The organism is Bacteroidota bacterium (assembly GCA_021300195.1).
Classification (GTDB): Bacteria; Bacteroidota; Bacteroidia; order J057; family JAJTIE01; genus JAJTIE01.
Genome location: JAJTIE010000032.1, coordinates 1 through 57,671, shown reverse-complemented (window position 1 = coordinate 57,671; position 57,671 = coordinate 1). Strand labels below are relative to the sequence as shown.

At 55.5% G+C, this 57,671-nt stretch carries 51 protein-coding genes, 1 tRNA gene and 1 pseudogene (1 of these 53 running past the window's edge); 21 read left to right on the top strand and 32 right to left on the bottom strand.

Annotated elements, in window-relative coordinates; all coding sequences use genetic code 11:
- The 4 genes in view from mraY to LW884_08045 are tightly spaced (at most 36 nt apart) and all read left to right on the top strand, a layout consistent with a single transcriptional unit that may run on beyond the window.
- On the top strand, positions 1-157 hold the 3' portion of the coding sequence (gene mraY, locus LW884_08060) for a phospho-N-acetylmuramoyl-pentapeptide-transferase (protein MCE3008281.1). It extends 1,226 nt beyond the left edge of the window; 157 of the gene's 1,383 nt are visible here — the last part of the coding sequence; its start codon lies off the left edge, out of view; the stop codon is at positions 155-157.
- A 2-nt stretch (positions 158-159) separates the two neighbouring features.
- The gene (murD, locus tag LW884_08055) at positions 160-1,515 is read left to right on the top strand and encodes a UDP-N-acetylmuramoyl-L-alanine--D-glutamate ligase (protein ID MCE3008280.1); all 1,356 of its coding nucleotides are present in this window, start codon (positions 160-162) and stop codon (positions 1,513-1,515) included.
- 36 nt (positions 1,516-1,551) lie between these two features.
- On the top strand, positions 1,552-1,725 hold the full coding sequence (locus LW884_08050) for a hypothetical protein (GenBank protein MCE3008279.1): 174 nt from the start codon (positions 1,552-1,554) through the stop codon (positions 1,723-1,725).
- 27 nt (positions 1,726-1,752) lie between these two features.
- Positions 1,753-2,925, top strand: a complete 1,173-nt coding sequence (locus LW884_08045) for a GlmU family protein (GenBank protein ID MCE3008278.1) — start codon at positions 1,753-1,755, stop codon at positions 2,923-2,925.
- Positions 2,926-2,994: 69 nt separating this feature from the next.
- Here LW884_08045 and LW884_08040 read toward each other — a convergent pair whose 3' ends face one another.
- From LW884_08040 to LW884_08025, 4 genes are all read right to left on the bottom strand, one after another.
- On the bottom strand, positions 2,995-3,156 hold the full coding sequence (locus LW884_08040; protein ID MCE3008277.1) for a DUF4295 domain-containing protein: 162 nt from the start codon (positions 3,154-3,156) through the stop codon (positions 2,995-2,997).
- 5 nt (positions 3,157-3,161) lie between these two features.
- Positions 3,162-3,347, bottom strand: a complete 186-nt coding sequence (rpmG, locus tag LW884_08035) for a 50S ribosomal protein L33 (GenBank protein ID MCE3008276.1) — start codon at positions 3,345-3,347, stop codon at positions 3,162-3,164.
- Positions 3,348-3,429: 82 nt separating this feature from the next.
- Positions 3,430-3,864, bottom strand: a complete 435-nt coding sequence (locus LW884_08030) for a hotdog fold thioesterase (GenBank protein ID MCE3008275.1) — start codon at positions 3,862-3,864, stop codon at positions 3,430-3,432.
- Positions 3,865-3,918: 54 nt separating this feature from the next.
- Positions 3,919-4,746: a DUF4476 domain-containing protein gene (locus tag LW884_08025; GenBank protein MCE3008274.1), complete on the bottom strand. Its 828-nt coding sequence runs from the start codon at positions 4,744-4,746 to the stop codon at positions 3,919-3,921.
- A gap of 190 nt (positions 4,747-4,936) precedes the next feature.
- Here LW884_08025 and LW884_08020 point away from each other — a divergent pair, with 190 nt between their 5' ends.
- From LW884_08020 to LW884_08010, 3 genes are read left to right on the top strand one after another with little or no spacing between them, the layout of a single operon-like run.
- Positions 4,937-5,875: a DUF58 domain-containing protein gene (locus tag LW884_08020; protein MCE3008273.1), complete on the top strand. Its 939-nt coding sequence runs from the start codon at positions 4,937-4,939 to the stop codon at positions 5,873-5,875.
- Positions 5,876-5,885: 10 nt separating this feature from the next.
- On the top strand, positions 5,886-6,659 hold the full coding sequence (gene ispE, locus LW884_08015) for a 4-(cytidine 5'-diphospho)-2-C-methyl-D-erythritol kinase (GenBank protein MCE3008272.1): 774 nt from the start codon (positions 5,886-5,888) through the stop codon (positions 6,657-6,659).
- 5 nt (positions 6,660-6,664) lie between these two features.
- Positions 6,665-8,260, top strand: a complete 1,596-nt coding sequence (locus LW884_08010) for an ABC transporter ATP-binding protein (protein ID MCE3008271.1) — start codon at positions 6,665-6,667, stop codon at positions 8,258-8,260.
- Positions 8,261-8,347: 87 nt separating this feature from the next.
- Here the strand turns inward: LW884_08010 and LW884_08005 are convergent, their stop codons facing one another.
- The 8 genes from LW884_08005 to LW884_07970 form a co-directional block, all read right to left on the bottom strand.
- Complete coding sequence (locus LW884_08005; protein ID MCE3008270.1) at positions 8,348-8,932, bottom strand: hypothetical protein; 585 nt, start codon at positions 8,930-8,932, stop codon at positions 8,348-8,350.
- Positions 8,933-9,058: 126 nt separating this feature from the next.
- Positions 9,059-9,433 (bottom strand): DUF1987 domain-containing protein, encoded by a 375-nt coding sequence (locus tag LW884_08000; protein MCE3008269.1) that lies wholly within the window; start codon positions 9,431-9,433, stop codon positions 9,059-9,061.
- Positions 9,434-9,452: 19 nt separating this feature from the next.
- On the bottom strand, positions 9,453-10,001 hold the full coding sequence (locus LW884_07995) for a SiaB family protein kinase (GenBank protein MCE3008268.1): 549 nt from the start codon (positions 9,999-10,001) through the stop codon (positions 9,453-9,455).
- A 57-nt stretch (positions 10,002-10,058) separates the two neighbouring features.
- Positions 10,059-10,439 carry a DUF1987 domain-containing protein gene (locus LW884_07990; GenBank protein MCE3008267.1) on the bottom strand — a complete coding sequence of 127 codons (381 nt, stop codon included), beginning with the start codon at positions 10,437-10,439 and terminating at the stop codon, positions 10,059-10,061.
- Positions 10,440-10,468: 29 nt separating this feature from the next.
- Positions 10,469-11,065: a SiaB family protein kinase gene (locus LW884_07985; GenBank protein ID MCE3008266.1), complete on the bottom strand. Its 597-nt coding sequence runs from the start codon at positions 11,063-11,065 to the stop codon at positions 10,469-10,471.
- Between the two features lie 226 nt (positions 11,066-11,291).
- Positions 11,292-11,870, bottom strand: a complete 579-nt coding sequence (locus LW884_07980) for a chemotaxis protein CheB (protein MCE3008265.1) — start codon at positions 11,868-11,870, stop codon at positions 11,292-11,294.
- A 9-nt stretch (positions 11,871-11,879) separates the two neighbouring features.
- Positions 11,880-12,725: a protein-glutamate O-methyltransferase CheR gene (locus tag LW884_07975; GenBank protein ID MCE3008264.1), complete on the bottom strand. Its 846-nt coding sequence runs from the start codon at positions 12,723-12,725 to the stop codon at positions 11,880-11,882.
- A 184-nt stretch (positions 12,726-12,909) separates the two neighbouring features.
- Positions 12,910-16,155 carry a PAS domain-containing protein gene (locus tag LW884_07970; protein ID MCE3008263.1) on the bottom strand — a complete coding sequence of 1,082 codons (3,246 nt, stop codon included), beginning with the start codon at positions 16,153-16,155 and terminating at the stop codon, positions 12,910-12,912.
- A gap of 242 nt (positions 16,156-16,397) precedes the next feature.
- On the opposite strand from LW884_07970, the gene LW884_07965 reads away from it, so the two are divergent.
- The 7 genes from LW884_07965 (at position 16,398) to LW884_07935 (ending at position 28,239) form a co-directional block, all read left to right on the top strand.
- Positions 16,398-16,604 carry a hypothetical protein gene (locus LW884_07965; GenBank protein ID MCE3008262.1) on the top strand — a complete coding sequence of 69 codons (207 nt, stop codon included), beginning with the start codon at positions 16,398-16,400 and terminating at the stop codon, positions 16,602-16,604.
- A gap of 30 nt (positions 16,605-16,634) precedes the next feature.
- Positions 16,635-17,867, top strand: a complete 1,233-nt coding sequence (locus LW884_07960; GenBank protein ID MCE3008261.1) for a CBS domain-containing protein — start codon at positions 16,635-16,637, stop codon at positions 17,865-17,867.
- Between the two features lie 351 nt (positions 17,868-18,218).
- The gene (locus LW884_07955; protein MCE3008260.1) at positions 18,219-21,953 is read left to right on the top strand and encodes a TonB-dependent receptor; all 3,735 of its coding nucleotides are present in this window, start codon (positions 18,219-18,221) and stop codon (positions 21,951-21,953) included.
- A gap of 41 nt (positions 21,954-21,994) precedes the next feature.
- Entirely contained in the window at positions 21,995-26,149 is a 4,155-nt protein-coding gene (locus LW884_07950; protein MCE3008259.1) for a hypothetical protein, read from the top strand.
- Positions 26,150-26,151: 2 nt separating this feature from the next.
- The gene (locus LW884_07945; protein MCE3008258.1) at positions 26,152-27,330 is read left to right on the top strand and encodes a PorV/PorQ family protein; all 1,179 of its coding nucleotides are present in this window, start codon (positions 26,152-26,154) and stop codon (positions 27,328-27,330) included.
- Between the two features lie 21 nt (positions 27,331-27,351).
- Positions 27,352-27,825 (top strand): transcription elongation factor GreA, encoded by a 474-nt coding sequence (gene greA, locus LW884_07940; protein ID MCE3008257.1) that lies wholly within the window; start codon positions 27,352-27,354, stop codon positions 27,823-27,825.
- 6 nt (positions 27,826-27,831) lie between these two features.
- On the top strand, positions 27,832-28,239 hold the full coding sequence (locus LW884_07935; GenBank protein MCE3008256.1) for an HIT domain-containing protein: 408 nt from the start codon (positions 27,832-27,834) through the stop codon (positions 28,237-28,239).
- Between the two features lie 110 nt (positions 28,240-28,349).
- Here the strand turns inward: LW884_07935 and LW884_07930 are convergent, their stop codons facing one another.
- The 4 genes from LW884_07930 to LW884_07915 are packed head-to-tail and all read right to left on the bottom strand — an operon-like array spanning position 28,350 to position 34,032.
- Positions 28,350-30,143, bottom strand: coding sequence for an acyl-CoA dehydrogenase family protein (locus LW884_07930; GenBank protein MCE3008255.1), 1,794 nt, complete (start codon positions 30,141-30,143; stop codon positions 28,350-28,352).
- 30 nt (positions 30,144-30,173) lie between these two features.
- The gene (locus tag LW884_07925) at positions 30,174-31,346 is read right to left on the bottom strand and encodes an acetyl-CoA C-acyltransferase (GenBank protein MCE3008254.1); all 1,173 of its coding nucleotides are present in this window, start codon (positions 31,344-31,346) and stop codon (positions 30,174-30,176) included.
- Entirely contained in the window at positions 31,343-31,534 is a 192-nt protein-coding gene (locus LW884_07920; protein MCE3008253.1) for a hypothetical protein, read from the bottom strand. Before LW884_07920 ends, LW884_07925 begins: the two co-directional genes overlap by 4 nt.
- A 38-nt stretch (positions 31,535-31,572) precedes the next feature.
- Entirely contained in the window at positions 31,573-34,032 is a 2,460-nt protein-coding gene (locus LW884_07915) for a 3-hydroxyacyl-CoA dehydrogenase/enoyl-CoA hydratase family protein (GenBank protein MCE3008252.1), read from the bottom strand.
- A gap of 252 nt (positions 34,033-34,284) precedes the next feature.
- On the opposite strand from LW884_07915, the gene LW884_07910 reads away from it, so the two are divergent.
- A tRNA-Ala gene (locus LW884_07910) sits at positions 34,285-34,358 on the top strand.
- 186 nt (positions 34,359-34,544) lie between these two features.
- Here LW884_07910 and LW884_07905 read toward each other — a convergent pair.
- Positions 34,545-34,805, bottom strand: coding sequence for a helix-turn-helix domain-containing protein (locus LW884_07905; protein MCE3008251.1), 261 nt, complete (start codon positions 34,803-34,805; stop codon positions 34,545-34,547).
- 573 nt (positions 34,806-35,378) lie between these two features.
- On the opposite strand from LW884_07905, the pseudogene LW884_07900 reads away from it, so the two are divergent.
- Positions 35,379-36,433: pseudogene (locus tag LW884_07900) on the top strand (IS3 family transposase).
- Positions 36,434-36,484: 51 nt separating this feature from the next.
- Here LW884_07900 and LW884_07895 read toward each other — a convergent pair.
- The 12 genes from LW884_07895 to LW884_07840 form a co-directional block, all read right to left on the bottom strand.
- The gene (locus LW884_07895) at positions 36,485-36,889 is read right to left on the bottom strand and encodes a hypothetical protein (GenBank protein ID MCE3008250.1); all 405 of its coding nucleotides are present in this window, start codon (positions 36,887-36,889) and stop codon (positions 36,485-36,487) included.
- Positions 36,867-37,661 carry a hypothetical protein gene (locus LW884_07890; protein ID MCE3008249.1) on the bottom strand — a complete coding sequence of 265 codons (795 nt, stop codon included), beginning with the start codon at positions 37,659-37,661 and terminating at the stop codon, positions 36,867-36,869. Before LW884_07890 ends, LW884_07895 begins: the two co-directional genes overlap by 23 nt.
- Before the next feature lie 68 nt (positions 37,662-37,729).
- Entirely contained in the window at positions 37,730-40,819 is a 3,090-nt protein-coding gene (locus LW884_07885; GenBank protein ID MCE3008248.1) for a type I restriction endonuclease subunit R, read from the bottom strand.
- Between the two features lie 71 nt (positions 40,820-40,890).
- Positions 40,891-41,184 (bottom strand): DUF4325 domain-containing protein, encoded by a 294-nt coding sequence (locus LW884_07880; protein ID MCE3008247.1) that lies wholly within the window; start codon positions 41,182-41,184, stop codon positions 40,891-40,893.
- A 2-nt stretch (positions 41,185-41,186) separates the two neighbouring features.
- Positions 41,187-41,741: an ATP-binding protein gene (locus LW884_07875; protein MCE3008246.1), complete on the bottom strand. Its 555-nt coding sequence runs from the start codon at positions 41,739-41,741 to the stop codon at positions 41,187-41,189.
- 64 nt (positions 41,742-41,805) lie between these two features.
- Complete coding sequence (locus LW884_07870; GenBank protein ID MCE3008245.1) at positions 41,806-42,057, bottom strand: hypothetical protein; 252 nt, start codon at positions 42,055-42,057, stop codon at positions 41,806-41,808.
- A gap of 194 nt (positions 42,058-42,251) precedes the next feature.
- The gene (locus LW884_07865) at positions 42,252-43,421 is read right to left on the bottom strand and encodes a restriction endonuclease subunit S (protein MCE3008244.1); all 1,170 of its coding nucleotides are present in this window, start codon (positions 43,419-43,421) and stop codon (positions 42,252-42,254) included.
- The gene (locus LW884_07860; GenBank protein ID MCE3008243.1) at positions 43,418-43,636 is read right to left on the bottom strand and encodes a hypothetical protein; all 219 of its coding nucleotides are present in this window, start codon (positions 43,634-43,636) and stop codon (positions 43,418-43,420) included. Before LW884_07860 ends, LW884_07865 begins: the two co-directional genes overlap by 4 nt.
- Positions 43,637-43,682: 46 nt before the next feature.
- Positions 43,683-44,813: a helix-turn-helix domain-containing protein gene (locus LW884_07855; GenBank protein ID MCE3008242.1), complete on the bottom strand. Its 1,131-nt coding sequence runs from the start codon at positions 44,811-44,813 to the stop codon at positions 43,683-43,685.
- A gap of 11 nt (positions 44,814-44,824) precedes the next feature.
- Positions 44,825-45,163: a killer suppression protein HigA gene (locus LW884_07850; GenBank protein MCE3008241.1), complete on the bottom strand. Its 339-nt coding sequence runs from the start codon at positions 45,161-45,163 to the stop codon at positions 44,825-44,827.
- A gap of 47 nt (positions 45,164-45,210) precedes the next feature.
- On the bottom strand, positions 45,211-46,761 hold the full coding sequence (locus tag LW884_07845; GenBank protein ID MCE3008240.1) for a type I restriction-modification system subunit M: 1,551 nt from the start codon (positions 46,759-46,761) through the stop codon (positions 45,211-45,213).
- Between the two features lie 302 nt (positions 46,762-47,063).
- Positions 47,064-48,299 (bottom strand): site-specific integrase, encoded by a 1,236-nt coding sequence (locus LW884_07840; GenBank protein MCE3008239.1) that lies wholly within the window; start codon positions 48,297-48,299, stop codon positions 47,064-47,066.
- Between the two features lie 731 nt (positions 48,300-49,030).
- Here LW884_07840 and LW884_07835 point away from each other — a divergent pair.
- The 4 genes from LW884_07835 to LW884_07820 are packed head-to-tail and all read left to right on the top strand — an operon-like array spanning position 49,031 to position 54,167.
- The gene (locus tag LW884_07835) at positions 49,031-51,034 is read left to right on the top strand and encodes a peptidylprolyl isomerase (GenBank protein ID MCE3008238.1); all 2,004 of its coding nucleotides are present in this window, start codon (positions 49,031-49,033) and stop codon (positions 51,032-51,034) included.
- The gene (locus LW884_07830; GenBank protein MCE3008237.1) at positions 51,003-51,818 is read left to right on the top strand and encodes a hypothetical protein; all 816 of its coding nucleotides are present in this window, start codon (positions 51,003-51,005) and stop codon (positions 51,816-51,818) included. Before LW884_07835 ends, LW884_07830 begins: the two co-directional genes overlap by 32 nt.
- The gene (locus LW884_07825) at positions 51,784-53,178 is read left to right on the top strand and encodes a peptidylprolyl isomerase (GenBank protein MCE3008236.1); all 1,395 of its coding nucleotides are present in this window, start codon (positions 51,784-51,786) and stop codon (positions 53,176-53,178) included. Before LW884_07830 ends, LW884_07825 begins: the two co-directional genes overlap by 35 nt.
- Positions 53,175-54,167, top strand: coding sequence for a MoxR family ATPase (locus LW884_07820; GenBank protein ID MCE3008235.1), 993 nt, complete (start codon positions 53,175-53,177; stop codon positions 54,165-54,167). Before LW884_07825 ends, LW884_07820 begins: the two co-directional genes overlap by 4 nt.
- A gap of 23 nt (positions 54,168-54,190) precedes the next feature.
- Here the strand turns inward: LW884_07820 and LW884_07815 are convergent, their stop codons facing one another.
- From LW884_07815 to mqnE, 3 genes are read right to left on the bottom strand one after another with little or no spacing between them, the layout of a single operon-like run.
- Positions 54,191-54,958, bottom strand: coding sequence for a menaquinone biosynthesis protein (locus LW884_07815; GenBank protein MCE3008234.1), 768 nt, complete (start codon positions 54,956-54,958; stop codon positions 54,191-54,193).
- A complete protein-coding gene (locus LW884_07810; protein MCE3008233.1) occupies positions 54,955-55,569 on the bottom strand; it encodes a histidine phosphatase family protein in 615 nt (204 codons plus the stop codon). Before LW884_07810 ends, LW884_07815 begins: the two co-directional genes overlap by 4 nt.
- A 42-nt stretch (positions 55,570-55,611) precedes the next feature.
- Entirely contained in the window at positions 55,612-56,763 is a 1,152-nt protein-coding gene (mqnE, locus tag LW884_07805; protein MCE3008232.1) for an aminofutalosine synthase MqnE, read from the bottom strand.
- A 531-nt stretch (positions 56,764-57,294) separates the two neighbouring features.
- Between mqnE and LW884_07800 the strand changes: the two genes are divergently transcribed.
- Positions 57,295-57,671, top strand: a 377-nt coding sequence (locus LW884_07800) for a hypothetical protein (protein MCE3008231.1), incomplete at its 3' end; no start/stop codon positions are given.

Here is a 57,671-nt window from a genome sequence, read left to right as displayed (position 1 = left end):
GCGTAAGTATGGCGAGGGCCGCCGCATCTTCCGTATGGCCCCCCTGCACCATCACTATGAACTACTGGGCTGGCACGAGGCCAAGATTGTGAGTCGGTTTTGGATCATCACCGTACTGCTGGCCCTGCTAGCCTTTGCTACCCTGAAACTGCGATGAGTATGCGTATTTCCATATTAGGTGCCCAGGAGAGCGGGCTGGGGGCTGCCGTGCTGGCCCAGCAGCTGGGTTATTCGGTTTTTGTGAGCGATGCCGGCCTGCCGCAGGCGCCCTTTGTGGCCGAGCTGCAGCAGCGGGGCATAGCCCACGAGCTGGGTGGCCATACGCCCGAGCGGGTGCTACAGGCCGACATCCTGGTCAAAAGCCCGGGCATCCCTACGGAGGCCCCCCTGGTACAGCAGGCACTGGCCCACGGCCTGGAGGTGATCAGCGAGATAGAGTTTGCCGCCCGGCATACCCATAGCCGCATCATTGCCATCAGTGGCAGCAATGGCAAAACCACCACCACCAGCCTCATCTACCACATCCTGAAGAAAGGCGGACTGGACGTAGGCCTGTGTGGCAATATAGGCAACAGCTTTGCCCGCATGGTGGCCCAGGACCCCCACGCCTGGTACTGTGTGGAGGTCAGCAGCTTTCAGCTAGACCATGTGGTGCACTTCCGCCCACACATTGCCGTGCTCACAAATATCTACGAAAACCACCTGAACCGCTATGGCGGCAGCATGCAGCGCTACGCCGATGCCAAGATGCGAATCAGCCAGAACCAGGGCCCGGACGACTACCTGGTATACTGTGCCGATAGCCCTGTGCTGGTAGACGCGCTGGCCCGGAACCCCACACAGGCTACCCAGATACCCTATGCTTTCGAAGAGGCCGAGGATGTACTTGTTTATATTGAAAATCAACACATTATGCTAGACCTGAATAAGAAGTTAAAAGCTAAGAAAACGGAAAAACTACCCCTGGATGCGCTGAAGCTGAAAGGAAAGCACAACCAGCACAATGCCATGGCCAGTGCCGTGGTAGGCCGCCTGGTAGACATCCGCAAGGAAGTGATCCGCGAGAGCCTGGAGGAGTTTGACAGCATGCCCCACCGCCTGGAGCCGGTGCGCACCGTGCAGGGCGTGCATTTCATCAACGACAGCAAGGCCACCAATGTAAATGCCGCCTGGTTTGCCCTACAGAGCATGCACCGCCCTACGGTGTGGATACTGGGCGGGATAGACAAGGGCAATGACTATGGCATGATCCTGCCCCTGGTGCAGGAAAAAGTAAAAGCCATTGTCATCCTGGGTGAGGGAAAGGACAAGATAGAGCAGGCCTTTCGCGGTACGGTAAAGACCATCCTGCATGCTGAGCAGATGACGAGCGCGGTGCAAATGGCCCTGGAGCTGGCTGCCGAGGGAGACTCGGTGCTGCTAAGCCCTGCCTGTGCCAGTTTCGACCTGTTCGACAACTACGAGGCCCGGGGCGATGCCTTCAAGGCCGAGGTGCTAAAGCTGAACCAAGACTAGAGAAACGCGCCCGGTGGTTTTGATTCCTCATTTGGTATGAGCCTGATCCCTGTACAAGCCCTGTTCTACCAGGCCCAGCATCTGTGGCGCAGCTCCTGCAGCCTGGAGCGGCAGGCCAACACCACCCTGCAGCAGCTGAAGTGCGAGCTGCGGGTACAGCGCCTGTGCAGGGACCGTAAGGGCCCCCTGGTGCGTGGGCTGTTTGACTGATGACAAGGACCCGAATACCTTTGCCCCATGCCGTACGTGCTGTATGACCCACCCACGCGGATAGACCTGTATCCGCTGACGCTGACACGGCCAGTGGCCGACCTGCGCCTGGGTATAGACCGCGTGCAGGATAAGTGGATGCGCAGCCTGGGGGAACCTGTGCCGCTGCTGGCCTACGGGGCACTGGCTCACCGCAGCACATGCCTGCCCGCCCCTGCCGATGCCACCTACATAGCCGGGCACCTGCTGCCCGATGCAGACCTGTGTGCTGCCATACAGCAGCTGGGCCCCGATGAGGGCCTGCAAGATCCCGCTGGCATGCCACTGGCCTTTCGCGCAGGCGCTGCACCCACGGCCGATGGCCTGCTGCCCCCGCGCGTGCGGCTCACTACCTATCCCCACACCTTTGGCAGCCTGGCCGCCCCCTGGGATCTGTTTAGGCTAAATGGTGACTGGATCCGGAAAGACTATGCCGCCCTCACCGCTGGCAGGGCCTGCCCGCCAGTAGCAGATCCGCACACTGCGGTGTATGGCCAGGTGTTTGTAGCGGCCGGTGCCCAGGTACGTGCCGCCATACTGGATGGCACCGATGGGCCTATCTACATAGCACCCGGTGCGCAGGTGCAGCCAGGCGCTATCATCCAGGGGGCGCATGCCCTGTGCGAGGGCGCGGTGGTGAATGCGGGTGCCAAGCTGCGGGGCGATAGCACCCTGGGCCCCTACTGCAAGGTGGGCGGGGAGGTTTCCAACTCGGTACTGTGGGGCTATAGCAACAAGGGACACGATGGATTCCTGGGCAATAGCGTGCTGGGTGCCTGGTGCAACCTGGGTGCCGATACCAACACGTCGAACCTGAAAAACAATTACAGCCCGGTGCGGGCCTATAGCTACCGGCAGCAGGCCATGGTAGAGACGGGCCTACAGTTTTGCGGCCTCATCATGGGCGACCATAGCAAGAGTAGCATCAACACCATGTTCAACACCGGCACCACCGTGGGGGTATCGGCCAGCATCTTCGGGGCCGACTTTCCGCCCAAGTACATACCCTCCTTTCGGTGGGGTGGAGCAGGCGGGTGGGTGCCCTATGAGGTGGAAAAGGCCCTGGCTACCGCCCGTGCGGTAATGGCCCGCCGAGACCAGCATCTGGAGCCGGCAGAGGAGGCGCTGCTGCGCTGGATAGCTGCTACAGCAGGCCTGTAGCAGCGTGCGCAAAAAAAAGGCTGGCCTACGCAGTAGACCAGCCTTCGGGCTTGCTCCTGTGGAGAGGGGCTAGCTTGTCTTTTTCAGGGTTTCTTGCACCAGGTCGGCGCGCACAATCTCCTCCTTGAAGCTGTAGGAGCCAGTCTTCTCGTTTTTAATGGCACGGATTACCTTGGCTACGCCAGGTCCGGCATTTTTATCTTTCAGGGTTGCTACTACTTTCTTTGCCATAGTGCTTACTTAATTTCTCGGTGGATGGTGTATTTCTTCAGGATGGGGTTGTACTTCTTCAGCTCCAGGCGCTCCGGAGTATTCTTCTTGTTTTTCTGCGTCATGTAACGCGATGTGCCGGGCTGACCACTGTTTTTGTGCTCAGTACATTCCAGTATTACCTGAAAGCGGTTGCCTTTCTTCTTAGCCATGTTTTGTACAAATAGAGACGGACGGCAAATGTAGCAAGCCGCGCCCAATGTTCCAACTGTTTGGGCTGCTTTTGTGCGCAAACTAGGAATAAACAGGCTGGGCCTTGTTTATTACCGCCATTGTAAGGCGGCTTGCGCATACAGCCTGTCCGTCTTCGTTGGTCAGGTCTATCTGCCACACCTGGGTGCTCTGGCCCAGGTGGATGGGGTGCGCATGGGCATACACCCAGCCGCTGCGTACTGTGCGCAGGTGGTTGGCATTTATGTCTAGCCCCACGCAGGCCTGCCGGTCTGGGGCCACGCACAGGTTTGCCGCTATGCTTCCCACACTCTCGGCCAGCACCACCGAGGCACCCCCATGCAGGATGCCAAAAGTCTGCTGGGTACGCGCATCCACGGGCATACGGGCTTTCAGGTAGTTGTGCCCCACCTCGGTAAACTCGATGCCTACATGCTGTAGCATGTGGGTTACCCATTTTTCATTCAGCTCGCTGGGGGTGGGTTGGTACAGAAACATGGTGCTTGGTTTGGGTTATCTATACACTGGCGGGGGGGCGGGCCGGGCGGCCTTTCACTTTGTGCCGCTATCCGGCTGCGCGAGGAAGCGCTCGAGCCGATCCTTGCTTTCCTGCAGCCCTAGGGCCTGGCCTACAGTGGCATAGTTCTGGGGGTCGTAGGTATAGGGATACAGGTACTGGGCCGCCTCCAGGCGCTGGTCTTCGAAGGCGAAGAGCTGCAGGATGCGTACCACCTGGGCACTGCGCAGGCAGCGGGTGTGGGCCAGGTAGCGCACCAGGGCCTGTCGGGTCTCCTGAAAGCTGACGGCCTGTGCATACTTCAGCACATCGTCCAGTTCTTCGGTCAGCAGGGGGCTTTGGCAGCTGGCCTGCGCGGGTGCGGGTGCGCCGGGCAGGGGGCGTGCCCACACCCACTTTCCCGCGTCGTTCCGGGTGCTTAGCCAGGCTAGCAGTTCCAGCGCGTTGCTCTCATGGCCAAAGAGCAGGATGAGCCGATAGGCATAGTGCAGGTCGTACAGGCTGGCGTAGCCTTCCTTAGCCATCTCCAACCGGTCTGTTTCGAAATCGAAGGCACTGAGTAGATCTACCCGCTGGCTGGTACTCAGGCAGTGCTGCCGCAGTATGTCCCGCCCCGCCTCCTTCTGCTGCTGGGGGTAGCCCGCAGCGCGGATACGCTGCCTGGCCATGGCCAGTGCTGCCGGATCCATCAGGCCCTGGCAGCCAATGGGGCCGTAGTATCCGGGCACCTCATTCTTCTGCGGCGGGTCCGGCACCTCCACGGCGTGGGATGCCGGACTTTGGCCCCCGGGCTGCGCCCACAGCGGGAATGCTGCCAGACTCAGCAGGCCTATCCATGCAGAAAAAAAGCCGGGCCTATTCATGCTGCAAAATTGCGAATTTATACAGGCTTTGCCAGGTAGTAGTAAAGCAAAAACGCTGCCAACCCCCTGCCAAGGCCCGGACAAAATGAAAAAAAGACTTGCCTGCTCATTCGGTTGATCCGCCAGGCTGGCACAGCACGAAAGCAGCCGGTGGCTTGTAAAGATGCGGCCCGGGCTGTAATTTGCCCCTATGGTGCAAGACCTGAAGTATCTGGACCCCCTGGTGATCAGTCGCCTGAAGAACATGGAGGTAAAGGCCCGCATGATTGTGGAGGGCTTTATTACCGGCCTGCACAAGAGTCCGTACCACGGTTTTTCCGTAGAGTTTGCCGAGCACCGCCCCTACAATACGGGCGAGGGACTGCGTAGTGTGGACTGGAAGGTGTATGCCCGTACAGACAAGCTGTTCACCAAAAAGTACGAGGAGGAGACCAACCTGCTGTGCACCCTGGTACTGGATACCAGCGACAGCATGCGCTACCCCGTGCAGGCCCCCGACAGGCTGAGCAAGCTGGAGTATGGTGCCTACCTGTGTGCAGCACTCAGCTACCTGATGATCCAGCAGAAGGATGCTGCCGGGCTGGCTCTCTTCGACCAGCGGCTGCATTTTTATGCCCCACCCAGGGCTAAGCGTAGCTACCTGGTGCCCATGCTATCCAGGCTGCAGGAAGTGGCTGCTCAGGTTGCTGATTTTACCCATACCACCAGCACGCCCGAGGTACTACATCAGCTGGCTACACGCATCCGCCGCCGTGGCCTGGTGGTGCTGATAACAGACCTGCTGGGGGCACCGCAGGACGTGGACCAGCTCTTCCCTGCCCTGCAGCACCTGCGCCACGGCAAGCACGAGGTGTTGATCTTCCACCTGCTGGATGCCGAAACCGAGTCGCGCTTTCAGTTTCCCAATACCCCCCTGCTGCTGAAGGACCTGGAAAGCGGCGAAACCCTGCGGGTATTGCCCCACGAAATACGAGACCAGTATCAGGAGCTGATGCTGGCCTACCAGCAGCGCGTAAAGAAAAAATGCAGGGAGCTGGAAATTGACCTGATCGAAGTAGATATTCGCCAGCCGTATGACAAAGCACTGACCGACTATCTCATCAAAAGAAGAAAACTAACCAGGAAATAAACAACAGTATATGCTGATAACCCTGAACTGCCACGCCAAGGTAAACCTGGGACTCTTTGTAAAAGGGAAACGCCCGGATGGCTATCACAACATCGAGACCGCATTTGTGCCCGTACACCGCCTGTACGATGTGCTGACTGTGGACCGCGTAAGCAAGGTGTATCCTTCCGTTTTTACCTACGAGGGCCTACCCATACCCGGCCGCACAGCGGATAACCTGGTACAGCGTGCCTATCAGTTGATGGCCGAAAACTACGATCGGGTAGGGCATGTAAGCATCCACCTGAATAAGCGCATCCCCCTGGGCAGCGGCCTGGGTGGGGGTAGCAGTGATGCCGCAGGGGTTATCAAGGCCATTAATCAGCTTTTTTCCCTTGATCTGGGCAGGGAGGAGATGGCGGAGCTGGGTGCCCGGCTGGGCTCGGATGTGCCCTTCTTTTTCTACGACGAACCGATGTACGCTACCGGCCGGGGCGAGCAGCTGGCCCCCATCAGCCTGCCCGCCATCCAGTCCATACGGGTGCTTACGCCCGGGCTGCGCATAGCCACTGCCGAAGCCTACAGCTGGCTGAACCTGGCCGACTGCCATACGGATACGGAGCTGAAATCAATCTTGAACCAGCCCACAGCCAAGTGGCCCGACCTGCTGGTAAATGACTTTCAGCCGGTGGTGCTACAGCGCTACCCGCAGCTGCGGCCCCTGCTACAGAGCCTGTATGCCGAGGGGGCAGACTATGCCGCGCTGAGTGGTAGCGGCAGCGCACTCTTTGGGCTTTACCTATAGGGGAGATGATACGCATACGCAGGCTCAGCGTACAGTTTGGTACCCAGCCGGTGCTGGAGTCGCTGAGCCTGGACCTGAAGCCCGGCAAGGTGATGGCCCTGGTGGGCGAGAGTGGCAGCGGCAAGAGCATGACGGCCTTGGCCATCATGGGCCTACTACCCAGGGCAGCCCGGGTGTCGGGCCTAGTGCAGCTGGAGGAATCTGGCCCCAACCTGCTGGGCCAGCCCCTGCTACAGGCGGCAGCCCGAAGGGCTGACTTAGCCATGATTTTTCAGGAGCCGATGAGCAGCCTGAACCCCGTGATGCGCATAGGCAAACAGGCCATAGAGGGGCTGCCCGGCAGCCCGCGCCAGGCTATGGAGCAGATGCGGCGTCTTTTTCAAGACGTACAGCTGCCGCAGCCGGGTGCAATCCTGCGGCGTTATCCCCACCAGCTGTCTGGCGGGCAACTGCAGCGGGTAATGATCGCCATGGCCCTGGCCAAGCGCCCCCGCCTCATCCTGGCCGACGAACCCACTACCGCCCTGGATGTGGAGGTACAGCAGGAAATACTGACACTCTGCCGGGCACTCATACACACCGAGCAGGCCGAGCGGGCGATGCTCTTCATTAGCCACGACCTAAACCTGGTGGCCCAGCTGGCAGACGAGATTGCGGTGCTGTATCAGGGCAAGCTGGTGGAGCAGGGGCCAGCGGCCCGCCTGCTGAGCCAGCCTACCCACCCCTACACCCAGGGCCTGCTACACGCACGCCCGCGCCCTGCCAGCCGCCCATATCGGCTACAGACGGTGGCAGACTTTGGGCAGCCAGAGGCCCAGCCCCAGCCGCGTGCAGACCTGAATGCGCGCACCAACCCAGCGGAGCTACTGCGCATAGAGGGCCTGCACAAAGCCTACGGGCCTGTGGCGGCCCTGCACGACCTGTGCCTGACCATTCATGCCGGAGAGACCCTGGGCTTGGTGGGCCGGAGCGGCTGCGGAAAAAGTACCCTGGCCAGGATCCTGGTGGGCCTGGAGGCTGCCAGTGCCGGAGGGCTGTATTGGCAGGGCCAGCCTGTGGCCCGCCCACGGCCGCAGTATGTACAGATGATCTTTCAGGACCCCAGCGGATCGCTGAATCCCCGGATGAAAGTGGGAGCGGCACTGATGGAGGTACAGCGGGTGCACCAGCGCTGTGGGCGTGCCCAGGCCCAGGCCCAGGCCCAGGCCCGCGCCTGCCAGCTGCTGGAGCAGGTGGGGCTACCGGCAGAAGTTTTTCAGCGCTATCCCCACCAGCTGAGTGGTGGGCAGTGCCAGCGTGTGGGCATAGCCCGTGCGCTGGCACTGCAGCCACGGCTGCTGATCTGTGATGAGAGTGTGGCTGCCCTGGATGTAAGTGTGCAGGCCCAGGTGCTCAATCTGCTAAACGAACTAAAGGTAGCCTGTAACCTCTCGCTCCTTTTTATCAGCCACGATCTGGCTGTGGTGCACTACATGAGCGACCGTATTGCCGTAATGGATGGTGGGCGCATTGTAGAGCTACAGGCTGCCGATGCGCTACTGGCCCGCCCGCAGGCACCGCTTACACGTCGCTTGCTCGCTCATGCCTTTGCATCCCGATAGGCCACAAACACCACACACTGGGTGTATAAAAAAAGGGGCTGCTCCGCACGGAGCAGCCCCCAGGTATAACACCGAACAGAGGGAGGTCTATTTAAACTCGTTCTCTGTTTCTTCCGCTTCTTTGGTTTCCTTTACTTCCTCTTGGCTGGTATTGTTCTCCAGGTTTTCTATCGTGCTTTCGGCCTTTCCCGGCTCCTGTACCTGCTCTGTACGGGCTGCACCTCGGCATTCAGGTCCGGTTTTCAGGCCCAGGCGGCAGCCCAGGAACTGATAGACGAACAGCAGGATAACCACCACGAGCAGACCAATCAGGATTGTCATGGTAAGCTGTAGGCGGTTCCGGCTGATATCGGCTTCGGTTTTCTGCTCAAAGAGGCGGCGGTTCTTCTTTAGCACTTTCTCGGTCTCGGTTTTTGCCGATTCAGCCTCTTGTGCCAGTTCTTTGTTGAATTGCTGCAGTTTTTCGTTGCTCGCGTTCAGCTTGGCCTCCAGTTTGTCAGAGATTTTTGTCAGGAATTTTGCCTCATCCAGTAGTTTTTCATACTCCTCCAGCAGGGTGCTGTATTCTGTGCGCAGCTGTTCCGCATTAGTGGTGGGGTTTTCCAGCGCCTTGCGCGCATTCTCCAGTACAACACTTTCTAGTTGAAACGCTTCTTCCTTCTTCTGTGCCATCTCCGTATGTTTAGGTTATTAGTTCAAAATTAGGACTAAGGCTAAACCAAAAGACAGAAGGCGTGTCAAACTTTTGAACACGCCAATCTTACTTTTTCTTAGCCCACAGGGTGTTGTGTGTAAATCTTATATGGAAACAAGCTCGAAATTCATGTCAAGCAGTGCCTTGTAGTCCTCGCCGGTTTCCTCCATATCCTCGTCATCGGCATCATAGCACCAGGTGATAGACACTTCATTGCCGGATTTTGCAAGCTTCTCCAGTTTGCGAAATAGGTCCAGCAGGCATTTGGAAGAGCTGGTATTGAAGTATTCCAGCTGGAACTTTACGTTCGTGCTAGCGTTCGGTGTTTTGCTGTACTCATCTATCCAGTCCAGGATTTTGCGATAAAACCCTACCGAGTCTTCGGGAATAGAACGACCAGACACCTCGAATACGTTGATATCGGCATTCAGGATAACTTTTGGTGTCTTGGGGGTGGGTTCTATGATTAAGTTTCTCATCTAAGTAAAGACTGAGTGATTAGTTGCGTGCAATTTTGGCTTCCAGGCTAAAGAAAGAGTACTTATCGTTTACCGGGTGGAAGTCGAAGCCGAGCTTTTGGCCGCTTTTTCGGGCAATATCAATCATACCAAGCCCCGCGGTTCCTTTTTCAGACAGCTCGCCATCGTTCAGGATAGCCTGATAAAGTGCTTTCAGCTCATTTTTGTCGCATTTGTTCACCTTCTCCAGTCGATCTTTCAGGTTTGCTATTCGATCGTTGTAGATATGATTTCCGGTGATGACATAGTAGTCTGTTTCCTCTTTGCCGATCATAAGCAGTGCGGTACGATCGTTGATATCGCCCTCCGACACCGAAACATCAATGGTATCCAGGTGGTGGTATACGTTTTGCAAGCATTCTACCATCACGTTGAAGACCTTTTTCTTGATTTTCTTGTCTTCCCCATCACCATCCAGCTTGTTCTCCATCATATGGAGGATAGACGATACAAGATCAGCAGTAACTTCACCTTGGTATACAAAGATGATGTTGTTCTGCTGCATGTTTTTATAGTAGCTGTAAGTCATATTACCAGGGTAGATAGGTTCTGATTTTCAGATGATTACCAAAAAGGACTCGCAAAGTTAGTAAACTTTCATTTTTAATTCCAGTGGTACGGATAGCAGGGCTTTGTAGTCCTCTCCGGTCTCCTCCATGTCTTCGTCATCTTCGTCGTAGTACCATACAATCTTCAGGTTGTTACCTGCCTCATGTATGGCCTCCAGTTTTTTTAGTAGCTCCAGTATGTTCTTTGAGCTACTGGTGTTAAAGTATTCTAGCTCAAAGGTTACAACCGTTTCGGCATTGGGTGCTTTGCCATACTCATCTATCCAGTCTAGCACATGTTTGTAGAAGCCCACCGAATCTTCGGGGATGGAGCGGCCACTAAGCTCGAATACATTTTCGCTGGGGTCAAAATAAACCTTGGGCGTTTTGTGAGTGGGTTCAATTTTTAGCGGTTCCATATGCTGGGGTGGTTTTCGAGGGGAGATATTTAGAAGCTCTGGGGAGAGATACGTGCCTCTAGCAGAAAGTAGGTGTAGGCTGCATCCTCAAGCTTGAACTGGTAGGTTAGTTGATGCTTGCTCTTGCGTGCGAGGTCTACCATGCCCAGTACGGTTAGCCCGTTGTGGGCATGCCTTGTTTCGGAAGATAGCTGCTCTACATAAAAGTCCTTCAGCCCATCCTTGTCCAGCGAATTGATGTGATCCAGTACTTTCTTCAGCTTGGATACTGTGTTTGTGGCTATGAAACTGCCGGTAATAACTACATAGGCATCGAGCACCTTTTTTACCAGCAGCAGCGCGGTAGGGTCATAGTGGGGCTTCTCTATCGGGGTTGTTTCTTCGGCATACACATTCGTAAGGCACTCCACCATTACGTTGCTCAGCTTTTTCGACATCTTTTTGGTCTCGTTTTCGTCTTCCAGCTTTTCTCCCATCATCTCCAGTACATTGGTTACCAGGTCGGCTGTTACCTTGCCGCGAAACGAGAATATAATGTTATTGTCTACCATATCCTTGTAGCAAGGATATACAAAGCCCAGTTCTCGCTTTACACGCCCGTCGGCTGTCGCTGTTATCTCGCTCATACCAAATGCAATAGATGCAGAAAAATTATAGCGCGTGCAATATACGATATTTCGATAAGAAAAATAGTGGCCGGGAGGCTACAGGCCGCCGGCTACCGTATGCCTGCTGCACGCGTGCACCCTGCTTGTGCCTGGGGCAACGGCTTCTATGCAGACTACGGATCTGGTGCATTTGGGGTTTTGGGCCTGTCGGTTTCGGGGGCGCTATACAGGCTGGCCTGCCTTGCTAAACGGACTGCAGGAGCTCAATGATTTTTTCAACAGGTAGTACGTGGTCTATTCGGGTGGCCTTTATTGCCGCCTCGGGCATGGTGGCCATTCCACACTCCTCGGGGTCTTGCACCACGCATAGCCCGCCGGCTTTTTTTACCTTGTACATGCCGTAGGCACCATCCCGGTTGGCACCACTTACCAGTAGGGCGATCAGCCGATCCTGATACACGTCGGCAGCGCTCTCAAACAGTACGTCTATACTAGGCCTGCTATACTGCACCAGCTCTGTAGTAGCCAGGGCAAAGAGGCCGGGTTTTTCAACAAGCAGGTGGTAGTTGGCCGGTGCTACATAGGCGTTCCCGTGTTCGATTGGGCTTTTGTCATCGGGCTCGCTCACGGGCAGTTTGCTTTTTATGCGCAGTGCCTCCTGAAAGCCCTCCCGTTTATCTTTCAGCCTGTGTAGGCACATGATGAGGGGCAGGCGGTAGCCGGGCGTAAGGCTCTCGAGGATGCGGTTAATAACCGGGAAGCTGCCCGCAGAACCGCCGATTACCAGGGCCTGATATTTATTCTTGTCCTTGATGTAGAACATGCGCGGCACCTACAGTTTAATCTTTTTGTAGATTTTTTCTGCATCGTTTACGGCCTCAAACTTGTCCGCAATCTTGCACCAGATGAGCGACTCCTTGGCACCCAGTGCCACAAAACCACCGAGGAACAGGCTGTTGTGCAGCAGCTCAAACACGCGGTTCTGCAGCTTTTGGTTGAAGTAGATCATGACGTTTCGACACAGGATGAGGTCAAACTTGAAGAAGTGGTGGTCTATGGCCAGGTCGTGGTGCTTGAACTTGATGTTTTCGATCAGGCTCTTGTCGAATACCATTTCGCCATCCTTCAGCTCATAGTAGTCTTCCAGCCGGGCTTTTGGGTCGGTCTGGGCATAGTTTTGCAGGCTGATCTCCTGGTTGCGTACGGGGTAGCGCAGCTCCTGTGCCTTTTTTAATACGACATGGTTAATGTCGGTGGCATATATCTTGGCTCGCTGTAGCATGCCTTCTTCGCGCAGCACGCTGGCCATGCTCACCACTTCCTCGCCCGTGCTACATGCTGCGTGCCAGATGTTGAACTCCGGGCGGGTATTCAGGATAGGCAGTATCTGGTGCCGCAGTACCCGCCAGAAGGAGGGGTCGCGGTACATCTCGGTTGTGTTTACGGTTACATCCAGGATAAACTGATCGAAAAACGAGGCATCGTGCAGCAGCTTTTTGATGAGCTGCTCTACCGTGCGTATGGCATGCTTTTTGAGCACCATGATGATGCGCCGCTTGAAGGAAGACATGGCATAGTCGCTGAAGTCGTACCCGTATTTGGTGAGAATGGCCTCTGTCAGCCGCTCGAGTTCCGAAAGCTCTATGTCGATTTCTGAATCGCTGGGGGGACTATACATATTCATGGGCTGGGTGGGGGGCGTAAGGGTGGGGGGGAGATCTAACTATTAGGCTACTGCGGGGTCTTTGCTGTGGCTGGCAACGTTATCTTGTACGCGGGGGTGGGCATAAACGTTATAGGTGTATGGCCTTGTCTCTGGCGGGTCTGGGGCGTACAGGCTGGGGGCTTCGGGTGTTTGTACCTCATGGTTCCTGCTGTTTCACTTGGCTTACACCCAGCACCTGGTCTTGGTTCGCTATGTTTCCCTGGTGGTTTTGGATGTCATACAGCTGGGCTACGTAGGCCTTGGGCTTTTGCGCCACATCTAGCAGCGGCTGTATGCACAGATAGGCCCAGTGCTCGGCCCCCGTTTTGTCCTGATTCAGGATTTCACCCCGCCAGCTATGGCCCTGGCTAATGGAGGCCCATAGCTGTGAGAAATAACCGGGGCTCACGCGCTTACTTTTCAAGATTCGGATGTTCTGGCCGATGACTTCGCTCAGGCGGTAACCATAGCGGCTACAGAAGACCCCGTTTGCATCCAGGATGATGCCCGTGCGGTCTGTTCGAAATTCGCCAGGCCGCTGGGCTTCCAGTCCATAGGGTAGGGATGTCGGAGTCAGTGCCTCTGGCATTGCAGCGCGGTCATTCTCGGCCTCGTCCAGGGCAATGTCTGGGCCTACCACCGCTGCAAAGGGGTTTGCCTCTTCCTCCACAGCCGGGTCCCTACGGGTTTCCTGGCTGGTGGGTGGCGCTTCTTTTTGTTGCTCACGGGTGTTATCGGGTGCCGGGTACTGTGCCCGCAGGAGTTGCGCTGCCGTTGGTGTGTTTACGGGCACCAGCATCAGCACAATATGCAGGAGTCGCTGAGCTGCATCCACGGCGGGTACAAAGGTGGCCAGCATGGGCTGGCTCTCCTCGGCGGGGGTGTGCAGGTGCAGGATGTGGGTGCTGTGGCCGTGGCGAGCCAGGTCATACAGCACGTCTTCGGGGCTTAATAGGCTTGCGCTGCCTGGCAGGCTGGCCAGTGGCTTGCCTGCCAGGGCTTGCAGGCCCGTCAGCTTCAGCAGTGAGAGGTTGGCCGCCTGTATGTTTAGCGCTGCGTCCAGCTGTGCCGCTGCGTGGGGCAGCTGCTGCAGGCTGCCGGTGGCACCGGCAGGGGTGGATGCGGTGCTTGTGGGCTGCAGGGCTAGCCCCCTGTCGGCTAGTTGGGTTTGCAGCTGGCTAATCTGCCGGCGAAAGCTTTCTTCCTGGGTGCCGGCAGCCTCCAGGGCAGCCTTTATGCGGATGCTTTGTGCTTTCTGGCCGGTGATGTCAAAGGCTACGCCTATGTATTTGGCCGGGATGCCATCTTCGCCGGGTACGGGTGTGATGGTGAGCTGTACCCAGAAGCCGTCTCCCTGCTTGGTTCGGTTTAGTACTTGCCCCTGCCAGATGTGGCCCTGGCTGATTTTCTCCCACATCCGCTTATAGAATTTATCGGGATGACCGTCTGGGTGCTTGATGATGCTGTGCGGCTGCCCGATCAATTCCGTCCGGCTATATCCCCATATGTAGAGTGCTTCGTCGTTTACAAAGGTGATCGTGCCCGTAGCATCAGTTTCGCTTACAATGGCCGCGTTGTTTATTGCGCTGATCTGTGCGGCCAGTTCGCGCTGCGTAGCGCGTAGTTTTTTTTCCTGTTCCTGGCTTTCATGGAACAGCATCTTGATCCGGCTGGCCTGGCGCTTGTTCCGTGTAATGTCAAACCCTACGCCAATGTATTTCAGTACCCGGCCATCTTCATCCTTTACGGGGGTAATGGCGAGCCGTTCCCAGTATTGCTCGCCGGTTCGGCTCTGGTTTTTTATCTCTCCGCGCCACACCTCTCCCGTTCTCAGGGTCTCCCACATTTGGTGGTAAAAGGCCTCGTCGTGCTCGCCATCCGTACTTTTTACGATGCCGTGCGGCTGGCCTATTAGCTCTTCGCGCTCATAGCCCCAGGTGCGAAGGGCTTCTTCGTTGGCAAAGGTAATGATGCCCTCGGGGTCGGTTACGGTTACCAGGGCCGCATTGTTTACCGCATTGATCTGGCCTGCCAGCTCGATAGACTGCATGTGGCTGAGCTGCTGCTGCTCTATCTGGGTTGTGATATCAAAGCTTACAGATATATACTTTACCGGCTTGCCATCAAAGCCGAGCACGGGGGTGATGGTTGTTTTTACCCAGTAGCAGGATTGATCCTTGGCCTTGTTTTTAAATATGCCACTCCATACCTCGCCACTGGATATGGTGCTCCATAGCGTGGCGTAAAAGGCGGGGTCATGCCGCTCATTGCTACGCAGCAGGCGGTGGTTTTTGCCTGTCAGTTCGTCCATGCTGTAGCCGGTTATGCGGCAGAAGGCCTCGTTCACTTGGATGATGTTGCCCTTCAGGTCCGTTTCGGCCACAATGCTCGCGTTGTTTACGGCGCGAATCTGCCCACGTAGCTCGATCTGCGTTTTGCGCATCTCGTCTTGCGCCTCTTGCAGCTCCTCGGCATTCTGCCTAAGCTCTACCTCCTGGGCCTGGCTGATCTCCAGGGCGGCGCGTATCTGTTCCTCTTGTAGCTTTTGTGCCGTTATGTCAAAGGTTACGGATATGTACTTGACCGGCTTGCCCCGGCTGTCCAGCACGGGGGTGATGGTGGCTGTTATCCAGTAATAGGTATTATTTTTTGCCTTATTCTTGATTTCTCCCCTCCATACCTCTCCGTGTAGGATGGTGCTCCATAGTTCCTCAAACACATCGTCGGCCTGGTGCCCGCTTTTCAGCATACGGTGGTTTTGGCCAATCAGCTCCTCTCGGGTGTAGTGGGATATGTGTAGAAACTGGCTATTCACGCTAATGATTCGGCCCTGCAGGTCGGAGGTGGATACGATGGCCGAGTTGTTCAGGGCATTGATCTGGCCGGTTAGCTCTATCTGCGTACGGCGCATTTCTTCCTGCTGGGCCTCCAGCTCTTCGGCATTTTGGCGCAGTTCTTCCTCTTGCGCCATACTCAGCTCCAGCTGGGTGCGTATCTGTTCTTCCTGGTTTTTCTGTAGGCTAATGTCAAACTCAATGGTTATGAGCTTCACCAGCTTTTGGGCTTCATCCAGCACGGGCAGGGTGGTAGCTTCTACCCAGTAGTGGCTATTGTCGCGGGTTCGGTTCTGGTACTGCCCCCGCCACACCTGGCCCCTGCGCAGGCTATCCCACTGCCTGGCCACTTCTTCCGCCCGTAGCGATACTGCCCCCGGCAGGCCGTACGTTTTACCCATCAGTTCGTCCCGGTCATAGCCAGTCAGGCGGCAGAAATAGTCATTTACATACAGAATCTGGCCTTCGGCATCGGTCTCGATCAAACTGGCGGCCTGGTTCACTGCCGCCATCTGCACCTGCAGGGCTTGCAGTGCGCCCTGCTCCGGGGGGTGGGGGCCCTCCGGCATTGGTGTTAGCCGCCATTCACGCTGCTGTTCAGCGCTTGTCGCGGGTTTCTGTTCCGGTCTTGCGGGTTGAACGCCGGGTTCGAGATCTTCAGCCACAGTTGTAGTGCGTTTGGCTACTCAAACAGCTAAGTTAGCTATTCTTTGTCGTCCACCGCCTGCCTTGTGCATGATCTGTTTGCCCTGCAGCATATATATGTAGCAGGCCACCCCGGTGCTGCTGTTTTCCTCCCATCTTTGTGCCTATGATGGCAAAATGGATTTCCTACCTATGGCTGGCGGTGCTGGTGGCGCTCTCGGCCTATTTTTTTATTGCCTATAGCACGCTTACCCAAAAAACCCGCCTCATACTCAGCATAGCCATGTTTGTGGCGGCCCTGCTCTATGGGTTTCGTCGTAGCCAGTACAAGCGGCAGCAGGGCAGCGGGCCGGGCCGGGGGGAGGATGCCTAGCATATGGCGTGGCTAGTATCAGGGTTCTGCATGGGCTGTGCCATACTCAGCTATGCGGTGCTGGCGGCCTTCGAGGCTGCCTACCACACACGTGCGCGCCTGGGTGCCGCGCTACAGCAGCAGCGCAGCCGTGTATGGCAGCAGCTGCAGGCTAGCCCTGGCCGCCTGAACCTGGCGCTTCTGTCTTTTCAGACACTTTTTATGGTTGTATATGCCCTGGGTGCCTGGCAGCTCCTCGCCTTGCTATCTGCCGCCTGGCCCGCGCAGGCAGGTGCATCGGTGCCTGGCAGCCTGCTGGTGCTGGTGCTCGGTGCCCTGGGTGCAGGCCTGGTTTTTTTGATTCTGGCCGAGTGGCTACCCAAGGCTCTGGCCCGCGCCCATGCCCTGGCCGTGCTGCAGCGGCTGGTGCCCATTGCCTACACGCTGTGGTGGCTGTCGGGCCCCACGCACCGCCTGCTCCTCTTTTGGCAGCGCAGGGCTACAGAGGATAGACCCGACCCCCTGTATAGCAAGCACGACCTGCAGCGTATGATCCATAGCCACCTGGCCAGCAGGCCCCTGCACCAGGTGCTGGATGCCCAAACCTTTGCCAATGCCCTGCGCTTCAACACGATATGTGTGTCTGAGTTTATGGTACCGCGCGCCGAGGTGGTGGCCGTATCCCAGGATGCATCTATGGAGCAGCTGCGGGCACTTTTTCTGCGAACTGAGTTTAGCCGAATCCTGGTGTATGCGGGCAGCGAAGACAACGTGCTGGGCTATGTGCATAGCCAGAGCCTGCTAGATCCTCCCCGGCAGCTACGGCAGGCCCTGCGCCCCATTAGCCGCGTGGGCCCCGACACCCGTGCGCACGAGCTGATGGCCGAGCTGAATGCCAGCCACCGCAGCATAGCCGTAGTGATGCAAGGGCAGCAGCTGGTGGGGCTGGTGACTGTGGAGGACCTGGTAGAGGTCATATTTGGAGAAATAGCTGATGAGCACGACGACGACGAACCCCCGGTAGTGCAGGTGCTGGGCCCCGGCACCTACCGCCTGAGTGCCCAGCTGGAACTGGGCCGCATGCGGCAGCAGCTGGGCATACAGCTACCCGAAGGGCCCTACGCCACCCTGGGCGGTGCGGTGTGTGCTGCCGAGCCGGGCAGCCTGCGCAAGGGCCAGGTCCTATACCTGGCCGACTACCGCATTACCATAGAGGCTGCCCGCCATGGCAGGCCGGTGCTGCTACACCTGGTGCGCATAAGCAGTGCAGCGGGGGCGCTGTAGGGCCGGTGCAAAGGCAAAGAACGAAGACCACAGGGGCGTCCCCGGGATGAAAGCCCGCCACACAGGCTTATTAGAACGAGGTGTTTTTGCTAAAAAAGCACTGTGGAATGAAGATTTCGTACGGATTCCCCAGCATTTACCCCCAAATTTTCCAAAAATTCATTTTTTGGCATTACCACTTTTCTATACCTTTGTACGGTGTTGAATCGCTGAAGTATAACGATTCACGCTGCTAACCTATTTTATATTTTGCGAAGCATGATTTGGAAATCCGGTCTACTTGGCCTCGTTTTATCAGCATGGTGCACAGGTGCTGCACTGGCGCAAACGCAGGGATCTATTTCGGGTCGTGTGTTACAGGACGGAAATCCCGTAAGCTTTGCCACCGTATCCGTGATGAAAGGGGAATCTACCGTAACCGGTGCCTATACGGAGGACGACGGACGCTACAACATCCCTGCCGTGGAGGTGGGCACCTATTCGCTGCTGATCAGCTTCCCGGGTGCCAAGCCGGTTACTGTAAACGGAATTGTAGTATCAGCGGGAGAAAACACCTATGTGGAGGCAATTGACATCGGCCTCGGATCCACCGAAGTTGTAGAAGTAAAAGCCCCGGCCATAGAGCGGGGGGTAACACAGAAGGTTACTTTCTCTGGTACCGATCTGGTAAGAATAGGTGCGGGAGGCACGGGTACCTTGTTTTCGCTGGTGCCGGGCAACGTACGAGGATCGATTCGGGGCGGCCGTTTCAGTGCCCAGCAAACATTCGTAGATGGTATTCGAATTGTAGGAAATCCCCAGCTTCCGAGAGCCGTTTATGAGAGTTATAGCGTTGTTACAGATGCGGTCCCGGTAGAGTACGGCGACTTCACTTCAGGTATTACAGAGATTTTTACCAAGGGTGCCAGCAATGAGTTTATCTACGGCGGTGAGCTCTCTACCAGTCAGTTTCTCGATCCCTATGGCAATCATCTAGCGGCACTGAATGCAACGGGCCCCATCCTCTACGCGCCCAAGTACGATAAAGATGGCAGCCTACTGCGCGATAGCACAGGCAAGGTGGAAAAGGACCGAAACAACGCTAAACTCGGTTTTATTGCAGCCGGCCAGTTCAATTATGTGGCCGACTCTCGCCCTGCTTTCAACGGCGTGTACAAAGCCAAAGACGCGGTGCGCAAAGACCTGGAGGCCACACCATTGACCATTAGCGAGGCCGGGCCCTTTAACTTTGTAAACCGTGCCAGCTTTGTAACCCAGGATCAGCTGGAACGCGTAAAGCGCCGACCCAACGACGAAAGCTGGGGTGTCAATTTCTTTGGTCGCCTGGACTACAAGCTGAACCAAAATACAACCATCAATGGTGGACTAACCTACCAGCGCAGCCAGGGTAATAGCTGGAACCTGGGTAACTCGCTCTATGCAACTGCCGCAAATCCCTTCACTCGCTCAGAAGACTACAGGGGTTTTGCACGCTTCCAGCAGGTGTACCAGCCAAAGGATCCGAATAGCACGATCCTGAAAAGCATCGTCTACCGCGTACAAGCTGATTTTTCCCGCCGTACGGATGTAACGGAGAACCCGGATTTCAAGGATAATTACTTCAAGTATGGCCACATAGGCCGCTTTACCAACACGCGGGCCGAGGCCTTCGAAGTAATCAACCCAGGCGACAGCCGCCACGACCCCTCTATAGCCACCGGTAGCTACCTGCAGACCTCGGGCTACCAGGATACAGCCTGGGTGTTTGATGGTAGCAACAGCAGCAACCCCCTGCTGGCTAACTACAATAACTTCATCTACAACTATGTGGGGCAGAACGCCAGAGAGTTTCCCTCTGCCCGTTTTTTCCCCGGAACCGAGCAGGGCGAGCTCCGAAACAACGTATTCAATAGCATCGACCTGGACCAGCTGAACGGCCTGAATAACGGGGCGGCTCCCAGTTCGATCTATGGCCTTTTTAGTGCGCCCGGCACTCCCTTCTGGGCTTATTCCCGGTCGCAGACGGATGTATTCCGTATGACGGGTCAGGCCATATTCCGCCTGGCTCGTAAGTCGATCGATTCCACGCGCGCAAAGTCTGAGACCCGAAAGGATTCAGAAAAAGGATACCATAACCTGAAAGTAGGCTTTGAATTCGATCAGCGTTTTTCACGTTCTTATAGTGTTAACGGGGCTGGTCTGTGGGGCCTCCTAGCCCTGCTGGCAAACCGCCACATACAAAACCTGGACACTGCAAACCTGCAGCCCCTTTATGATGAGGATGGTGCCTTTACCGGCCGTGTGCACATCGACCCTCTATACAGCCCGGGTCTTCAGTCTACTTTCGATCGGAACCTGCGCCTCAAGCTGGGACTGGATCCCAATGGCGTGGACTACGTAAACCCCCAGCAGTATGGTCCTGACTTCTACAGCCTGGATATGTTCTCGCTGGATGAGCTTTTCAGCCAGAATGTTCGGGTAGTCAGCTACCGTGGATACGACTATCTGGGCGAGCGTACCGGTCAAACGGCACGCGAAGACTTCTTTACTGATACAAAGAATAGGCCTATCCCAGCCTATGCACCTACTTATGCAGCCGGGTATATAGAAGATCGCTTTGAGCTGGACAACATCAACATCCGCCTAGGCCTGCGTATAGATCGCTTCGACAACAATATACCGGTGCTGAAGGATAAATTCCTCCTCGTGCCCGCCTACAATGCGGGCGATGCCAAAGCACTGGGTGGCTTTGAGCTACCCGGCAACGTACAGGATGACTGGGTGCCCTACTTGAGCCGGGAAATCCGAAATGGGGAAAGAATTACCAATCCTTCCGAGATAATTGGCTACAGAGATGGATCAAATTGGTACGACGAAAATGGGGCACCTGTAAACCCTCGTCTACTCCAGGCTGCCGGGGGTAGGGTTCAGCCATATATCAAGACAGATTCTATTAGTTTCGATGCATTCGAAGACTACAAACCCCGCGTAAAGGCACTACCCCGTATCTCCTTCTCCTTCCCGATTACAGACCGGGCCAATTTCAATGCTAGCTACGATGTGCTGAGTCAACGCCCGGAGGCTGGCAATGTAGCAGATTTTTCGGATTACCTCTTCTTGCAGGCCAATGCTGGGGGTATTTTGAATAACCCCGACCTAGGGCTGGCTACCACCATCTCCTATTACCTGGGCTTTAGCCAGGCACTGGACGAGCAGGGCACCACCGCCCTTTCCATCAATGGTTTCTATCGAGAGATGCGAGATATGGTGCAGGTGGTCCGCAATCTGAACGCCTACCCCATCACCTACGACTCCTTCGAGAACATTGACTTTGGTACGGTAAAGGGGCTCACTTTTGCGTTCAATGCCAACAACCTGGGCATGCTACGCCTGCGGGCCAGCTATACCCTACAGTTTGCCGAGGGAACGGGTTCCGGTGTAGGTTCCAGCTCTCGTGCCCTGAACAACATCAGTGGTTTTACGGTGCTGCGTAATCAGCTACCCCTCAGTTTCGATCAGCGCCACACCATAAACGGGTACTTTGCTTTTGACTTCAACAAGGCCAAATTTGCCGGGCCGCATATCCGGGATTTTTACCCACTTAAGAATCTCTATATTTCGCTCAATTACAACCTCGGTAGTGGTGCCCCCTATACCCAGAATGCCCTGCCCAACCCGGCAGACGTACAGGCCGGAGTGGGCGAGGTATTCCAGACGGAGGGTCAGCCCTTTGGTGCTCGCCTTCCTTTCTTGGCCAACTTCGATCTGCAACTCCGTCGTCAGTTCACGCTCAAGCTGCTAGAGAAGCAAACCTTTGGAGCCGGCCACCCGCGCGAGGGTGAGCTCCGCCGAAGGGCCCGGACGCTGAAGATGGAGTGGTACATTGTGTTTGTCAATGTACTGAATCTTAGAAATATCCTGGGTGTGTATGCCTTTAGTGGCCAGCCCGATGACAGTGGTTATTTGCAAACCTCCTTTGGGCGGGCACTGATTAATAGCCAGATAGACCCGCAGGCTTTTGTAGACCAATACCGTGTGCGAGAGAAGGACCCCGGAAATTTCTCCAGCCCGCGTCAGATTCGCCTAGGCTGTCAGTTTGAGTTTTAATGTTATCGTCGAACCCAAGCATGTTATTTATGTTTCGAAATATGAAAGGGATCCTGGTACTTGCGTGCATCTCGCTGTGCCTGCCATTTGCCCAGGCAAGGGAGGATGTAAACGGAAGACGTAATACACCCCAGTCGGCCGGAAAAACATTTCGGACTGCGGCGGTGTGTTTGCCCTCCACTTCTTCTTCCGAGCTGGATATCAACAACGTACGCGCGCTCATTCACAACGGAGGTGATATGTGGTGGGACCTGGTGAGCAATCCGCGCTACGAGATCCCCAAGGTATCCAACCCATCAGATGCTCGCCACGCGCTGTTTTCCGGTTCGCTCTGGATCGGCGGAATTGATAATTCAGGCTTGCTGCGTTTGGCAGCACAGACCTTTCGTGAGGGTAGCGACTTTTGGCCCGGCCCCCTGCGCGTCAACGGCTCTGCCGATACCGAGCAGGATATCTGCCTGAAGTGGGACCGACACTTCAAGATAAATCGTACGGAGATCGATGAATTCCTCGCTTCCGGTACAATATCGGCCGGCATACGCAACTGGCCAGCCATCAACGAGGATGCTGCTGCCGGGGATTTTGAACGCTTTCTGGCTCCCTTTCATGACGAAAACAAGGACTTGGAGTACAACCCGGATGATGGTGATTATCCGGTGGTTCGCATCACATCGCCCACCTGCGCAGGTGGTTCGTCAGATATTTTGCCCAATCAGTTCATCTGGTGGGTTATCAATGACAATGGCGATGTGCACACAAATAGTGGTGGACAACCGCTAGGCGTGGAGATACAGATGACCGCTTTTGCCTATTCGGCCTCGAATGCGGTGAACGATATGACCTTTTACCAGGAAAAAGTCTTTAACCGCAGTACCCTGTCGCTAAACAACACCTACATGGGCCAGTGGACGGATGCGGACCTGGGTGTTGCGCAGGATGACTTTGCCGGTTGCGATACAGTCCGGCTGCTTGCCTTTGTATACAATGCCGACAATGCGGATGTGCCGCTTTCACTGGGTTATGGTTCCAGCCCTCCGGCCATCGGCATAGATTTCTTTCAGGGCCCCTTTGCCGATCCGCTGGACGGGGTGGACAATGACCGGGACGGCATAGACGAGCAAGTGGAGCGTATACCCATGGAGCGCTTTGTGTATTACAACAACGACGCTTCTCTGGTAGGAAACCCCAGCCAGGCTACCCAGTACTACAACTACCTGATTGGACGCTGGCGCGATGGCGCAGATATGGTGGATGATCGGGACCCAGCCAGTGGTATCGTAAATGGCTATCCGGATCCAGGTGATGGGCCGGGCACCCCTACCGACTATATGTTTCCGGATTATCCCGGTGTTAGCTGTGCTTTCACGGCCTATGGCACTTCCAACTCCAATAAATGGGGTGAGTCTGAGAATGGCTCGCAAGTGGGCGTACCCGCTGATAAGCGCCTGCTGCAAAGCGCAGGGCCCTTTACCCTACGCCCGGGCGCATTCAATGAGCTTATTGTGGGGGTGGTTTGGGCTCGAGATCAGCTGAACCAGTTTGATGTCCAGCAGTTTGGCTCCGTGTGCAAGATGTATCAGGCCGATGACATTGCCCAGGCTCTGTTTGACGCTTGTTTTGAGCTGCTGGAGGGCCCCGATGCGCCCAATCTGGCTATTGAGGAGTATGATCGTCAGCTGGTGCTCAGCTGGCAATATCTCAGCACGGCCAGCAATAACTATTACGAAAACTATGCCCAGCGCGACCCCGTGCTGTGCAATGCCAACCCGGCAAACTGCACCTTCAATTTCGAGGGCTATATGGTCTATCAATTGCGGGATGGTAGTGTAACGGTGAATGATATTGAAGACGCCACAAAGGCGCGACTTATCGCCCAGTGCGACATTAAGAATAATGTTACCAGCATCGTGAACCGGGAGAGCATCTTGATTGATGGTACCACGGAGCCCGTAATTACAGATCGTATCATGGTGTCTGGTAATGATGATGGCCTTTTCCATTCGCTTTCCCTGCTCAACGATGCCTTTGCAGAGGGGTCGGACGACCGGCTGGTAAACTATAGAACCTATTATTTTACCATTGTAGCTTACGCTTATAACGATACCTCGGCCGACGGACGCAAGTTTATCCGTAGCAGCTCAAATGTGGTGCGCTATGATGCTACGCCGCACAAAACGGCTTTCGAGAACTTTGGTACGGTGTTGAATTCTACGTACGGATCAGGGCCGGAGATCACCCGGGTAAAAGGGGGTGGCAACAGCGGGAACGAACTGAGCTTGCGCGTTGAGCAAGAATCGCAGCTGCTACAGCCGCCCTTCACAGTAGGGCAGCCCATCTATCAGGGTGGCTCTGGCCCCATCGATGTACGTGTGGTGAACCCCAAGTCTATTCTGCCTAGGGCCTATGAGGTAGAGGTGCTGTGCGATCAGTTTCTGGGCATAGATGCTGCCGCACGCGCCAATGGCCAGGCAGACAGTGCGAACTATACCGACTGGCGGCTGTATGAGGTAACAAATCCGGGCCAGCGCGACCTGGTGTATCAGAGCATTTTCCGCGCCGATAACACGAATATAGCTGCTTATACGGCCACACGTGCCCTGAACGGACAGGAGAAACTGGTGATCCAGGGCCTGGGCTCAGCCAATCCACTGGACCACGGCTTTTCCATCGGAATTGACCGCAGCACCTTCCCCGGCGACACCCTGGATAACCCGGCTACCGGCTTCATTTCCGGCTCTATAACCTACACCGATCCTACACGGAAGTGGCTGGGCGGCCTGCCGGATCAGGACAATGTACCGCTCTACAACTGGATTCGATCTGGCGATGTACCCATTAATCCTGCAGCCCAGGCAGATTTGGATCTGATTGACTATTGGGGTGTGCCCACAAACTCAGCTGTGGCAAACATCGTGAAACGGTTCCGCTTCTTCGACAAGTTTCAGGCGTATGAGAAGGTGATAAATGGCACCTGGTCTCCCTACATTATGGCGGCTAGCTTTCATACCATCAAGGATCTGATTGCTCCCCGTATTAAACTCTTCTTTAACGACGACAGGGTAGATGGTGGTACCTTCGTGCCGGCACCTTACGATCCGGCAAATGGCCGTCCCACGGCTACTTTCGAAGGCGATCCAGCCAATTTCGTAACGCTGGATAAGCTACCCAATGTGGACATTGTCATTACCTCAGACCCTGCCAGGTGGAGTAGGTGTGTGGTGGTGGAGACATCTCCAAACAAAAACCTGGGATCGGGTAGCTGGATCATGACGGCAAAGTGGAGAAACAGCCTGAGCATACAGGAGGTACAGACCTGCGCTGCACCCGGAACGCCGTCACCCGGCAGCACGGATTATGGCATGAGTTACTTCCCGGGCTATGCCATCGACCTGGACTCGGGCCGCCGACTCAATATCTTCTTTGGCGAGAGCACCTGGCACAAGAGCGAGAATGGGGATGATATGCTGTGGAACCCCACAGGTACACTGGGCAATGACGGTAAGTCTGTAGGAGGGCGCCATTATATATATGTTTCCAACACCACCTACGATGAGTGTGCCCAGATTGCCGCGTCTTTGCGCGTGCCACCTACGGCCCAATTGATTAATCAAACGGCTTCCTACATTAGCAGACCGCTGCAGTTTCAGGGTGGATTTGATATAAAGCCCGCCTGGCAGGGGGTAGCTTGGACCAGTATCCCCCTGGTGACAGAGACCAGCAATCTCTTCCGCTGCTACCAGAATATACCCAGCGATGCGCGAGTGAGCCTTAGGGTAAAGAAAAGGATGGACTGCGGGGCGATCTTCCGCTTCGATATGCGGCCTTTTGCAGTGCAGGTAAATCAAGGTAGCGTGGCCCGGCAGAACCTGGATATTGCCAATATTGTACCCAATCCTTTCTATGGCCGCTCCGGTGTGGGGCGGGGTCGATTTGAAAACGACCAGTTGGATACCCGTGTGAAGATCACCAACTTGCCACCCAAGTGTACCATACGCATATTCACCCTGAACGGGGCTTTGGTTCGCGTCTTCCGCAAGGATTCGCCGGAGCCTAGCCAGGAGTGGGACTTGAAGAATGACTTTGGCGTACCCATTGCCAGTGGGCTGTACATCCTGCACATCGATGCAGAGGGTGCCGGGGAAAAGATTCTCAAGTTCTTCTGTGTAATGCCACAACCTGACCTCAATGCCTTTTAGTTATGATGATCCTACGTGTGTTCATATTTAGTTTCCTGCTGTGCGGAGCGGCGATGGCCGGTAACCCGGAGCGTGCAGGGCAGGCAGGGGCTACTCAGCTGCTTGTCAACCCTTACGCACGGTCATCCGGTGTGGGGGGCATAAACGTGGCGAATACAGCCGGTATTGAGAGTGCCATTACCAATCCTGCGGGCATTAGCACCACCCGCCGTACCGAGGTGGTTTTTAGTCACACCCTATGGCTGGTGGGCACGGATATTCGTATCAATTCACTCGGTTTTTCTCAGCGACTAGGCAAAAAAGGTGGGGTGCTTGGGCTTTCTGTTGTTTCTTTTGACATTGGACAGATCGAGATCACGACCATTGATCAGCCCGATGGCGGTATCGGTTATTTTACGCCTACTTTCCTCAATGTAGGGCTCTCTTATGCCAAAGAGATGGTGGCCGACCGGATTTTTGTAGGGGCCACGGTGAAGTTGGTACATGAGTCGATTCCGGACGTGGCCGCTAATGGGGTGGCCTTTGATGCAGGTGTGCAGTATCGTAACCGCGACCAGCGTTTCCGCTTGGGCGTAGCACTGCGGAACGTAGGCCCGAAAATGCGCTATAGTGGTGATGGCCTTTCGTTTCGTGCAGATGCAGGTGGCACGAACTTCGACAATGCGACCTCTACCGTTTCGGATGACTTTGAACTGCCGGGCCAGCTTTACATAGGTGCCTCTTATGAGCTTACCTTTGGTAAGCCTACTAGCTACCGGAACATTGTGAGTAAGCGGGAGGTAACGGTTCAGGGGTCTGACCTGGCTGACTCTGTGGTATATGAGGTGCGAAAGCTGGATTCCATAGCGGTGTATGATCATAAGCTTCTTCCGCTTTTCAGCTTTATTTCCAACGCCTTTCAGCGCGATCAAATTGGCCTTGGCTTAGAATACCGTTTCCGTGAGATGTTTATGGTGCGGGGTGCCTACCTGTGGGAGAATGGCGGCCTGAATAAGGACGACAGTCGGAATGCCTACTCGGGCATTACCGCTGGGGCAACCTTCGAGTTCCCCTTCAGTGTGCGAGATGGAAAGACAAAGGAGCGTACGAAGACCACTTCTACGATTGCGGTGGACTACAGCTATCGGCATACTTGGTTCTTTGAAGGCACACACAGTTTTGGTCTAAGGCTAAATCTGTAACTTTACCCTTTTAATGTCATTATGTCGGAGATAACCTATTATACAAAAGAAGGGTATGAGGCGCTGCGGGAAGAGCTTCACCGCATGAAGACGGTAGATCGCCACGAGATATCGCAGCAAATAGCAGAGGCACGAGAAAAGGGCGACCTGAGCGAAAATGCCGAGTATGACGCTGCCAAGGACGCGCAGGGTATGCTTGAGCTAAAGATATCCCGGCTAGAGGGACAGCTGGCCAATGCCAGAATACTGGATGAGAGCCAAATGGATACCAGTAGGGTATACATCCTGTGTAACGTACGGCTGAAAAACCACAATGTGAAGAAAGAGATGACCTACCGATTGGTAGCTGCTTCGGAGGCAAACCTGAAGGAGGGTAAGATCTCGGTGGATTCTCCCATTGGAAAAGGCCTGCTGGGCAAGGAAGTAGGCGATATCGTGGAGGTAGAGGTGCCCGCAGGCAAGCTTAAATTGGAAGTTCTCGAAATAACCCGATAGTCCACTATGGCCTCCATCTTTACCCAGATCGTACAGGGCGAGGTTTCAGCTTACAAAATAGCCGAGACCGATAAGTATCTTGCCTTTCTGGATGTGAGTCCAGTTGTGCGGGGGCACACCCTGGTTATACCCAAGGAGGAGGTAGCTACACTCTGGGACCTGGATGAGGAGACGTATCTGGGCCTACAGGTGTTTACACGCCTGGTTGCCCGCGCCATACGGGCCGCTATCCCCTGCATGCGTGTGGCCGAGGCGGTTATCGGCCTGGAGGTACCACATGCCCATATCCATCTATTCCCGGTGAATACCCTTAGCGACTTTAATTTCTCTCAGCCACGGGTGAAGCTCAGCGAGACCGAGTTTAAAGGAATAGCGGATGAGATAGCCCGGCATCTGGACGAGATGGTCGCCTAGCCACATCGAATGCCGACTTGGTCGTATCTTGCTCTACCCTAGCTGTTAAGCGAAAAAGCCCTATACAAAGATTGTACAGGGCTTTCTTGTTGTGGTAGGCAGACCTACCCCTAGAACGGATAACGGTTTTGTGCAATCAGGGTTTGCGCCACCTTGCGTCTGAGTGCGACCGTATTGACCGCTGCGACCTTCGTAAATCGTTTGGCACCCATGAGCATCATGCGCTGCTCATCACCCTCTGCCATGGCGATTATGGCTAGTCTGGCCGCCTGATGGATTCGATCTGCTGAGTCGGACAGGTATACGTGCAGCATAGCCTTCTTTTCCTCATAGTAGGGTGTTTCCGGGGCCAGCTTTTGCAGGCGGAGCAGGGTACTCTCGGTGGTGTAGGTATACATTACCATATCGGCAATGGCCATCAGGATTTCCTGCTGCTCGGTTAGCTTCTGCATAAACCGCTGTGCAGCATAGCCAGCTACCATCAGAATGGCCTTCTTGAACTGCCCCACGGCTTTTTCGGCAGCGGCCCATTCGCCTTCTGGCTCGTTAAAATCGGGGATCTCCATTAGCTCCTTCTGCACGGCCATTGCTGGGCCCAGCAGGTCCAGTTCGCCCTTTAGAGCCTTCTTCAGCAGATAGTCTACCGTAAGCATCCGGTTGATCTCGTTGGTGCCTTCAAAGATCCGGTTGATCCGGCTATCGCGATAGGCCCGATCCATGGGGTATTCGGCACTAAAGCCGTAGCCTCCCAGTATCTGTACACCCTCATCCACTACATAGTCCAGGGTTTCGCTGCCCAATACTTTTAGCGCGGCACACTCGGCGGCATACTCCTGGGCGGCGCCCAGCACTGCCTGACCATAGGTTTTGCCTGCTGCCTGTAGCTGCTCCTCGTACTGCTGGATATAGTGGCTGGTGCGGTAGGTGGCGCTTTCGGTTGCAAAGATTCGGATAGCCTGCTCGGCCAGTTTGTGCTGAATGGCCCCAAACTGGGCAATGGGCGTCTGAAACTGTTGGCGCTCGGTGGCATACCGGATGGCATCGCTGGCTACCTGCTTGGCCGCACCTAGGGTGGCAGCTGCCAGCTTGATCCGGCCTATGTTGAGTATATTGAATGCAATCAAGTGCCCTTTGCCTATTTCGCCCAGCACGTTCTCCACGGGCACCTTTACATCGCTGAAGAATACCTGGCGGGTACTGCTCCCCTTTATGCCCATTTTGTGCTCTTCTTCGCCAAAGCTGAGTCCTTCGCTCTCCCGCTCCACGATAAACCCGGTAAAGTGCTGGCCGTCTATCTTGGCAAATACCACAAACAGATCGGCAAAGCCGGCATTGGTGATCCACATCTTCTGGCCGTTCAGCACATAGTGCTTGCCATCTGCGCTCAGCACGGCTTTGGTTTTGGCACCCAGGGCATCGCTTCCGCTACCCGGTTCGGTCAGGCAGTAGCTGGCCATCAGTTCGCCACTGGCTAGCTTGGGCAGGTACTTCTCCTTCTGTGCCTCACTACCAAAGTACAGGATAGGCAGGGTGCCTATGCCGGTGTGTGCAGCTAGGGCTACGCTGAAGCTGTGCCCGCTACCCACGGCCTCGGTGGCTAGCAGCCCGGTGTCAAACTTCAGGCCAAAGCCGCCATAGGCCTCGGGTATACTTACCCCCAGCATACCCTGTTCGCCGGCTTTTTTCATTTTTTGCAGCATCAGGCCAGGCGGGTCCATTTTGTCCAGTTCGGCCAAATGTGGGCGTATCTCCGTTTCCACAAAGCTGCTGAACATTTGCGCTATCGACTGCTGCTCCTCGGTAAAGGATTCCGGGATCAGCAGGTTCTCCGTACCAGGCTTTTGTACAAGCCACTGGCCGCCTCGTAGTAGTGTGTTTTCCTGTGATTTTATGTTGGCTTCCATCGTGGTTTTCTTTTGTTTTTGAGTTAAAATTTAATTGAGGCGCTCAAACACCCCGGCTATGCCCTGGCCACCGCCTACACAGGCGGTAACCAGGCCGTACTTTTGGTTGGTACGTCTCAGCTCGCTTAGCGCCTTAAGGGTAAGCACGGCTCCGGTGCAGCCCAGTGGGTGCCCCAGTGCAATGGCACCTCCGTTTGGGTTTACCTTTTCGGGGTCCATGTCCAGCTCGCGCATAACGGCCAGGCTCTGTGCCGCAAAGGCTTCGTTCAGCTCTATCGTGTTCATGTCGGCCAGCTTTAGGCCAGCCCCTTTCAGCGCCTTGGGCACAGCCTCCACCGGCCCGATGCCCATAATGCGGGGGTCTACGCCCGTAACGGCATAGCCTGCCAGGCGGGCTATGGGGGTCAGGTTGTACTCCTTCAGGATTCGTTCGCTTACCACCAGCACATAGGCAGCGCCATCGCTGGTCTGGCTGCTGTTTCCGGCGGTACTCACCCCGTCCAGTTTGAAGGCAGGCTTCAATTTGGCCATGACCTCCAGGTTGGCATCGCGCCGCACCCCCTCGTCTGTGTCTACAGTGTAGCTGCGCGTTTTTCGCTTGTCGCGCTCTACGTATACCTCTTCTAGCTCAACAGGTACAATTTCGTCTTTGAACCGGCCTGCATCTATGGCGGCAGCGGCCCGGCGGTGGCTTTCCAGGCCGAAGACATCGCAGTCCTCGCGCGAGATCCCGTATTTTTCGGACACCGCCTCTGCCGTAAGCCCCATGCTGAAGTACCAATCGGGGTTTTTGATGCTCACCTCGTAGTTGGGTACTATCTTGTATCCGCCCATGGGGATGAGGCTCATGCTCTCGGCCCCACCTGCTACGATGACGTCTGCCATTCCGGAATGGATCTTGGCACTTGCCAGGGCAATGGCATCCAGCCCACTGGCACAGTAGCGGTTTACGGTGCTACCTGCCACCTCTTTGCCAAAGCTGAGGAGGGCAACCATGCGGGCAAAGTTCAGCCCCTGTTCGCCCTCGGGGATGGCGTTGCCCACGATCAGGTCTTCTACCCGGCCCCAGTCGAAACCGGGTAAACTGGCCTTCAGGTGGTGAATCACCCGGGCGGAGAGGTCGTCGGGGCGGGTAAAGCGGAAGCCGCCCTTGCCTGCCTTGCCAATGGCGGAACGGTATCCGGCTACGATATAAGCGTTCATGCGAAAATGGGTTTCAGGTGGATGGGAAAGGTTCTGAGCCTTCTGGCCAGCTCTTGAACAATGCGTTGGTGCTGGGGTAGGGGGCTTAGGCTCATAACTAACTCGCCATGAATGAGCAGCATGGGCTGGTGGGTTTCCAGTAGGGCGGCATAGGCCTCGGCGGTCATGTGCTGGCTGGCATCCTGCATGGCATTTGTGCTTGGGTGGCTTTCAGGCTATTATACGGCTAGTTACGCAGGGGTTTGCCAGTTTTCAGCATGTGCTGTATACGCTCCAGGGTCTTGCGCTCGCCCAGCAGGCTCAGGAAGGCCTCGCGCTCCAGGTTTAGCAGGTATTGCTCGCTTACGTTTTGGGGCTCACTTAGGTCTCCGCCGCATAGCACATAGGCTACCTTTCGGGCTACGGTGGCATCGTGTTCGGTGGCATAGCCGGCATACTGCATCTGGTAGATGGCTGCATAGGCCGCACCCAGGCCGTTGCGGCCCAGTACGCGTACGTCTTGGCGCTCGCTGGGCCGGCGGTAGCCCTGCTGGGCCAGGCCCAGGCAGCGCTGCCGTGCATCGGCCAGCTGGCGGCGCTTGTTCAGGCTGTAGTAGTCTTGCCCCCGGCGCAGGATGCGCAGGTCGTAGGCCTCTTCGGCCGAGGTGGCCACTTTGGCCTGCGCTATGGTGAGCAGGTAGTCGCTAAAGGCATTGAGTTCGATATCGCCGTTTCGGTACTCGTCGGCCAGGCGTAGGGCAAATTCCTTGGTGCCGCCGCCGCCGGGTATCAGGCCCACGCCCACCTCCACCAGGCCGATGTAGGTTTCGGCATGGGCTTGTACGGCATCGGCATGCAGGGTCATTTCGCAGCCGCCGCCCAGCGTTAGGCCGTGTGGGGTTACTACCACCGGCACATCGCTATAGCGCACGCGCATGGTGGTTTTCTGGAAGTACTGTATAGCATAGTTCAGTTCGTCCCACTCCTGCTCTATGGCCATCATGAGCACGAGGGCCAAGTTGGCCCCGGCGCTGAACTGCTCGCCCTGGTTGCCGATCACTACCCCATTGTAGCCTTCGCTTTCGGCCTTGTCGAGGGCCCGGTGTATGCCACTCAGTACCTCGGAGCCCAGGGTGTTCATTTTGCTGTGGAACTCCACGCCCAGTATGCCCTCGCCCAGGTCGAAGATGCTGCAGCCGGCATTGCCCCACAGCACCCGGCTATGCCGTAGGGTATCCAGGATGAGGAACTGCTCGGTGCCGGGTATGGGCTGGTGGCTTTTGTGCGCAATGTCATAGTAGGTACGGGCACCCCCCTGTATCTGGTAGAAGTGGGTGTGCCCAGCGGCCAGCATCTCGCTCACCCAGGGGGCAATCTTATAGCCTGCTGCCTCGGCGGCCTTCAGCTGGCGTTCTACCCCCAGCAGATCCCATTTCTCGAAGGCACCTAGCCCCCAGCCAAAGCCTGCCTTTATGCCGTCGTCTATCTGGTACAGGTGGTCGGCCACCTCGGGGATGCGGTGGGATACATAGGCAAATACGCCCCAGAAAAACTCCTGCAAGAAGCGCGCATGCGGGTCTTGCCCCTGCATGATGAGCTTCAGCCGGTCTTCTACGCGGTCTACTGGCTTCAGGGCTGCCAGGGTGGGCGAACTGGGTTTCTGCTGGGGTGCGTAGGCCTTGCCCTTCAGGTTCAGGCTCAGGATTTCGGTCTTGCCGCCCTGCTTCTCTTTTCGGTAGAAGCCCTTCCCGCTTTTGTCTCCCCAGTACTCATTTGCTACCATCCACTGCACATACTCGGGTAGGCTGAATACGTCTCGTGCCTCGTCCTGTGGGCAGTTTTCCTGTATGCCCCGGGCTACCTTGGCGGCGGTGTCTAGCCCCACCAGGTCGCAGGTGCGGAAGGTGGCACTCTTGGGGTGGCCTATCAGCGGGCCGGTCAGCTTGTCCACTTCCTCCACCGTCAGGCCGTATTTCTCCGTTAGCTGAAACAGGTGGCAGATGGCGTAGATGCCAATCCGGTTGGCTATAAAGGCGGGAGTATCCTTGCACAGCACGGTACGCTTGCCCAGGTGCAGGTCTCCGTAGTGCATCAGGAAGCGTACCACAGCGGGGTCGGTATCTGGTGCGGGTATCACCTCCAGCAGCTCCAGGTAGCGGGGCGGATTGAAGAAGTGGGTGCCGCAGAAGTGGCGTCGGAAGTCTTCGCTCCGCCCCTGGGCCAGCATGTGCATGGGGATGCCGCTGGTATTGGTGGTAATGAGGGTGCCGGGCCGGCGGTACTGCTCTAGCCGCTCATACACCTGCTGCTTGATATCCAGCCGCTCCACCACTACTTCTATGATCCAGTCGGCCTCTGCCACCCGGTTCAGGTCGTCCGTCAGGTTGCCCAGCGTTACACGCCCGGCTGTGGCCTGGCCATAGGTGGGGCTGGGGCTGCTCTTCAGCGCCTCCTGAAACAGCCGGTTTACCACCCCGTTTCGCCATTTGGGGCTGTCTTCAGTCAGGCCTGCCTTGCGGTCGGCCTCGCTCAGCTCGCGCGGCAGCACGTCTAGTAGCAGGGCTTCTACGCCGATGTTTGCAAAGTGCAGGGCTATGCGGCTGCCCATTATGCCCGCACCCAGCACCGCCACGCGGCGGATGTGGCGGGCACCGCTATCGCCGGTTTGGGCCGGCACCTTCCTTGTTTCGGTTACTACAGTTTGCATCGGTATTTTCAGTACATCACGGGGTGCTAGGGGTAGCCACAGGCTGGGGCAGCCTTGTACGCAACGTAATATATGCATTATCTGTTCCGGTGCGCCGGCTTGCGGTTTTTGGCGCTGTTTATTTTGTGCCAATTGTGCTACAGTGGGGGTGGGGTAGGGGCACAGGTACCTATCCTTCATTTTTTCTGTAGGGGAAACCGATATTCCGCTTGCAGGTATGCTGCTTGTTCGTATATTTGCTGCCCAATTCCTGGGGGATTAGCTCAGCTGGCTAGAGCGCTTGCATGGCATGCAAGAGGTCATGGGTTCGACTCCCTTATCCTCCACAAAATACCGTGATTAACAGGTAGTTAGATTTTTGCTAGTCTACCTGTTAGTCAAATTTTAATCCGCAAAAATAAACTGGCTCCCCCTATTTTTTTTCTGATAGGGTACTTGTGCCAGGACTATTCAGTTCTGAGCCTTCAACTTTTTGTGCGCAGTGGGTAGACGGATGAGAAATGTGTCGGGCCTTAACATTTCTCCAAAAAGGCATCCAGTTCACTTCTGCGAAAAAGTACCTTGCGGCCAATTGTTCTCCCCTTCAGTACGCCGTTCAAGCGCATGCGGTACAGTGTGGGCTTGCTTACAGTGAGGTAGGCACAGGCTTCCTTCAGACTAAGCCACTCTTCGGGCACGGTTGGCGAATTGGTTTGCTGCAAAATTCGCTCTACCACCTCCTCAATAAGTGCCTCCAGCTGTTTGCTACTTAATACGACAATACCCTCTTTCATGGCGCTTCTGCTACGCCCAAAAATAAGCACACGCAGAGTGCCCCCCGCTTTGGACTGGCAATCCCCCTACCAACGCTTGCCAAGAATTACCAACGCTTGCCAAGAATTACCAACGCTTGCCAAGAATTACCAATTCTTTCCTATTCTCCTGGGGCCTTGAAAACTGTATTCGCTCAGTATGATTTAAGCAGGCAAGAGATGTACCCCACCCGATGCGGTCTTAGCCTCATTTCGGCTTGGTCTTTTTCCTGGAGCATGTATGCAGCCGAAGTGCATTTGGCTATTTCAGCCCGTGTACTGTACACCTGCCAGGGAGGAGGAGGCTGCCTGCATAGCCGGGCTGGCCATCCCTACCCTACAGCAGAGGTGCGGCCACAGCACGGTAGATAGGACCTACCGTTACCTGCGCAAATAGACCTGCTGCGCAGCGATGCGGCTAGAGAGAAGAGGTGGTAGGTGCGTATGCAGAAAAGTAGTGTAAGCTTCCCCCTTCTTCGGCCATTCATCTGAGAGCCCCAAGACAAGCCCCTTATGGGGCGCGTCAGTTTTTCATTCATTTGTAAATTCCGAAGTATGAAGCGCATAAGAATCACCGAGACCCAAATAGTACAGCTGCTGAAGCAGCACGAACAAGGCGTAAAAGTTGCAGACATTTGTCGCGAGCACGGCATCAGCCCCGCCACCTTCCACCGCTGCAAGGCACGGTATGGCGGCATGGAAGCCAGCGAACTGAAACGTGTACGTGAGCTGGAAGAGGAGAACGCCCGGCTGAAAAAGATGTATGCAGAGCTAAGCCTGCTGCACCACGCCTTTAAGGACGCTGTCGAAAAAAAGCTTTAGGGGCTACACAGCGGCGCTCCGTGTGCAAACACATGATAGAAGCGTACGGTGTAAGCCAGCGGCAAGCCTGCAAGCTCTTGCACCTGCCGCGCAGCACCTACGCCTATCAACACCGCCGCTGCAACGACGGCCCCCTCATCGACGCTTTGACCGAACTGGTCACCCACCACCCGTACATTGGCTTCTGGATGTGCTACCGTCGCCTGCGACAGCAAGGCCATACATGGAACCACAAGCGGCTCTACCGCGTGTACACCCAGTTGCGCTTAAATCTGCGCCGCAAGGCCAAAAAACGCCTGCCTGCCCGCGTTAAGCAGCCCCTCCTACAGCCCCAGGGCCCCAACCAGGTGTGGAGCATGGATTTTGTACACGACAGCCTCTGGAACGGACGCAGTTTCCGCGCCCTGAATATCATGGACGACTACAACCGCTAGGTGCTGCACGTGGAAATTGACACCTCATTGCCCGCCCTGCGCGTGCTGGAGATGCTGCGCGACACCTACACCCTGCCCAAAGCCATCGGTACTGACAATGGGCCCGAATTCATCAGCGAAGAACTCGAAGACTGGTGCAACAAACACCACGTCCAAATCCAGTACATGCAACCTGGAAAGCCCACGCAAAATGCCCTTATAGAGCGATTTAACGGCACATACCGAAGAGAGGTGCTGGACGCACATGTGTTTGAAAACCTGCACCATGCCCGCATGATAAGTCAACAGTGGCTACAGCACTACAACCACTATAGACCACATTCAGCACTCAACGACTTAACCTCAAACGAATACTTTAATCTGTATCAAAAAAAGGGGGGAAGACACAGGCTATATTCTTTTCACTCAAACCATACATATCAGGTCCGCCACTTTTTTTATTTTTTCCTGACGAGCAACAATTGCATTGAAGTCCTCTTTGTAAATGCTGTTAAACTTCCAGACCTGCTTTGTGTCCAAAAAACTTCTCAAAAATTCCCTTCCCTTTTCCGTAGCCATAGCATAGTCGAACATCTTCTCTACTGTCCACGATTTTTTTAATTCAAATTCGCATTTATCTGCGAATTCCTTAAGCTCTCTTTTGCCTACAATGCCAGGAATGCTCTCCAGGTCCTTTGATTCTGAGAAGAAGCCTAACTTTACAAATTTACTAAGAGCACTCTTCTCATCTAAACCTATACTTCTCGTTTTATGGCTACTTTGACTAGTCCAATAATCACCCGAAATATCAAAAAAAATAAAGCCGCTCACTCACACTTAAATATTGAAGTTTTGTTAGTATATCTGTTGTTATATTTATTGGATATGACTCATTCAAGTCGACGATATTGTAAAGTGGAAACTCATTCCAATAATCCGGAGCTTCTATTCTCATCTGCTTGATAAACCTATTTGCTTTATTAATCAACAACCTGAAGTTTTTTGTGTCCAATTCGAAAGAATAAACACTTAATACTTTAGCTAATAAAGTAGATTTCCCCTTGTCTGTAATCCAAAAATCTCTATTAAAACCGTCACTGTTACCAGCCAAGTCAAATAGAGCTTTCATATCACGTATTGCATTACCGTCAATGATTAGGTATGAGGTATAATCTCTTTTTTTGTTTTTCGAAGATGAATCTAATTTACTTGACGTTGACTTGAACCTTCTTTCTGCTGGTGGTAAGAATTGCTCAGGGTACTCAAAACCATAGACATTTCTGAATTTAGTATATTCATTCTTTATTGTTTTTAGTACGTCCTCATAATTCCCCTTCTCATTTTCATTTTGTTGTCGAATACTCTCGATGAGTTTCGCATATGAAAGATTAACAAGTCCGAAGTCCCCGTTTTTAAATCCCCTGTCTATTGCCGCAATATGCCATTTTATGGCATCAACTCTGTCGGGGAAATAGAGTTCATTTATTTTGGACTTAAATTCATTGTCTCGTTGGCCAATTGCCACTTTTTTGTGATTCTTCTTTACCTTTGCCAGAAAACAAATAAAAAGCCCAACGCCTACTAATATTAAAATTGTTTTCATAGTATAGTTTATCCAAATAAAACCATCGGCAATTTTAGTCTACTTTGCGCAGCTAAGTTTTAAAAAAATCACTCAAACAACCTTTCCGACTGTTGCAGGATGAGCTCGGTAGCGGCGGCCTGCTTGTCGGGTGGGTAGTCATAGCGCTTCAATATACGCTTTACGAGCACACGCATCTTGGCGCGCACGTTTTCTTTGATTGACCAGTCGATGGAGGCATTGCGCCGTATGTGTTCGGCCAAGTCGTGGGCTATGGCCTTCAGGATTTCGTCGCCTAGCACCGCTACGGCACTTTCGCTGGTGGCAAGGGCATCGTAAAAGGCCATTTCGGCTTCATTCAGGCCCAGCTGCTCGCCGCGCCGCTGTGCAGCGTCTACCCCCCGTGCCAGCTGTATCAGTTCTTCTATTACCTGAGCGGTGGTGATCAGGTTATTCTGGTACCGCTTTACGGCCTCTTGCAGCATCTCGGAGAACTTGCGACTCTGCACCAGGTTGGTAGCAAAGCGGAGCTTTATCTCGTCGGCCAGCAGGCGCTGCAGCAGTTCGGCTGCCAGGTTGCGGGCGGTCATGCCCTGCACCTCGGCCAGAAACTCCTCGGACAGGATGGACACCTCGGGCTTTTGCAGGCCTGCGGTGGCAAATACATCCACAATCTCCTGGGTCACCAGCGCCGCCGACACGATCTGCCGGATGGCTGTGTCTACCTGCCGGTCGGTATACTTCTTGTCTTTTTCGCCCAGCTTGCGCAGGTAGGTCATCACATACTGAAACAGGCCCACCTCGTCGCGTATGGCCAGCGCCTGTGGGTGGGGCACAGAGAGGGCAAAGGCCTTGAGCAGCTCGGTAGTGAACTGCAAGAACCGCTGCCGACCGTTGGTGAGGGCGGGGTTCAGCAGGTAGTCGGCCATCTGGATAACAAAGCGGAGCTTGCCCGCTTTGTCTTGCTGAAAATACGCCTGGTAGTCAAAGGCGGGCTGCTGCTCGGCAAACAGCTGGCATACTATCTCGTAGCGTTTCAGCATTTCGCCCACGGCCTCTTCTTGGTCAAAGGTGGGCCTGCCCCTGCCCCCACTGGCCGCGTAGGTCAGCAGCACCTGCTTCAGGTCTTGGGCTATGCCTATGTAGTCTACCACCAGGCCCCCGGTTTTGTCTTTGCCATACACGCGGTTTACACGTGCTATGGCCTGGGCCAGGTTGTGGCCCTTCATCGGTTTGTCTACATACAGGGTATGCAGTACCGGTGCGTCGAAGCCGGTGAGCCACATGTCGCACACGATGACGAGTTGCAGCGGGTCTTGTGGATTCTTTAGGCGGGTGGCTATGCGGTCGTTGCCCTCTTTGTTGCGTGCATGGGGCTGCCAGTGCACGGGGTCTTTGGCGCTGCCGGTCATCACCACCTTTAGTACGCCCTGTGTGTCGTCGGGGCTGTGCCAGTCTGGGCGCATGGCCACCATGGCCTCATATAGCTCCACACAGAGCCTGCGGCTGTAGCATACAATCATCCCCTTGCCGGGCAGGGTGGCCACGCGCTGGCCGTAGTGTTGCACAATGTCTTCGGCTATGCGGTGTATGCGGCCTGGGTCGCCTATGATGGATTCCAGATTGGCATGTTTGGCAATGGCGCGCTGGCTGGCCGTCAGGTCGGCGTCGTCCACATACTCGGCTATCAGGGTGTCCAGCTGCTCCTGCATGCCCTCCCTTAGCGCTATGCGTACCAGCCTGCTTTCGTAGTAGATTTTCACGGTGGCGCCATCTTCCACCGCCTGCTGCAGGTCGTATATGTCTATGTACTCGCCAAATACGGCCTGCGTGTTGCGGTCGTCTTTCTCTATGGGTGTGCCGGTGAAGCCGATGAAGGCGGCATGGGGCAGCGCATCGCGCATGTGGCGAGCCAGCCCGTCCAAGAAGCCGTACTGGGTGCGGTGGGCCTCGTCGGCTATCACAATGATGTTCTGCCGCTCCGACAGGCAGGGGTACTGGTCTTCGTCCTCAAAGGGCAAAAACTTCTGTATGGTGGTGAAGACGATGCCGCCACTGGCCACCTGTAGCAGCTGGCGCAGGTGCCTGCGGCTTTCGGCCTTGGCGGGCTCTTGGCGCAGCAGCAGCTTGCATTTGCTGAAGGTTTCGTGCAGCTGGCCGTCCAGGTCGGCGCGGTCTGTCAGCACCACCAGGGTGGGGTTGCCCAGCGGCGCATCCACCGCCATCTTGCCTGCATAAAACACCATGGTAAGGCTTTTGCCGCTGCCCTGCGTATGCCATACCACGCCACAGCGCCCCTCGGCGCCGGGGGCCACTGCGGCGCGGGTGCGCTCGGTGGCTTTTTCCACGGCGTTGTACTGGTGGTAGGTGGCCAGCTTCTTGAGGGTGCGGCCCTCGCCCTGCTCAAAGACGGTGTAGTGGCGCACCAGGCGCAGCAGCACATCGGGCCGCAGCATGCCGCGTATCATCACTTCCAGCTGGGGCATCACTTTATCTGGCACGGGCTGGGCGTCCACGGTCTTCCAGGGCATAAAGCGCTCAAAGTCTGCCGACAGGGTGCCTGCGCGGGCAAAAAAGCCGTCCGATGCCACCATCAGCGCATTGTAGCTGAAGAGCTGGGGCAGCAGGGCCTTGTAGGTCTGCAGCTGGTGGTAGGCTGCCTCGGTGTCGGCCTCTTCGTTGGCAGGGTTTTTCAGCTCGATGACCACCAGGGGCAGGCCGTTGACAAACAGTATGATGTCGGGCCTGCGGTTGGGCGGGTCTTTGGGTTTTAGGGTGAACTGGCTGACGGCCCAGCAGCTGTTGCGGCCGGGCTGGTCAAAGTCGATGAGCTGCACCAGGTCGTTCACGGTGTGGCCCTCGGCGTTTTTGTACTGCACGGGCACGCCCTGCTCTATCAGGTAGCGGTACAGGGTCAGGTTGTTGGCCAGCACATCGGGCCCATGTGCTAGCTGGGTTACCCTGGCCGCGGCCTCGTCCAGGGCGCTCTGCGGCAGGGTGGGGTTCAGCACCCCCAGGGCGTAGGCCAGCTGGCCGGGCAGCAGGGCGTCTTCCCAGCGGCTGCGCTCGGGCTGCGCAGCGTCGGGCGCCAGGTGGGGCCCATAGTGGCAGGCCCAGCCCATGTCGGCCAGCAGTGCCAGCGCCTGCTGCTCCAGTTGGTCTTCGGTGTAGAGGGGCATGGTAGCTTGTAACTGTATGGTTTGGACCTAAAGGTCTTAATCCAAAGTTACAGCTATCTGATTCATACGCGTTAAGCCCGGTTTTTTAGCTCAAGGTATTGGGCGGCATAGCGGCGCAGCATATCGGCCTGAGCCGTACTAAGGCGAGCCATTTTTACATAGCTTTTTACCTTTTCTACCCCAAAACGGTCAAATGCTTCGCCTAAAAACCCATTCAGAAAAGAAGTAGACAAACCACCCGTGCCATGATAGTCTACACGCACCTCTTGCGCTGAAACCAAATAGGGCTCTACTTCCTTGAATACGGCAAAGCCATCTGAGTAGTCAAAGGTGCCTGGGGCAAGTGTGAGTATGGAAATGGTCATGATTACCAGCTTAATTCGTCGTCACTTTCGCCTTCTGACGGTAGCAATTTAGTATTTAATTCCATGTGAAATAACGTACCCATCGGCTCAAAAGTTGTCTTTTGTGGGCAAAATCCGTCCTTGTTCACCACCATGTGTAGATCGCCGGTATAGCAGTGCAACACACTTTTCGTGCTTTGTACGAGGGATGCGACGTTATCCAAGCCCAACCCACGGTTAGTAGGCACGCTTTTCGTAGAATACCCACTCTCAAAAGCTTTTTTTACTGCGTCCTCTGTGGATAAGGCTGCTTCGTTTGCATTTTCTCTATGCAAATTGATTTTATTGGCCAGACCGATGCCTATGTCAGATATTACCAGGCTCAACTTTTCTCGTGAGTTGCTATACTGCGCAAATACGTAGGCCGGCTCCTTGCCGGGGTCGGAGGCATGGTCGTAAACGTTGTTTAGCAGTTCCTTGAGTACCATTTCAAAGCCTGTCCAGTCTTTGCTGCTGTCTATCCTTTTCAGGTATTGGTTTGTAAGCTGCAGATAGCTGTAAATGTAGTCTTTGCTCACGCACCACATGGGCAGGGTGGTTTCGCGCGTGGGCAGCGCAAAACACCACGGGCAGCCGGTAGCCCTACTCCACAAAGTCCTTCCAGCCTACTTCTTCCAGGTATTGGTTGGTAGCTTTGTCTGTAGGCGGTACGTAGCCTATCTTGAAGCCCCGCTTTAGTCCCTCTATGCATAGCTGGGTGAGGGGCAGCAGCACCACCGGCTCCACATAGGCGCTGTGCGCAAAGTCCAGTGTAACGTCTCGCTTCCGTTCCTCTTTTATCGCCTTGTATAGCCTAAGCAGGCAGCTAGGGCTGTGCCCAATGCTAATTTTCATCGGTCAGTTGGTCTGGGGGTGTAGAGGGGCATGGGGGCAACAAAGTGGGTTTATTTTTCGTATGAACAGTGGATGGATTGTTGGCAACAAAGATTGCGTGTTTATATTTGCCCTATCTCAGCGACCATGTGTTGAAGGAGAAACGAAGCCGCTCAGCAGCCCTGTGCGGCTTCAGCCTTATTATAGGCATAATATTACCGGTTAAAAAGTTTCTGTAACAATAAATCCCGCTGGGCGGTGAGATGCTGGTTCTCTTGTTGTATGTGCTCTTGCTTTTTGTGTAGAATGGATGCTTGCACGGAGAAGGCTTGTATATGCTCTATTTCAGGTAGCGAAAATCGGACTGACTCAAATCCGCTTTTTGAGAGCATATTTACAGTGCTGCCATTTGTTGCGCCCTCTATTTGGCCACGAACTTCTGGCTGAAGCAGCAGATGATAAAGGAAAATAGATGTAAACCCTGTATTGTGGGGACGTAATCTGTAAAGGTGGTGGCTGAAGATTCCATCAGGATATACTTCTGGAACAATGGCAGGATACCCAATAAGCAAATGCTCATGCCCTTGCTCTGTATTTGCAACGACTAGCTCACCTGGGTAAACAAGATGTCTTTCCTTTAGGTCCTTCTCATTATAGTATTTTATGCCTGCATACTTGTAACCGCCACCCTCCAAAACTGAATTTAGATTGTGCATGGGTGTGCCGCTTCCTTCTGCTGACAGGCCGGAGCCTTTGTAGCTATATCCTCGTTCAATCCCTACTACATCACCCAGGCAAACTTGATCCCCCTCGATACTGCCAAACCACTGCCTGAAGAGGGTGCGGGCCATCTGCTCCAGGGTGGCGGCCATGCGGCGGTTTAGGGCGATCTTGTCGTCATACGCACTCAGTATGCCCGCTATCCGCTCCTGCTCCGGCAGGGGGGGCAGGGGGATGTGGATTTGTTCAAAAGTAGATTTGTTTACAATTGGCATTGTAGAGCCACCTGCTCCTAACAACCTAAGAAGCTCATATTTAGAAGCAAGTTGGTAATACAAGTAATCATAGTTAACGATGTCATTATTGCATATTATAGCGTTGATCTGTTGGTTAGAAATTACAGGTACCTTATTGATGGCTACCTTCCCCATATCAGAACCTATACAGGTAACAATCACAGAGTTTTTAGGGAGTATAATATTCTTTAGACTATTAGCAGCTTTTGAAGTTATCTTTCGTTCTGTTTCGTAGATATTTTTGTTGAAATATTTGAAATCAGTTGGCGTTACAAAACATAGGTATCCTCCCCAATTAGATATATTAGACGTTGCTGGTGTTTTACCAGTAACCACTTTTCCTATGTCCTTAAGTTGAAGAATTTTCATAACTCCAATATGCAAGCAGTTATTAGATAACAGGCACCTAGGGCATTGTACATTTCATTCTCATTGTGGCCACTCAGGCGGTGCACAGCTGAGTGTGCCGAGGGGTAGTAGGGGTCGCCCGCCATACCCACATGGTAGTACAGCGCTCCTTCATAGTCTATCCGCAGCAGGTAGGCGGAGCAGCGGGGCAGGGCTAGGCGGGTGGGGGTGTGCATGTGGGTGGGGGGCTAGAATGGGGTTTGTGTGTGGCCGGAAGTTACACTAAGCATTTTCCAGTTCTATTTTTTTGTAAAACCCTACCGCATTGCCAAAATTCTGATCCAGGTAGCCCAGGCGCGCTAGGCACCCGGCTAGCATGGCGGGGTGGGTGGGCACCTGTGGGGCATAGTTTTTTATGGCGCGGGCTTTTTCGGTCCAGTCGCTCAGCGGCGCCAGGTGCTGCTGTAGGGCCTGCTGGTGCTGGGGTGGGCAGGTGTAGCTGGCTGCCAGGTTGTCGGCTTCGTCTTCTTTTTTTTTGCCATCGTGGGTGTACTGCAGGCCTTCTACATACAGGTCTTTTTTTCCGTGCAGCAGTATGTGGCCTGCTTCGTGGTAAAAGGTAAACCAAAAGAGGTCGTTTCGTTTGTAGTGGTTGCTTAGTTGTATCAGGGGGGTGTCGGCCAGCCAGCGCACGGCCCCGTTTAGCTGTGCACCGGGCAGGCAGGGGGTGTGCACCACCTTTACGCCCGCAGCCAGGCACAGCTGCTGCAGGCTGTCAAAAAATTTGTCGGGCTGGCTTACCATCATCTGCCGTATGGGGCCGTCCAGGGCAGCTTTAAATGCAGCCCTATCATATTGCGGGGCTGCCAGTTCTGCGGCTTGCACCTCTCCTCTGCGCAGCCAGGCATTTACCGCCTGGGGGCTTTTCTCAGCCTTGCCCATGCGGTAGGCAGCGGTGGCCGCTGCATACTGTGCCTGGTAGCCGGCGGGGCTGGCTACGGCAAAGAAGGTGTAGAGGGCGTCTACTTTGTCTGCCGGATTTTTCCCCTTCCAGGCTAGCCAGCCCAGCTGTTTCATTTTGGCCAGGGGGAATTCATTTGCCCATTCTACTTGCTCCAGCTGCTGCCGGGCGGTGAGCAGCTGGGCCCGCTCCAGGCGGTAGCGGCGCTCTCTTTCCAGCCAAAACTCGGCCGGGGCTCCCAGTGCATATTCCAGCTGCTGGGCCGTTTCGGGCGTTATCTCGGCCTTGCCGTTCAGTATTTCGCTAATGGTTTTTTCGGGGCGGTCTCCCATGCGCCGTGCCAGTTCTTTACCCGTCATGCCCCTTTCCTCCAGCATTTCGCGCAGGGTGTCGCCCGGTGGGGAGAGCAGTTCTGCTGCCTCCTCTATCTCTTTCAGGTTTTTGTAGCTCATGGCGGTATGCATTAGCGGCGGTGGTAGTCTTCGTTTATTTCGTCTATCACTATTGCGGTTACCTGCTGCCAGTCCAGGCTCCCATCAGCTTTGCGGGGTAGGGGATCATGACTGGGCCGAAAGGTGATACGGTGGTTGGCCGATACGTGTATGCCCAGCTCTCCGGCCCTGTCCCCTTTCAGTTCATGTGTCTTTCCCGGCAGGGTGCGCATTACCTCCAGGTTGGGTGCCGAGGCTAGATCTTCCAGCCTTGCAATGATGCTTTTGGTATTGTCCCCATAGTGCTTCTTTACGTCCCTTGGTGTGGCAACTGTCTTTTCCAGTTTTGCAGGTCTGAATGAAATATCCATGCAAGTATACGTATTTTCTGCGTAAATAGATTAACCCTTTGGGTTATTTAATTTCCGTACCCCAGCTCCTTGAGGTTTTCTAGTATTTTAGCATTCAGCCGTTCGCCCTCGGCCATCTGTGCCGCCAGCTGCTGTGTGAGGTGCTGCATCTGGGCTTCGTAGGCTTCTTCGTCCACCTCGGTTTCCTCGGCGCCCACGTAGCGGCCGGGGGTGAGTACGTAGTCGTTTTTGCGCACTTCGTCCAGGGTGGCGGCCTTGCAGTAGCCGGGCGTGTCGGTGTAGCGGCCGTCGGGGTTTCGCCAGGCGTGGTAGGTGCCCGCTATGTGCTGTATGTCGGCCTCGGTGAGCTCCTTGTGTTTGCGGCTCACCATGGTGCCCAGCTTGCGCGCGTCTATGAAGAGGATTTCGTTTCGCCGGTCGCGAAACTTGTGGTTTCGCCTGTCGCGCGCCAAGAACCACAGGCATACGGGTATCTGGGTATTGTAGAAGAGCTGGTTGGGCAGGGCCACCATGCAGTCTACCACGCTGTCTTCTATCATGGCGCGGCGTATGTCGCCCTCGCCGCTGCTGTTGCTGGTCATGCTGCCGTTGGCCAGCACCACGCCCGCCGTGCCCGTGGGGCTAAGGTGGTGCAGTATGTGCTGCAGCCAGGCATAGTTGGCATTGCCTGCCGGGGGCAGGCCATACTTCCAGCGCTGGTCTTGCTTCAGGCGCTCGGCATACCAGTCGGAGATGTTGAAGGGCGGGTTGGCCATGATGTAGTCGGCCTTCAGGTCGCGGTGCTGTTCGTTCAGCAGGGTGTCTCCCCAGGCTATATTGGCCTCTATGCCGCGTATGGCCAGGTTCATCTTGGCCAGTCGCCAGGTGGTGGGGTTGCTTTCCTGGCCGTAGATGGAGATGTCGCCAATGCGGCCCTGGTGCTGCGCCACAAACTTTTCACTGGCTACAAACATGCCGCCGCTGCCGCAGCAGGGGTCGTACACGCGGCCTCTGTAGGGTTCCAGCATCTCGGCCAGCAGGTGCACGATGTGGCCGGGGGTGTAAAACTGGCCTCCGCGCTTGCCCTCTGCATCGGCAAACATACCCAGGAAGTACTCGTAGATGCTGCCCAGCAGGTCTTTGGCTTGCGCGGCCCTGGTGCCCAGCCCCACATTGCCAAACAGGTCGATGAGTTCGCCCAGCTTGGTTTTGTCCAGCTGCTCGCGCGCGTAGCCGGATGGGAGCACGCCCTTCAGACTTGGGTTGGCCTGCTCAATGGCCTGCATGGCACTGTCCACGCACTTGCCTATGTCGCCCTGCTTGGCCCGGGCTTGCAGGTAGCTCCAGCGGGCTATCTCGGGCACAAAGAAGACATGCTCAGCCAGGTACTCGTCGGGGTCTTCGGGGTCGGTAAAGTCTGTGTCCTGTCGCTCCTTCAGCTGCTGGTACAGGTACAGAAAGGCATCGCTGATGTACTTCAGGAAGATAAGGCCCAGCACCACATGCTTGTACTCGGCCGCATCCATGTTGCTCCGCAGCTTGTTTGCCGATGCCCACAGCATTTTGCGCATGTCGTCTTCCTGCTGCTGCGGGCTTAGATCTTTCTCCTTCTTGGCCATAACTTTCGTTTTCGTGCAATTTTAACGCCTCAAGATATTCTAAAAGTGGCAAATGCATGCGCTTGAATGTGCCCCTGACAAACAAAGTGCCCATGCGGACGCAATGCTCCCCTAATCGTCCTGAGTGGGACTTGACGGCCTACTGGTATGGCAATGGCGCACCGTCCAGATTACTTCCAGCGGAGTGGCAGATTACTTCCAGATACAAAGCAGAGGCACCCAAAAACCCGGCGGTAACCAGGGCCGAGGAGTAGGGTAGGCTAGCCGTACAGCTAAATCCATCACAGCAACAATCGTTGCGCCTAGTCATCTAGTCCGCCCCATACCTTTTCCATTTCGGTTATTTTGGCACCCTCCACCTCTTTGATGTACTCCATTGTTTGCTTGATGTTGGCATGGCCCAATATGCGCTGAAGTATCACAAGATTCATACCCCCGGATGCCGAAAGGGTGGCAAAAGTGCGTCTGGCTGTGTGGGTAGTGAGCAACTCATACTTGGGCAGAGTATTTTCTATGCGCTCACGCCCCCTGAAGCGCACTTGTTGTACAGGCGTGTCCAGACCTGCAAGCTGCCCCAGCTCCTTCAAAAACTTGTTTGTCTTTTGGTTGCTTATAACGGGCAGGTGGTAGTTGTAGTGCTCCAGCAGCCCCAGCGCCTGCGGTATGAGCGGAACCGTTAGAAAGTCTTGGGTCTTTACCATGTGGATGCGTAGCCCCCTTGTAGTGGCACCCACCTCTCGGGACAGTTCCACGACATTCTCCGGCTTCAGGTTCTCAATATCAGAGTACCGCAGACCCGTATAGCACCCAAAGCAAAACACATCGCGCACACGCTCCAGTTTTGGGAGCTCGCCTAGTGGCAAACAGGCCAAGCGCTCCAGCTCCTGCCGTGTTAGGGCAATGTGTACAGCCCTGCGTTTGGGCGGCAGCTGTATCTCCGGCAATTCATTTTGAATGGTCAGCTTGTTTTTTGCCGCCCAATTCAAAAATGCCTGCAAAAAGCCCAACTTCTTGGCAATGGTATTGTTGGTGTTCTGCTTTACCTCCAGCAGATAATGGTGATATCGCTCCATAAAAGTTGCATCTAGCTGGGTAAAATGAAGTCCACTCGCCTCTGGCCCCCCTATGGCTTCCAGTTCCGTATAAAGCGTATTATACTTGTTCAAAAAACCCAAGCTGTGGCTACTCCGGTGGCTTTCAATGAACTTATTCAGACTAGGCAATACCTTCGCTACCTCTTCGCTTTGAGGAAACATCACGCCGCGTATATTGGCCACAGTGGGCTCCGTTCCCTGCATACGCAGCTGCAGGATGGCATTCTGTGCTTTGTCGCGTAAATTATTGAGCAGCAGATTTTGGTTTAGCGCAAAACGGGCTTGTGGCTTTACACGTTGATGCCGTTTATCCCAGTTCTTCGCACTTAATTTTATTCCGGTACTGTGGTTAAGCTTTTGGCCTTTGTGCTGCACGACCAAAATGATGAGTTGGTCGCCTTGCAGGTCTCGTTTCGGGTGCAAATAAAAGTTGATGGTTGCCATTCTGTTAGTCAATACGTTAGTCAAAAAATGGGGGCTTCATTTTCTCTCGAACCCACAAATCGAACCCAATATAGGGTCGTAATGACCTTAAACGCAATATTTGGAGAATTCAATAAAGTTCATAAGGGCTAAAGGTTCGACTCCCTTATCCTCCACTTCCAGCCTCAAAATCGGCCTCTACAGCCTGTTTTGAGGCTTTTTTCTTTCTCGGGGGAAAGTGAGCAGGGCCTGCTGGGCAGGGACGCGAAGCACGGAAGCCTGGGGAGGCAAAGCCTAAGCCCGCCCGGGTTAAGAATCTTAGCCAGAAATATGGTCGCACTATTGCAATTACCACCGCCCCTCCCCAAAAGAGCATTCAACTATCTAACCCTATTCTGAGTCTAAGCCAGTCAGCTAAATTTCCCCCGTCTCTCATTCGAATGGCTCAGTTTTCGGGGAAGCTTACACCCCGTTCAGTATAGCCCCCATACCAAGGCTTGCAGCAGATGGTTCTGGTGAAGTTCCCTTTTTTGTGTATCCCTAGCGGGGGCTTTCGAAGCACTACGCTGGGCCTATCGGCTGCCAGGCGTGCCCATATTTTTTTGGGGGGTAGGCTGGGCGCGACCCCGCTCGCTACACCCTTACACGGAATAAAATCTGCCGAGGTCGCGTTTGTTACGCGGGCTATCTTATTTTTGCATGCCCCTCCGGTGTCAATCCGGCTGTATGGTCACTACAACAAAATGATAACGATGAATTGGACCCCTATGCGGCGCTTTACGCTTCCAGCACTGTTGCTCCTGGTTTTCGCTACTGGCATCTGTACTACGGCTTCTGCCCAGGGAAAGGCAGCAGCCAAGCAGCGCAAGCCCCTCATTCAGTTTGAAAACGGCGGAACGGTGTACAAAGACGAGTTCGAGTACGTATTTCAAAAAAACAATGGCGGGTATGCCGATGCGGCAACAAAGGGACAGGCCGCGTATCGTGATTATCTGGACCTCTACATCAAGTTTAGACGCAAGGTGATGGATGCTGAGGCCCAGGGCATAGATACCACCCGGGCTTTTCAGCAAGAGCTGGCCGGATACCTGAAGCAGCTGGCCCAGCCCTACCTGATAGAGAAGGAGGTGCTGAATGACATGATAGCCGAGGCCCACCGGCGTAGCCAGGCGGCCATGAAGGTAAGCCATATCCTGGTGAATGTGCCCCGGGATGCCAGCCCGGCAGACACCCTGGCCGCCTACCAGCGTGCCCTGGCCGTGCGCAAGCGTGTGGTGGAGGGTGGCGAAGACTTTGCCGCCGTGGCGCAGGCCGAAAGCGAAGACCCCAGCGCACGCCAGAACCAGGGTTACCTGAGCTGGTTCTCCGTTTTCGACTTTGTGTACCCCTTTGAAAGCGCCGCCTACGGCACGCCCGTGGGCAAGGTAAGTGCCCCCATTCGCACAGACTTTGGCTACCACCTCATTAAGGTGCACGACCGCATGGACGTAACGGGCATGCGCACGGTGCGCCACCTGCTGGTGCGCTGGGGAAAGATCTACGCGGCCAAGGATAGCTTGGCCGCCGTAGCCCGTGTATATGAGGCCTACCAGAAGCTGCGTACTGGCAGCAGCTGGGACGAGGTGGCTGCCGCATACAGCGACGACCCCAATACCAAAGACCGGGGCGGCAACCTGGGCGACCGCTACATAGGCGTGCCTGCGCTGCAGGATCGCAAATACACCCAGGTGCCGGGCGAGCTGTCGCAGCCCTTCACCAGCCCCTATGGCTACCACGTGATGGTGGTGGAGGGGCCCGAGGCGGCACCAAGCCTGGAGCAAGTACGGGCAGACTTCAAGGCCCGCGTTTCCAGAGATGCACGTGCAAAAATTGCGGAACAGGAGCTGATCGATCGCCTGAAACGACAATACAGTTTTAGCCTGAACGAGGCCACGCTGAATGAACTGAAGCAAACCGCCAAACCAGACTACCAGAAGCCTGATTACCCAGGTACCGAGATATCCGAAACCCTACGTGCGGCCACACTCTTCAGCTTTGCCGGCCAGCAAGCAACCGTGGAGGATCTGCTAGCCCAAAATGCCCAAAACCGCGGCAGGAGTGTGAGCCGCCTCACACTGGAAAAGGCCATAGACCAGGATGTGGCCGAACTAGCCAAAGACCGCCTGATGGGCTATGAGGAGCAGCAGCTGGCCAAACGTTACCCGGAGTTTGGTTACCTGATGCAGGAGTATCGAGACGGCATTTTGCTTTTCACCGTTACCGAGCAGAAAGTGTGGCGCCGGGCTGTGGAGGACAGTGCCGGCCTGGCAGGCTACTACACACTGCACCGAGACAAGTACCAGGGTGGCCAGCGTGTGCGCATGATGGAGTACCTGGGGCCCGACAGCAGCGAGCTGAAAAAAGTAGTAGCCAAACTGCAGCAGACGGGACGCACAGACAGCGCCAATGCTTACATTGTTCTCCAGCAATTGAATGTGCGCTCAAGCGAGCTGATTTTCTCCGTAGAAAAGGCCGCAACGGCTGACTACGCAGCAAAGCCCGTAGGATACATGACCGAGCCCGAAAAGCAGGATAACCAATGGTCCTTCTTCTACCTCATGGAGCACATACCCCCCGGCCCGAAAACCCTGGAGGAAGCCCGATCGGAGGTGATATCGGACTACCAGAATCAGCTGGAACAGGCTTGGCTAGACGAGCTGGCAAAACGCTATCCTGCCACGGTAAATGAAAAAGTGCTGGGCAAGCTCTATAATTAGCCTAACCCTGCCCCTGTCGGCCTGTACGTCCGATCCCACCATTGCAGAGGAGGCGGGCCAGCAGCTGCTGGCCTCGGAGGTGGCAGCAGTGGTGCCGGCCGAGCTGGCAGGCCAGGACAGTGCAGACTTTGCGCAACAGTATGTAGAAAACTGGCGCCGCGAGGTGCTGCTGGCTGCCCATGCCCGTAGCCTGCTACCCGATGTAAGCGAGAAGATACGGGCACGCATGCAGGCCCAGGCCCGCCGGCTGATGATCAGCGAAATGCAGCAGCACCTGCTGGCTAGCCAGCAGTTCCGGATAGACGACCAGGAAATCCTGCACTACTACCAGCAGCACATAGATGCCTACCGGGCCAGCAATGTACTTTTTTTGTATACCTATATTCACAGCCCCGATCCCTTACCGCCAGACGTGCTCGCCCTGCTGTGCAGCCAGGCTGTAGCGGATCATATTCGGCTTAGAGAATGGTGCTCAATCCACAAGGCCGAGATGGAGCTGCCCTCTGCACTGGCTACCGCCACCCAGCTGCGCCGGATAGGCGAGCAGACGGGCTGGACCGATCTGGACCGCCTGAGCAGCCAGCATGGCCCCCTCTACAAAAGCAGCTATGCCCCAGCGGGGATGCGCTACCACGCCTTTGGCATACGCCTGAGGCTAGCACCCGGAGAGCGACTGCCCCTGGCTATGGTACGTGCTAAAATTAAACGTAACTTACTCGACATTAAGGCACGAGACTTTATCAGAGCCTATGAAAAGAAAATCCTGGAAGATGCGCAGCTGTAGCAGCAGGCTGCTGGGCCTGTACGTGGCCCTGCTCTGTACCCTAGGCTGCCTGCCCACCGCCGGCCGGGCGCAGGCCCTGGCCGGAGACCGCATCCTGGGTATTGTGGACGATGAAATTATCCTCTCCAGCGAACTGGATGCACAAATTGATTACCTCAAAAAAAGCGGACAGAAGGACGACGGTACCCTGCGCTGCACTGTGCTGGAGGAGGTGCTGGTGGGCAAGGTGCTGCTGGCAAAGGCCAAGATAGACAGCCTGGAGGTAAGCGATGACCAGGTGGATGCGGAGGTAGAGCGCCGGCTGTCCACCATGGAGCGCCAGCTCGGCTCGCGCGAGGCCATCGAAGAAGTGGCGGGTAAGTCTTACCTGCAGTTCAAGCTGGGCCTGCGCCCCCAGATAAAGGATCAGCTGCTGGCCCAGAACATGCGGAACAAGATTTACAACGATGCCACCATTACCCCAAACGAGGTTAAGGACTACTACCGCAGCATACCCCGCGACAGCCTGCCCTACCTACCCGCCGAGCTGGAGCTGGCCCAGATCATCATCAAGCCTGTGCCCTCGGATGAAAGCAAACAGCGCACCCGCGAGCGCCTGCAGACGTTCAGAAACATGGTGCTGGTAGAGGGCGAGCCCTTTGAGTCGGTAGCACGCGCCTTTAGCGAAGATCCCGGGAGCCGAAACAACGGGGGCATGCTCCCCCGCTTCTGCCGCGGAGACATGGTGCCACAGTTTGAGGAAGTAGCCTACGGCCTGAGCCCAGGCGAGGTGAGCGAGATCTTCGAGTCGCCTTTTGGCTTCCACATCATCAAGCTGGAAAAACGAATCGGCAACTGCATTGATGCACGACACATCTTGCTATCGCCCCGGATAGAGAGCGTGGATGAGCAAAAAGCGAAAGCCCGGATAGAGGAGCTGCGCCAGCGTATCCTGACGGAGGATACCCTGAGTTTTACGAAAGCAGCGGTGCAGTATAGCGAAGACCGGCAGAGCAAGGATGTGGGCGGACGCCTCCGCAGCCGATCGGGCGAGTACCGCATCCCCATGGAGCAGCTGGAGAGCGACGTATTTCTGGAGATAGACCGGCTAAAGCCGGGTGAGATATCCAAGCCGATAGAGTTTATAGATAAGCAAGGCATACAGGTGCAAAAAGCCTACAAGCTTATCTACCTGATACGCCGCTACGCACCCCATGAGGCTACCCTGGAGCAAGACTATCAAAAATTTCATGGCGCAGCCCTCACGGCCAAGCAAAATGAGATTCTGGAGGGTTGGCTGAAAAAAGTGCGGGGGGAAGTGTATATCGAACTAAGAGATGAGGCCTGTAGCCAGGCATTGACCAATTGGGTACGTCCATGAATAACCAAGAAGTAAAAAATGAAGTAGCCCTGGCCGATGAGCTGGCGGGTACGCTGCAGGCACTGCGTGCCGAGATAGGAAAGGCCATCATAGGCCAGCAGGAAGTGGTGGACCAGATGCTGATTGCCATCCTGTGCAGGGGCCACGCCCTACTGGTGGGGGTGCCGGGCCTGGCCAAGACACTGCTGGTAAGCACGGTGTCTCAAACCATGAGCCTGAGCTTCAGCCGTATTCAGTTTACCCCCGACCTGATGCCCGGAGACATCCTGGGCTCGGAGGTGCTGGAGGTGAACCAAGCAAGCGGGGAAAAGCACTTCCGCTTTATCAGGGGGCCTATTTTCGCCAACATCGTGCTGGCCGATGAGATAAACCGCACCCCGCCCAAAACCCAGGCGGCCCTGCTGGAGGCCATGCAAGAGCGGCGCGTAACCGTGGCTGGCACCACCATGGCCCTGGGTAATCCCTTCTTTGTGCTGGCTACCCAGAATCCCATAGAACAAGAGGGCACCTATCCCCTGCCCGAGGCCCAGCTGGACCGCTTTATGTTCAACCTGAAAGTGGACTACCCAAGCCCGGCTGAAGAGCTAGAGATCGTAAAGGCCACCACCAGCGACCGGGCAGTAGAGCTGAACAGCATACTGAAGGTGGAGGACCTCCTGGCCTATCAGGACCTGGTGCGCAAGGTGCCAGTGGCTGAAAACGTGGTGGAATATGCCGTGCAGTTGGTGGGTAAAACCCGCATTACCACCCCACAGGCGCCGGGCTGGGTGCGCGATCTACTCAGCTGGGGGGCAGGCCCGCGGGCTAGCCAGTTCCTGGTACTGGGGGCCAAGGCGCATGCGCTTATGCGGGGCAAGTATTCGCCCGATATAGAGGATGTGGAGGCTATTGCGCTACCCGCCCTGCGGCATCGCATCGTACCCAGCTTTAACGCTGAGGCCGATGGCATTACGGCAGATGAGATCATCCGCCGCTTGCTGGCCGAGTAGGGATACCAACCGGGCTGTGGGGCTTATCGGTCGGCCTGGCCTATCTGCATAAGCGGCTTGGCCTTTTGCAGAAATAGATCGAGCGCCTGCTGCTTGGCCGCGTCCAGGTTATAGCTGATGCTGTGCTCCAGGTAGTGCCGCGCCTGTTCCTCGCTTAACGAAAAACGGGGTGCCCACTGGCGGGCTACCTGCTGCCGCCGGGCCAGGCCTTGGGCAAAGGCGGCCAGGATGCGTGCAAGCATGGGCTGGCTTATCCTACTGGCTTCGTACACCCATACGGCAAAGACAAAGGGCAGGCCCGTGAGCTGCTGCCAGGCCGCTGCCAGGTCGTAGGCATAGCGGTACTGTGCCTTGGCAGCCACGGCTTTGTCGCCTATTACCACCCCGGCTGTGGTGCCCCCTATAGCCTGTTGCCAGTCGTGGTGCGTAAATGCTACGGGGCACTGCCACAGCTCGCGTAGCAAGATGCGCGCCAGCGCATTGCTGGTCATGCTATGGGCATCCAGGTTCAGTGTTTCCACCTCCTGTATGGGCACCTGGCTGAATAGATACACGCTGTCTACCTGCCCCTCGGCCCCTATGCAGTAGTGGGGTAGCAGCTGGGGTTCCTCTAGCAGCAGCAGGCTAGCTGCGGGCACCAGGGCCAGCTCGCACTGCCCCTGGGCAAAGGCCTCGGCGCATGCCGAGGGTACCCGCAGGTCCACGGCCAGTTCCCCGGGGTCAAAGGCCTGCTTTAGCCCCTCCAGAAAGGGCTTGGTATTCAGGTAGGAAACGGCGCACACGCGGGTCATGACAAATGGGCGGTATCGTTAATGAGCTCGGGTATAAAACGGTCGCCACTGCGGCGCAGGATGTTGAGGCCTGTATTGGTGTGGGCAAATAGTTGCATCTGCGGCAGGCCATAGCCCAGCAGCTGGCACAGCAGGATGCGCAGTGTGCGGCCATGGGTACAGATCAGCACATTGCCCTGTGTGTGCTGCTGCAGCAGGTAGTCCATGCGCGGGGCCAGGCGTGCCCACACCTGCTCGGGGCTTTCGCCACCGCGCACGGCGTAGTGCGTGTCGCCGCCACTCCAGGTCTGTATGGCGTGGCTGAGCAGCTGGTTTACTTGTGGATCGCGCTGTTTGCCCTCCAGCACCCCCCAGCATAGCTCGTTTAGCTCCAGCAGCGGCACGGGCCGCAGCCCCACTTCGGCCCAGGGCTTCAGGGTTTGGCGTGTGCGCCGCAGCCCACTGCTGTAGCAGGCCACAAAGGGGGTTTCTTTGTAATACTCAAAGAAGGCCCGGGCCTGCTGCTGTCCTGCCTCGTTCAGGTCGCTATCTATCCCCCCTCCCTGCATGATCTGCTGCTGGTTATAGTCCGTTTGGCCATGCCGAAACAAATACAGGCGGAGGGGGTTCATGCTTGGTACAAGACTTGGTACAACAGATGGGCTGGTGTGGGGCTATACGGCCATTTCGGCAAACTCCTCCACACTATAGTCGTGCAGGGTATTGTACAGGGTGTCTCGCTCTATGGGCTGGAAACCAGCCTGCTTGATCAGGTGAATCAGCTCCAGGGTGCTCATGGCGGGGGTTTGCTCCTCGCTGCCTGCCATGCTATATATGCGCGTGCTATCGTCTATGGTACCATCCACGTCATCTACCCCATAGCTTAGGGCCATCTGGGTGGTTTCGCGGCCTATCATGGGCCAGTAGGCCTTTAGGTGGGCAATATTATCCAGATAGAGGCGAGACACGGCATAATTTTTCAGGTCTTCTATCAGGGTGGTCTCTCCCACGTAGCTCAGCTCATTGTTGTCGTCGCGAAACTTCAGTGGGATAAACGTATTAAAGCCGCCCGTGCGGTCTTGCAGTTCGCGCAGGCGGCTCAGGTGGTCTACGCGGTGCTCGTATTGTTCTATGTGGCCATACAGCATGGTGCAGTTGCTGGGTATGCCCAGGCGGTGTGCCGTTTCGTGTATGCTCAGCCAGTTTTCGGTGTCGGCTTTCGTGTCGCATATTTTGCTGCGTATGTCCGGATGAAAGATCTCTGCCCCCCCACCCGGCAGGCTATCCAGCCCATACGCCCGCAGGGCCAGCAGGCCTTCTTCCGTCGTCATCTTGCTGCGGGCAAACATCACGCGCAGCTCTACAGCCGTAAAGGCCTTCACGTGTATGCCGGGCCGGATGGCCTTTATACGCTGGATCATCTCGCCATAGTACTCCACGCCCCGCTTGGGGTGCACGCCCCCCACTATGTGCACCTCGGTAATGGGCTTGCCCTCGTAGGCCCGCACCTGGTCTTCTATCTCCTCCAGCCGGTACTCCCAGCCGCCCTCCTCGCCCGGGCGGCGCGCAAAGGCGCAGAACGCACAGGTATAGATGCAGATGTTGGTAGGCTCGATGTGGAAGTTTCGGTTGAAATACGTGTGCTTGCCATGCAGCCGCGTGCGTACATGGTGTGCCAGCATACCCAGATAGGGCAGGTTGTGGCTGTTGTACAGATACAGGGCATCGGCATCGGTAAGCCGCTGTGTTGCACGCACCTTTTGCCATATCTGCAGCTCCTCCGTGCTCAGCTTGGCCTCGGCTATGTAGGGGGTATAGGCTTCCATGATAAACACATTTGTGGGTACGGGGCACCCGTTTTGTCCTTCTCTTCCTAACCACAAAGATACCGAGGGGGGTTTCTATTTTCAAAAAAAATTGAAAGCACTGCAGATGCGTTTTTTTCTGCCTGAACCCCGCTTGGCAGGCTGCCTTTCTACCCGTCTGTACAGTACCGATACCGAAAGCTGACGCTCCCGGTACGGATTCTGCCCCAATGAATAAGGGCTATTTGCCAGGAGCAGGCTTTTGCGATTGCTTTGCGGCGGTTCCCTTTGCGAGCATCTTTTCCGGGTACTCCTCCTCCTTCTACCTTATTTCCCTACACGATTTCCCCAAAATGTCATACAACCTGCGCGGGTGCCGCGTGCCCCGCCTATCACAGGCACTGCACGCGCCCACCGCTCTCAAAAAAATGTCTTGCGCCCGCTGCCTGCCGCCACGTACTTGCAATACAAGCTACCTCCTTACAAACACACACACAAACAGCACCGCAAACAATTTCTCCTATTCTCAACCCCTAACCCCAAGCATCAAACATGCAAGCTATCATTACCGAATTATCAGCCCGCCTACAGCAGCTAGGCCTCAGGTATGTAGATCGCTACAACGGCCAGCCAGAAACCAATGTCGATCATCTGTATACCTGGCCCGCAGCCTTTATCGAGCTACACAGCATACAGTGGAGGCCGCGTATGGGCCGTTATCAGTCTGGCGCAGGCAACATTACCCTCCACCTTATCCAGCAGCACCTGGGCGATAGCCACACCACGGCCGAGGGACAAGAAAAGGCAAAACTAAGCACCTATACCCTGGTAGACCAGGTGGCCGATTCGTTGCGCACGTACCGAGGCACCCATGTGGGCGAGTTACAGCTCATCCAGAGCCTGTATGCCAGCCACTGGAACCAGTACGT

What these genes read in the sequence shown, in the direction of transcription:
- LW884_07860 (MCE3008243.1), bottom strand. Translation starts at nt 43,636, where the DNA reads ATGCACACCCCCACCCGCCTAGCCCTGCCCCGCTGCTCCGCCTACCTG.
- LW884_08005 (MCE3008270.1), bottom strand. Translation starts at nt 8,932, where the DNA reads ATGGCACAGAAGAAGGAAGAAGCGTTTCAACTAGAAAGTGTTGTACTG.
- LW884_07855 (MCE3008242.1), bottom strand. Translation starts at nt 44,813, where the DNA reads ATGAGCTACAAAAACCTGAAAGAGATAGAGGAGGCAGCAGAACTGCTC.
- LW884_08025 (MCE3008274.1), bottom strand. Translation starts at nt 4,746, where the DNA reads ATGAATAGGCCCGGCTTTTTTTCTGCATGGATAGGCCTGCTGAGTCTG.
- LW884_07840 (MCE3008239.1), bottom strand. Translation starts at nt 48,299, where the DNA reads ATGGCAACCATCAACTTTTATTTGCACCCGAAACGAGACCTGCAAGGC.
- LW884_07990 (MCE3008267.1), bottom strand. Translation starts at nt 10,439, where the DNA reads ATGGAACCGCTAAAAATTGAACCCACTCACAAAACGCCCAAGGTTTAT.
- greA (MCE3008257.1), top strand. Translation starts at nt 27,352, where the DNA reads ATGTCGGAGATAACCTATTATACAAAAGAAGGGTATGAGGCGCTGCGG.
- murD (MCE3008280.1), top strand. Translation starts at nt 160, where the DNA reads ATGCGTATTTCCATATTAGGTGCCCAGGAGAGCGGGCTGGGGGCTGCC.
- LW884_07865 (MCE3008244.1), bottom strand. Translation starts at nt 43,421, where the DNA reads ATGAAAATTCTTCAACTTAAGGACATAGGAAAAGTGGTTACTGGTAAA.
- LW884_07815 (MCE3008234.1), bottom strand. Translation starts at nt 54,958, where the DNA reads ATGACCCGCGTGTGCGCCGTTTCCTACCTGAATACCAAGCCCTTTCTG.
- LW884_07975 (MCE3008264.1), bottom strand. Translation starts at nt 12,725, where the DNA reads ATGTATAGTCCCCCCAGCGATTCAGAAATCGACATAGAGCTTTCGGAA.
- LW884_07960 (MCE3008261.1), top strand. Translation starts at nt 16,635, where the DNA reads ATGGGCTGTGCCATACTCAGCTATGCGGTGCTGGCGGCCTTCGAGGCT.
- LW884_07925 (MCE3008254.1), bottom strand. Translation starts at nt 31,346, where the DNA reads ATGAACGCTTATATCGTAGCCGGATACCGTTCCGCCATTGGCAAGGCA.
- LW884_07915 (MCE3008252.1), bottom strand. Translation starts at nt 34,032, where the DNA reads ATGCAAACTGTAGTAACCGAAACAAGGAAGGTGCCGGCCCAAACCGGC.
- LW884_07930 (MCE3008255.1), bottom strand. Translation starts at nt 30,143, where the DNA reads ATGGAAGCCAACATAAAATCACAGGAAAACACACTACTACGAGGCGGC.
- LW884_08045 (MCE3008278.1), top strand. Translation starts at nt 1,753, where the DNA reads ATGCCGTACGTGCTGTATGACCCACCCACGCGGATAGACCTGTATCCG.
- LW884_07935 (MCE3008256.1), top strand. Translation starts at nt 27,832, where the DNA reads ATGGCCTCCATCTTTACCCAGATCGTACAGGGCGAGGTTTCAGCTTAC.
- LW884_08050 (MCE3008279.1), top strand. Translation starts at nt 1,552, where the DNA reads ATGAGCCTGATCCCTGTACAAGCCCTGTTCTACCAGGCCCAGCATCTG.
- LW884_07985 (MCE3008266.1), bottom strand. Translation starts at nt 11,065, where the DNA reads ATGAGCGAGATAACAGCGACAGCCGACGGGCGTGTAAAGCGAGAACTG.
- LW884_08030 (MCE3008275.1), bottom strand. Translation starts at nt 3,864, where the DNA reads ATGTTTCTGTACCAACCCACCCCCAGCGAGCTGAATGAAAAATGGGTA.
- LW884_07845 (MCE3008240.1), bottom strand. Translation starts at nt 46,761, where the DNA reads ATGGCCAAGAAGGAGAAAGATCTAAGCCCGCAGCAGCAGGAAGACGAC.
- LW884_07820 (MCE3008235.1), top strand. Translation starts at nt 53,175, where the DNA reads ATGAATAACCAAGAAGTAAAAAATGAAGTAGCCCTGGCCGATGAGCTG.
- ispE (MCE3008272.1), top strand. Translation starts at nt 5,886, where the DNA reads ATGCTGATAACCCTGAACTGCCACGCCAAGGTAAACCTGGGACTCTTT.
- LW884_07890 (MCE3008249.1), bottom strand. Translation starts at nt 37,661, where the DNA reads ATGAAAACAATTTTAATATTAGTAGGCGTTGGGCTTTTTATTTGTTTT.
- LW884_07905 (MCE3008251.1), bottom strand. Translation starts at nt 34,805, where the DNA reads ATGAAAGAGGGTATTGTCGTATTAAGTAGCAAACAGCTGGAGGCACTT.
- LW884_08040 (MCE3008277.1), bottom strand. Translation starts at nt 3,156, where the DNA reads ATGGCAAAGAAAGTAGTAGCAACCCTGAAAGATAAAAATGCCGGACCT.
- LW884_07965 (MCE3008262.1), top strand. Translation starts at nt 16,398, where the DNA reads ATGATGGCAAAATGGATTTCCTACCTATGGCTGGCGGTGCTGGTGGCG.
- LW884_07970 (MCE3008263.1), bottom strand. Translation starts at nt 16,155, where the DNA reads ATGCCGGAGGGCCCCCACCCCCCGGAGCAGGGCGCACTGCAAGCCCTG.
- LW884_07870 (MCE3008245.1), bottom strand. Translation starts at nt 42,057, where the DNA reads ATGAAAATTAGCATTGGGCACAGCCCTAGCTGCCTGCTTAGGCTATAC.
- LW884_08010 (MCE3008271.1), top strand. Translation starts at nt 6,665, where the DNA reads ATGATACGCATACGCAGGCTCAGCGTACAGTTTGGTACCCAGCCGGTG.
- LW884_07850 (MCE3008241.1), bottom strand. Translation starts at nt 45,163, where the DNA reads ATGGATATTTCATTCAGACCTGCAAAACTGGAAAAGACAGTTGCCACA.
- LW884_07880 (MCE3008247.1), bottom strand. Translation starts at nt 41,184, where the DNA reads ATGACCATTTCCATACTCACACTTGCCCCAGGCACCTTTGACTACTCA.
- LW884_07920 (MCE3008253.1), bottom strand. Translation starts at nt 31,534, where the DNA reads ATGCAGGATGCCAGCCAGCACATGACCGCCGAGGCCTATGCCGCCCTA.
- LW884_07945 (MCE3008258.1), top strand. Translation starts at nt 26,152, where the DNA reads ATGATGATCCTACGTGTGTTCATATTTAGTTTCCTGCTGTGCGGAGCG.
- LW884_07810 (MCE3008233.1), bottom strand. Translation starts at nt 55,569, where the DNA reads ATGAACCCCCTCCGCCTGTATTTGTTTCGGCATGGCCAAACGGACTAT.
- LW884_07885 (MCE3008248.1), bottom strand. Translation starts at nt 40,819, where the DNA reads ATGCCCCTCTACACCGAAGACCAACTGGAGCAGCAGGCGCTGGCACTG.
- LW884_07830 (MCE3008237.1), top strand. Translation starts at nt 51,003, where the DNA reads ATGAAAAAGTGCTGGGCAAGCTCTATAATTAGCCTAACCCTGCCCCTG.
- LW884_07980 (MCE3008265.1), bottom strand. Translation starts at nt 11,870, where the DNA reads ATGTTCTACATCAAGGACAAGAATAAATATCAGGCCCTGGTAATCGGC.
- LW884_07825 (MCE3008236.1), top strand. Translation starts at nt 51,784, where the DNA reads ATGAAAAGAAAATCCTGGAAGATGCGCAGCTGTAGCAGCAGGCTGCTG.
- LW884_07950 (MCE3008259.1), top strand. Translation starts at nt 21,995, where the DNA reads ATGAAAGGGATCCTGGTACTTGCGTGCATCTCGCTGTGCCTGCCATTT.
- LW884_07835 (MCE3008238.1), top strand. Translation starts at nt 49,031, where the DNA reads ATGAATTGGACCCCTATGCGGCGCTTTACGCTTCCAGCACTGTTGCTC.
- rpmG (MCE3008276.1), bottom strand. Translation starts at nt 3,347, where the DNA reads ATGGCTAAGAAGAAAGGCAACCGCTTTCAGGTAATACTGGAATGTACT.
- LW884_08000 (MCE3008269.1), bottom strand. Translation starts at nt 9,433, where the DNA reads ATGAGAAACTTAATCATAGAACCCACCCCCAAGACACCAAAAGTTATC.
- mqnE (MCE3008232.1), bottom strand. Translation starts at nt 56,763, where the DNA reads ATGGAAGCCTATACCCCCTACATAGCCGAGGCCAAGCTGAGCACGGAG.
- LW884_07995 (MCE3008268.1), bottom strand. Translation starts at nt 10,001, where the DNA reads ATGACTTACAGCTACTATAAAAACATGCAGCAGAACAACATCATCTTT.
- LW884_08020 (MCE3008273.1), top strand. Translation starts at nt 4,937, where the DNA reads ATGGTGCAAGACCTGAAGTATCTGGACCCCCTGGTGATCAGTCGCCTG.